Source organism: Bacillus sp. RCC_6_1 (genome assembly GCF_041360755.1).
Taxonomy (GTDB): domain Bacteria; phylum Bacillota; class Bacilli; order Bacillales; family Bacillaceae_G; genus Bacillus_A; species Bacillus_A cereus.
This window is the reverse complement of the sequence record NZ_JBFUPV010000016.1, coordinates 1-57,671: the sequence shown is the minus strand read 5'-3', so window position 1 is coordinate 57,671 and position 57,671 is coordinate 1. Positions and strand designations below refer to the sequence as shown.

Below are 57,671 nucleotides of genomic sequence, written 5' to 3'. Positions count from 1 at the left end.
CGGAATAGCTACTGGAACTATTTGTGAATAAAATAAAGAAGTGAAAGCCACAGATAGTTTTTATTAACATTGATAGTATGTGATATTCTTTCTTTAACTACGTTCAAACAACCAGGATAAACCTTTATATTCTGTTAATATTCTTTTCTGTTTTGTCTTACAGAACCTGCAGAGCAGCTAGCTGTTGTTAGCTGCTCTCTTTCTATAAAACCCAAATCACATACCAATTAATTTACTAACATTGAATTTTTTAGAATTTAATAATAATATTTACCTATAAAACCATTACCCTTATACAAAGAGCTATGAGCCTTTCCACTCATGACTCTTTTTTTTACGATTTTCACTTCACATCTACGCGATTTTGACTAGCTTCTCGACTAAATCCGTCTGGGTATCTTTCTAAAAATAAACATTTTATCTTTTCAGTAAACTTAGTATCTACACAATCAACCTTACCCTTTATCTAAACCGCAACTTGCTCACCAAATCCGCTCATTGGTGGATTGACTACTGTTACATTTTCGTCCTAAACTATTAAAAGTTTGTTGCTACTAACATCAATTTCTACTTTTTTCATATGTCCATCTACCTTTTACTACCACATGTACTCAACAACATCAGTTTTAAAAGCCACTTCCCAAATACACTCTTACTGGAATTACTACACGACCTAGCTCGTCCACTTTTCTTGAAACACCTGTTTTTTCATACCTTACTTTCCTTTAGTATTTTTATATTTATTTAGAATCTCATGTAAACGTTTCTTATTACCAATCAGTTCTGCTTATCAAGATTTAGATTTAATTAATTGTAATAAATCAGGTGGGGGGTTATGCAGAAATGCTTTCAGGGAAAAGTTTTATAAGGAAATAAAAAATGCAGCAGTGAAAAAATTAAAACTCGTAATTTAAGACATCCACACGCAACTATACTATTGAAACAAGGAGTTAATCCTAAAATTATCAGTGAGAGATTAGGTCATACAGACATTTCATTAACTCTTAGGATTTATTCTCATGTTTTACCGAACATGCAGGAAGAAGGAGTAAAAAATTTTGGTAAAAATATCTTTGGATAGCTAACGTTTGTAGAATGTTTGCATTTTATAACAAAAAGCCAAACTAATCTTGTATTAACAAGGTTTATTCACTTTAACATATGTTATTATGTATAATACATATGTTAAGTAAATTCAGAATAACGAGGCAAATATTATGGACTTTGTTTATATTAATCAAAACGTATTAAATAATCTTCTATACATTTTATGTAGTATATTTGTTTTTTATTTCATATATGATAGCCGGCACTATTTAAAGAAATATAAAATACTACTGATCACCCTTTGTTCTAGTATCCCACTTATTTTATGTATGCGATATCCTATCTATATGGATGAAAGTTGTATTCATGATTTAAGACAAATTCCGGTCATAATAGGTACGCTTTATGGTGGATTCCCTGTCGGTATCATATTGTTTGCAATTTTATTAATTACGAGATTTTTATTTTATGGCTTTAACATGCTGACAGTTGTTGTTTACGGAATAATGTTCATCGTTACAGCACTCGCATCTTCAAAATTTAATACATATAATAGAAAACTTAAAGTAGCTTTTTCCATGTTTTTAACCTTTTTCCTAGCAATATTTACAACTTTAATTGTATTAACCTTATCAGATTTTGAAGTGAATAATTTGTATATTATTTATTTCATGGTATTACCGACTACTTTAATGTTATTTATTGTTTATATAAATGAAGTTATTAAAGATGCTGTATTAATGCGCTCAAAATTAATTAAAATGGAAAAAATGGAGATTGTTAGCCAACTCGCTGCAAGTATATCGCACGAAGTAAGGAATCCCTTAACGGTGGTAAAAGGATTTACACAGCTTTTAAAAACACAAAATTTAACTCCTGAATCAAGAGACGAATATATTAAACATATACTTGAAGAGTTAAATCGTGCCCAAGAAATTATCGATGATTACTTAACGTTTGCCAAACCTGCTCCAGAAAAATTAGATCAAATTTCAGTAAAACAAGAGTTAAATCGAGTTATTAATATGATATTGCCATTGTGTAATATGAATACGATACATATTACACAGGATTTTTCTGAGGCAACCATTGTTGGTAATAAACAGCACTTTCAACAATGTTTTTTAAACTTAATCAAAAACAGTATTGAAGCAATGCCTAATGGTGGTACCTTAAATATTTCCTCATCTATCAATAATAGTAAAGTTGAAATACGAATTGAAGATAGCGGAGTTGGAATGTCACAGGAGCAAATACATCGATTCGGTGAACCGTATTTTAGTACAAAAACAAAAGGAACTGGTTTAGGTACAATGGTTGCTGTTAAGATTATTGAGACGATGCATGGAAGTTTAAAAATCAGAAGTATCGTTAGTAAAGGAACGACTTTAACGATTACGTTCCCGAAATATAGTAAGAATACGCATTAAAACAAATAAAAAAGGAGCATAGTCGCTCCTTTTTTATTTGTTTCGATACATAAGTATCTTCAATGTTTTTTTAGTTTACATTTGTGAAGACTAATTAAAAATTAGTACCCTCCGCCCCAGCAGCTGCATCCTACAATTATTAATAGAATGAATAACACAACTAATAAAGCGAAACCTCCACCAAAACCACAAGAACCACCGTAACTCATATTTTCTCCTCCTTTTGGTTTGAAAACTAATAGGTAGTTGATCATTTTAACTGGTTCGTATTATACATTATGTATATATCCCTTTTTTGAGCATGTCTACATAAAAATAAGTAAAAGCACTCATGTAAGAGTGCTTTAAAATGGATACCAAAAGTTTTGAAATACGTTTAATTTTAAATATACCGCAACAATAAATATGAAAATACCGGCAAATAAAGCGATGAAATCTTCACGTTTCGCCTTACTTGTATAAAACCATGTACGTTTATCCTTCTTTCCAAATCCTCTTAAATCCATTGCATTTGAAACCGTATCTATTCTTTCTAGAGAATGAATGATTAGTGGCCAGAAAATTAAAACACGGTTCTTCATACGAACCCATAAACTTGCTTCTCCTTTTTCAAAAGCCACTCCTCTCGCTTCTTGCGCGTGTTTAATAATTTTATACTCAGACTGGATGTCAGGAATATAACGTAGTGCAATATTTATTGCATAAGTAATCTTATAATGAATACCAAGTTTACTTAAGTTACTTACAAATTCGCTTGGATCTGTCGTGTAAATAAAAAGAAGTGTAAATGGTAATAACGTAAAATACTTTAATGAAAGTGTAGCTGCATAAAATAATGTTTCATATGTAATCGTTGCATATCCAACATGTAAAAACGCGGTATATGATTCAGTTAATTCAGATCCATGAGTTGGTGTAATCAATAAAATCATGACAGAGTTTAATAAACTAAATGTAAATATGACACTAAAAACAATTAAAATTTTACGAAATGGAATTTTAGCAATGCTGAGCCCGATACACCCAATAATAAATAATATTAGCAACACCCGAAAATCAAAAAACAAAAAAGTAAGCGTCATACAAAAAATAAATAAAAACAATTTCACTACCCCATCCATACGATGAAAATATGTACTATGCACCTTCCTCCCTCCTATTACTGTCTAAATAAAGCTCCATAAATTTTTCTGGACATGCAATCCCACTAAATTTAACAAGCTTGGTTAAAGAACTCTCTCTTAAGTTGGCTCTTTGTAACGTTTCTTGATCGCCTAATACATCAAACACTGTATTATCCGCAATAATTTTCCCTTCATGTAGAACTACTGCACGGTCTGTATATTCTAGCGCGAGATTCATATCGTGAGTGATAAAAACAAATGAAATTCCCTTTTTAGCTAGGTTTTTAATAAAAGCCATAAATTGTTTATAGTGATAATAATCTTGTCCCGCTGTCGGTTCATCTAATATGATAAGTTTAGGATTTGTTGTTAATACAGATGCGATTGTTAATCTCTTTTTTTGCCCATAGCTTAGTGCTTGAATTGGCCAATTACGAAATGGATATAAACCACAAATTTTTAAAGTTCCTTCTACTCTATTCTTAATTTCTTCCTTAGAAAAATTATGTAATGTTAATGTAAATGAAACTTCTTCAAAAACAGTAGGCTGTGTAATCATATGATTTGGATTTTGCATCACGTAAGATATGATTTCCCCACGTTTACGAATAGACCAAGAACTAATATCTTCACCTTTTAACAAGATTTTCCCATTTTTCATTTTGTTTATGCCTATAAGACTATGAGCTAATGTTGATTTCCCTGCTCCATTATGTCCTAACAGTGCCACAATTTCTCCTTCATATATTGAAAGGTTTACATTTTCTAATACTTTTTGTTTATTAGAGTATGAAAATGATAAATTCTCCACTTTAAGTAATTCCTTGTTTTTAGTATTCCCTTTTAATATGACTTGTTTCTCCATCCACTCTTTTATAACGTTGCTTACCTTTTCTTTTTGAAGGTTTTCCATTGGATATATTACGTCATTATTACTATCAAAATGTAATCTCTTTAATGCTTCGATGTAAATAGGCTCTCTTAAGCCGATACGTGGTAATATATTTGACGCTAAGATTTCTTTTGGTGTTCCTATCGCAATGACTTTACCTTCATCAATTAATATAACTTTGTCTAAATCCAGGTTTAAAATTTCTTCTATTCTATGTTCGATAATAACAATCGTTTTATTATATTGTTCATGTATATCTTTCATAAGTTTTATCGTATGTAAGGCGCTTAGTGGATCTAAATTAGCTAACGGTTCATCGAACAATAATATATCCGCATTTGTCGTTAATAAACCCGCTAGAGAAACTGTTTGCTTTTGACCTCCTGATAATTCATGTGGACTTTGTTTATGAAACGTATGCATCTTCACCTTTCTTAATGAGTCCGAAACAATCTTTTTCATGTCATCTTGCTTTACACATTCATTTTCTAAATAAAAAGCTACATCTTCTTCTACTGTCAGACCAATAAATTGAGCATCTTGATCTTGCAAAATTGTTCCTACCTGTTTACTTTGTTCAAAAATACTTCCTTCCCTCGGATCTTTACCGGCAATTAAAACGTTACCTGTACTATTCCCTTCGTAAGAAAATGGGATTAGCCCATTTATACAATGAGCTAATGTCGACTTTCCTGAGCCACTTCGTCCAGCAATTAGCACTTTTTCCCCAGGGTATATATGAAAGGTAATATCACTTAAAGTAGGCTGCACAGCATGCCCATATTGAAAGGTGAATTGTTCAAACGAAATAATTGGTTGCATGTTAACATCCCTACTTTTCAATTTTTAAATGTGTATGTTTCTTATTGGATTTCGCCAAACCAATTGTAAGTGGCAATCCAAGTACTAAGAAAACGATGACATCGGAAATTGTTGCTCCTAATACTTGTATAACAATTTTGTCAAATGGTTCTCCCATCACAATAATATCGAATGCCCCAGCAAATATAATAGCAATGACAATACCAACTAGCCCAGTAATTGCTAAATAAGAAATATCCCCCTTGTTAAATGACCCGTTTTTCACACTAAAACCAACTCTTTTTTGAATAAGCCCCATTGAAAAACCAATAATACCTGAACTAATAACCCAGCCCCACCAAATACCCCAGCCAGCAATCGTATCTGTTACGGTATGACCGATAAGTCCGATTAACAGTCCTGCCACTGGACCAAATAATGCTCCAAAAACAGTTAATATAGCTAATGCTGGTTTAATAAATGTATTCGGTGCAATAGAAAATCCCCAAAGTCCTAATATCCCGTATAATGCTGCTCCAATACCGATTGCTACTACTAACTTTGTTGATAATTTGTTCATGACAATTCCCCTCTCATATTAGTCAACTTTTATTACTCTATATTTAATTTAAAAATGAATTATGCATCGACACTCCCTTTCTATACAACAAAAAAATGACCTCTTACATAAGAGGTCATTTTCTTTCACGTTCAAGAATCCTCTTATCTTTCAAAAAACACATCGTGTCCTCTGCGGAATTAGCACCTTCCTATAAAATTGCATAGGGGTTGCTGAGGTTTCTTAGGGCCGTTCCCTCCACCTCTCTGGATAAGTATTAATTTGTAATTCGTATTATGGCACTAAAGAATGTAAATTTCAACACTTTTCTTACTATTTTTATTTTTTTGTTAAATAGATCATTTAAATCATTGTATTCTTATCGGAATTATGAAATAATAAATTCAAAATCGTTTCGGGAGGAATGCATTATGAAAGTTATTGGTTTGATTGGAGGATTAAGTTGGGAATCTACATCATTATACTATAAACATATTAATACACTTACACTCTCTCAATACGATCAAAATGCAAAGTTAGTTTTATATAGTATGGACTTTGGTGAAGTAACTACTTTATTACAAAATCATCAATATGAAGAAGTGAAAAATGAACTAGTTACAGTTGCAAAGAAAGTTGAAAAATCTGGGGCTGAATGTTTATTAATGTGTTCAAATACTGTACATCTATTTGCCGAGGAAGTAGAACAAGCAATATCTATCCCGCTTCTTCACATTGGTGATGTAAGTGCTAAAGAAATGGTAGAACAGAGTATAAAACGTATCGGACTATTAGGAACAAAACAAACGATGGAGCAAGATTTCTATAAATCACGATTAGCGAAATATAACATTGAGACAATTATCCCAAATGAAGAGGAAAGAACCTTTATCCACCATGTCATATTAGATGAATTAAGTAGAGGGATCATTTCAGAAACATCTAAAGAAAAGTTATTACAAATTACAAAATCATTAATTCAAAACGGCGCTGAAGGTATATTATTAGGCTGTACTGAAATACCTTTACTTATCTCCCAAAATGATCTTACTGTTCCCGTTTTTGATACTGCTTTTTTACACGCAAATACTGCTGTGCAATTTGCTGGATAAGAATATACAAGCATAAAGATGAGAACCTCTATGCTTGTATACAGTTACGACTATTTATCCCGCTATTTATGGGTAGTAAAATCCCTACCGATTAAAGTTTTACTTTATTTAAAAGAGATTCAATAACTGCAATTGCTTCTTTTGAACCACCACATTCTAAAAAGCTATCATTAAGTTTTCTTATACCATGTTTATACTTTTCATTTGAAAGAACATCTGTTACGGCCTCTTTTAAAGTGTGCACATTAACATGTTCTTTCAATAGTCTATGTGCCGCTTCAAGCTCAGTTAATCTTTGCGCTATCATTGGCTGGTCTTTATCATGCGGTATTATTACAAATGGGACATTATAATGAATGGCATCGTGTACGCTATTCATACCGCCATGTGTAATAAAAACATCTGCTTCATTTAATATTTCTGATTGAGGTACGTATGGAGCAATTATAAAATTATCTGGTGCTTTCTTAATTTTAGAAATATCATTTCTATCACCAATTGCCATTACAACTATCCCATCAAAATCTGAAAAAGTATCAATACAAGTATTAAAGAATGGTTCGAGTCCTTCAAGCAGTGTTCCCATTGAAATATAAATAACTTTCTTTTCTTTAAGTGATTCCAGTGGAAACTTTATATTTGTTTTACGCTTTGAAATACTCGGTCCAATAAAAATGTTATTTTCTCCGAACGATTCGTTATTAGGTTGGAAATAGCGACTTGTGTATACGAGACAAACATCACCCTTATTATTCATAAATTGAAGATTATTCTTTGGTTTTACTCCAAATTTATGTTTCATCTGATTTAGTAATTTTTCAGAGATTTCCTCTGGTTGGAATGGCATATCTGCATTTGGATGAAAAGGTAATGTCTTCAAAAATTCTGGCGGAATTAAAAATATAGGTGAGGACACTACACCTGGAACTTGTAAATACTCCTTTACTAACTCTCCTGCGCCAAATATATCATAAATTACGAAATCAAAATTTATACTTTCACATAATTGTTTCGTAATTTCTAATATATATAAAGAAGTTTGAACATGCACATGAAAGAAAGCATTTAACCCAGATGAGGTTTCAGCATCAATAGAAATCTCTTTTAATAGATCCGGATGAATATGTACAGTAGCTCCTAAATCTTCAATTCTATCCTTAAAGTTTGCCGTTGTAATATAATGTACGTTATCCCCTCGTTTAGTAAAAGCTTTTACTAAATTTAATGTAGGGTTTACATGTCCCTCTGCTGGAAAATTAACCACTAAAATATTTAGCACTTATTCCTCACTCCTTACATTTCATTGTTTTAATTAAGCATACTGTTATTTGTACAAGTAATCTTCCCCTAATAGTCCTAATATGCTTGCTACATTATATTGATAAATAATTTTCAGTCATCAACATAAAAAAAGCATCTACCTATGTAGATGCCTAACCGTGATAAGGAGTGTTCTGTGAGGTTAGAACAAGCTTTTCTGCTTGTCCTATGCTATTAATATATGATTGATTTTATAAAACGTGAATAGTTAATAGAATTATTTTATCCATTTTATATGATCAAATGGATAAAATACCATTTCTACTTTACCTATTATATTTGACTCATCAATAAGTCCAAGTGTATTCCTACTATCTTTACTATGATTACGATTATCACCTAACACAAATAATTTATGCGTAGGAACTTTTATTTCTCTAAAATTTGAAAAACGATTGGATACTTGTGACATATCTAAATGTATATACGACTCATCACGCTTTTTACCGTTAATAAATACCTCATCCTTTTTTAGTTGTATATTATCCCCCGATAATCCAATAATTCGTTTCACATAGTAAGTAGGCTCGTCTTCTTTTTTTATAATGACAACATCTCCATGATGAAAAGACGATAAACAGACATTTACCTTATTAACAAGTATATAATCTTTTTCATTCAAAGTAGGTTGCATCGAAATTCCTTCTACCATACAAAATAAAAAGGACTTATTAATAAAAATAACCCCTATTATAATTAATATGTAGCTACATATGTTCCTCCAATATTTTAGAATAAACAGCTTCATATATACCTCATTTCTAATCTATCCCCAGATAAAAACGCCTCTAGTTTACAGGAATGCTAGAGACGTTTCGTACATTTTAATTCTCTTTAGAGGCATCTGTTTTTGGCGCTTCACCAGTTAACCGCTTATTTTTCAAATCAAAATAAGCATCTAAAACTTCTTTTCCAATATCGGAGTTAATGCCCGATTTATCATTTTCAACCCACGGTACTACAACAGAAAATGCTACTTCTGGATCATCATATGGCGCATATCCAGCTAATGTTAAGTTATAACATTCTCTACGATCGCCTTTCGCATTTCGCCCAATTGCATTTTCTCCACCATATACAGTTTGTGCGGTCCCTGTTTTACCAGCTGGTTTATATGGTGCTTTTTGGAACGCTCTTACTCCTGTTCCATCTCCTTCTTGAAATACTTTTCTAAATCCTTCTTTTACTTGATTAATATATTCTTGTTTCATATCGATTCTATTTAAAACAACGGGTTCTATTGATTGTACTACTTTACCAACCTCATCTTTTTGAACGGTTTGTTCTCTAATCTCTTGAACAATTTGTGGTTTCATTCGATATCCTCCATTTGCGATAGTCGAAATATATTGTGCAAGCTGAAGTGGTGTATACGTATCATATTGCCCAATAGAATAATCTAATAAGAAACCAGGCTGATTATCTTTTTTTCCAATTTGCCCTGCAGTTTCATTTGGTAAATCAATACCAGTTTGTACACCTAGTCCAAATTGCCTGAAATAATACCTCATTTTATCAAAATATTCTTGTTTAATATCTAGTGAACTATTTTTTACATAATCCACGCCAGCAATTTTTAATGCTATATTAAACATATAAACGTTTGAAGAAACTTGTAACGCTCTTAGATCGTCTATATCACCAAAATTTTTCCAAGACTTCTTTTCCTTAGTTCCTTTAAACTTCATAGGTGCATCATAAAAATGTGTTCCAGGAGTTATTGCATTTGTTTCAAACCCTGTTAACACTGTCGCACCTTTAACCGTTGATCCAAGCTCATATGAACTTGTCAGCGTGCCTAAAGCATAATCTTCTACTTCCATTTTCCCGTCTTTTTCTACAAGCCTTTTCCCAGCCATTGATAATACTTGGCCATTTTTAGGATTCATCATCACTACGAAAGCACGGTCTAACATTGATTCTGATCCTTTATATTGTTTTAATATTTTTTCTATGCTCTCCTCTACTTTTTTTTGCAATTCCATATCTATTGTTAAAGTTAAATTTTTACCGCTTTTTCCTTCCGAAACCGTTTCCGTTCTAATAGTATTTCCTTGTTTATCAGCAATGCTTCTTACTTCTTTTTTTGTACCATGAAGTACATCTTCGTATTGCTGTTCGATATAACTTTTTCCGACCCTATCATTTCGGCTATAATCACGCACTAAATAATAATCTAATCGTTCACGTGGCAATCCTTCATCAGCATTTGAAACGTTACCAAGGACAGAACGGAATAATCCATCATTTACATAGATTCTCTCCCAATCAACTGATGCGTCTACTCCTGGAAGGTTCGCTAAATTTTCACTAATCACCGCATATTCCTGTTCACTAACGTCCTTTTTAATAATTTGAGGTGCCATTTGAAAACCTGAGGTCATTTTACTTTTAATAGCTAACACTTCTATATCTTTAGCCGTTAGTTCTTGAAGATTTTTATCTGTAACGCGTTTCCTTTTTAAATCTTCTATTTTTTTGTCTAGCTCTTTTCCGGTAATATCCTTATCTCGGAACTTATCTATTTCTTTTTTTGATACTAAGTCTTGAGCCAGTTCTGGATTCAATTGCATCCAAAAGTCTTTCTTATCAGTCTCAGTTAACTTATCTATATCTTCTTGTGGCATTTCAATAATATCTGCAAGTTGTCTTGCTGATTTTAATATTTCTTCTTGTTTTACACCTTTCACCTTTGTATATGTAATCGTACGTAAAGACTTATTATCAACTACTGGATTTCCTTCACGATCAAATATTTTCCCACGTGGTACAGAAAGGCCCACGGTTGCATTTTCTCTCTTCTCTAATTCATTTTTATATGTTTCTCCATCAAAAATTTGCACTTTCCCTAACTGAATAATAATGCCAGAGAATAATAAAAATACACAAAGGAATAAAATATTTAACCGGAGAGGTACTACTCTACCACTTTTCTTCTCTTGCTTTTTCACCTTGTCATAATCTCCTCCTTACAATATTTCAAATAATAATCACATTTCTATATTAAAAGTAATGTACAATTTCTATACATTGCTTTGTACAAATATTAATATAATGTTTAAAACTTAATAGAAATTAAAACAAAGGTAAAGAAAAGGTAAAGTTTACTAAATTAAATATAAAAAATACCCAATAACAAAAAGCTTAGTTTTCACTAATCGCTTTGTTATTGGGTATTAATTGATTTAAGAATTACTACTAGTGCGTATTGCTATACATTTGTCGTCACAATTAGAAAGAGATTGTTTACTTAGTACTTTCGGTAAGTAAATAGTTACTGTTGTCCCGACACCAACCTCGCTCATGATACTAATTGTCCCTTGATGACTTTCAATAATTTTATAACTTAACATTAATCCAATACCAGTCCCTTTTTCTTTCGTACTATAAAAAGGTTCACCTAATCTCTTAATTCTTTCTTCAGGTATTCCTATTCCTTCATCTATTACATGAATGATGACACCATCATCATTTATTTCTTTTATGTGAATTGAAATTTCCCCACCATTTGGCATAGCTTCGATTGAATTTTGCAAAATATTAATAAATACTTGTTTCAATTGATTTTCTGAGCATTCAATAATTATATCTTTGTCATCCGTAAATAGTTCAACTTGAATATTTGTCATAATTGCTTTTGTATTCATTAACGATACGACATTTTTAAAAATTTGATAAATATTTTTCTTTTCTGTATTTATCTCATCTGTTTTAGCAATTGCCAGAAATTCTTGCAGGATCGCTTCTATCCTTTCAATTTCAGAGAGCATAAGATCAAAATATTTTTCTTGATCTTCTTTATTAATTTGAAATAACTGTATAAAACCTTTAATTACAGTTAAAGGATTTCTTACTTCATGAGCCACGCCAGCTGCTAATTGACCAATTGCTGCAAGCGTATCTGATTTATTTAGCAATTCTTCTGTCTTTTTTCGCTCTGTAATGTCGCGTACAATAATCATAATTTTATCATGTAATAATGGTAAGCACCTAGCCTCAAAGAAATCAATACTTCCATTAAGTGTGAGTGGATATTCTACAATTACATTCGTTCCTTTTTCCTTCACTTGATTAATGGCTTCCTGAAACTGCTGTGCTACTGAAGATGGTAATACTTCGTAAAACTTTTTTCCCATAAAAGCTTCTGCGGGTACGTAAAACTTTGTAGGAGATCCTGCCTTGTAATCTATAATTGTGCCATCATCTTCTGTTAAGAAACATAAATCTGGTAAAGCTTTAAAAATTAATTCCAGTTCAGATGTTTGTTGTTTTAACTGCTCTTCTATCGCTTTTAAATGTGTAATATCTACACCAACAGCCCAATAACTATATCCTGTTACAGGAAACTGTTCTGATATATTCGACCACATTATTGTTTTGATTTCACCATTTTTACATGTTAAGTGCATTTCCCAATCTCTGAAATTTTTTCCACAAGTTAAAAATTTCTTTTGTATTTGATGGCGATAATTATAATCAGGATACAATAATTGCAGTGCATTTGGATTTCCAATTATTTCTTCAGCGGTATAACCTGTTACAATTTCACATTCTCGATTCCACAAAACAAAATCTCCATTATAATCAAGCGCATCGACCATAACAGGCATGTTTTGTAAAATCGTATGTAGTTCCTCCTCTTTCCGAGAAAGCAACGTTGTACTTTTACTTTGAAATACTTTTATTGCGCCATCTAAAATTAAACTTGAGAGCATTTCAAAGTATTTTTGACAACTGAAAATTTCACTTTTTTTGGACCATACAACAAAAGATCCTAAATGTTGATTGTATAAGAAAATGGGGATTTCAATCTTTGGAAGTTTACTCTTTTTTATCTCATTCATTCCGAATGAAAAAACACATTCTTTTTCAGCATCAAGAAGTTGATGTGATATATTAGTTAATTTATAAAATTGTTCTGCCATGGTTTCTATTGTACTCACATCAATAAGTTCCATTAGCCGCGAATTCATTCCTTTTTCACCTCAATATGTAAAATTAATACAAATCTAAAATTCATACTTCTCCATTATACGAAGAAAGCTAGTGTAGGTATATAGCTGTAGAATAATTATTCGAACAAATTTTATTTTTCAATTAAAATAAGAAAAGAATATATATACTGAATATACCTTTAATTAGTATATATTTCGTTGATTCCTCACTTATTGTCTAGTAACTTGAATTCCTCCTTACATTCACTGAATTTTCACTTGAGAGTCATACACGTTACTAATAGCGGTATAAACATGCAATAAGTATAAAGTTCATAAAATATTCACAATTTTTATGAAAAATATAAACATTTATTCCAATATATTCTATATAATAAAATGTAATAAGGCTTCTATGAATCTCATAGAATACCTTACCCCTAATAAAAAAGAAAAAAGAATCCATTTGGATTCTTTTTTCTTTTTTAATTACATTACATATTTATATAAAGCATGTGCCACACCATGTTCTTCATTTGATAACGTTTCGTATTTACACATTGCTTTTATTTCTTCTACTGCATTCCCCATTGCAATTGATATGTTCGCTTTTTCCATCATAGAAACATCGTTTAGCCCATCACCTATCGCTACAGTGTTTTCAACCGGAATATTAAGCTGTTCTGCTAAAGTATATAATCCATTCCCTTTTTGAGCATCTCGATGATTAATCTCTAAATTGTGCCAATATGAAGATGTAATTGCTAAATCTGTATTATGAAGAAATGTTTCTTTGAGTTTTTTTAATTTCTCAATTTCATAAGAAAATGGTAATAGTTTATGCACATGTATATCTGTTTCTACAATTGGTTTACAACTTTCCGCACTATGAAACGCTGTATGCTCAAGATATAATGCTGCGATTGTTTCTAACTCTTTCAAGTCGAAATTTTCTTTTGAATTCTTCACATGCTCAATTTCATTACGTACACTCTCTACTCCATAATCCGGTACATACACACCTTTATCAGTATAGAGCTGATAATATAAACCATTCTCTTCAAGATATTCTACAATTTCAAGTGCCTGCATATTTTGAATTGGATATCTCTTCATCATTTTTTTATCTTTATATATAAGAGCACCATTTTCCGCAATGATTGGACACTCTAAATCAACTTCTAACAATAATCGCTCAATGTCAACAATTGAACGTCCTGTACAAATTGCTACAACATGGCCAGCTTCTTGACATGTTCGAATTGCTTCTGCATTTTCTTTACTTATCATTTTATTCCCCGAAAGAAGAGTTCCATCTAAATCAATTGCGATTAATTTCATTATTTCTTCACCACTTTCTATAAATACACGAGTTCTAATTAATTATTAGGTATCGTTTTCATACAATCCTCGTGAGGTACTTCTTATTTATAATTTATGAAAAGCGTTTCAGGTCAAGAAATAATTAAAAATAAAATCCAAAGCTTTTCTTTTTAAAAAAGCTTTGGATTTTAAACTATGAATTATAACTAATGTATTTTGTCTCACACATGTACACATTTTTTTCTTCAGTTGGGATATATACTTTAAACTTTTCTAACCGTTTTCCATAGACATGAATCGTAATAACGCTTTCATTTTTGCTAATTTCAAGAATATGACAATCCGCTGGTGGAATTACTTTATCTGTTTCTCCTTCTCCCAAATAAAGATTTCCTGTATGTGTTAAATAAACAAGTGAATTTCCAAGTTGTTTCGTTTGTATAAAGTTCTGCACCATAATCCTTCCTGAAAAAACGCCTTCTACTCCCCATGTGCCGTCATGATCATGTAAAGGTGTAGATTGTCCATCTTTCCATACGAGAGCTAGTACTTCAAAACGTTTGAGCGGATCTTCATACAATAAATGTCGTGCATATTGAGTCAAATTGGCCTTCTGTTTATCTAACGGAAGCCATGTTTTCTTTTCTAAAAGTTCTTCTAGTAACTTTTCAATGCCACACACTATTTCTTCTTCAAATAAACCGTTTTCCATAAGATCTGTAACACCTTTAATAAACTTTTGAAATGATTTACTTCCATTACAAGTCAACATAAGAATCCTCCTCTACGTTTTATACAATTCCATATTAAGGTGATTACCGAAAACTCACAATTGAGAAACAAAAAACAAGATGCAAATGTATGCACCTTGTTAAGATTTTTATTTAGCTTTCAATCGAATAGGTAAGTATTTTAATGTTTGTTCATTTTCCAATATACATTTTTCTAAACAGAAAGATGGAGATAGCTCTATTTTTTCAAAAGCATTTATAAAGGTAGTTAATGCAATCTCAGCCTCTAAACGTGCAAGTGGTGCTCCTAAGCAAAAGTGAGGACCTTTCCCAAAGGTTAAATGCTTTTCATTTCCTGTTCGATGTACATTAAATTGAGAGGCTTGTGAAAATTTTTTCTCGTCTAAATTCGCTGCACTAACCCACGCAACAATCATCTGATCCTTTTTCATTAAAGAACCAAATATATTTGTATCCTCTGTAATCCTCCGGGCTAATGTAACAGGAAAGCGATAGCGTAATACTTCCTCAATCGCTTTTGAAATTAAGTTAGGTTCTTTTCTTAACTCTTCATAAATTCCAGGTGAATCTACTAAAAAGCAATAAAAGCTATTAATAATTAAATTTGTAGTGGTTTCATTCCCAGCTGCTAGTAAACCTAATGAAAAGGTTACAATTTCTTCATCGGTTAATCTTTCGCCTTCATATTCAGCTCGAATTAAATCAGAAATGATATCATCGGTTAAATGATATCTCTTTTCCTGAACAATCGGTAGAAGGTATGCTTTGAATTCATTTAATGCTATCCCTTTCTCAGCATCCAGATCATTAAACTGTTCTTTACTATACGGCATAAATAAAATATCAGACCATTCTTTAATTTTTTTACGATCTGTTGTTGGGACTCCTAATAAATCAGAAATAACGGTAACAGGTAAAGGTGCAGCAAACTGTTCAACGATATTAACTTCACTACATTTTTCGATATGTTGTACAAGTTCATCTGCGATAGCCTGTATTCGAGGTTTCCACTGTTCTAAACTTCTTGGAGTAAATGCCTTAGAAACAATGGAACGTACATTGCGATGTTCTGGTGGATCTGTAGAGTTTATATTTATTCTAGTTTCTAAAGGAGGGATTGAGAATTGTCTGCGCTCCCTTCTACTTGAAAATAAGCGATAATCTGATAAAACACGATTTACATCATCATATAAAAAAACATTCCATACATCCTGCTCTTCATCATAATGAACTGGGTGATTATCCCTCATCAAACGATACCATTCATATGGATTCCATAATTCTTCTTTTGTTTTCAGCTTTGAAATTTCATGAACTAAAATAACATTTTCAGGTGAAGCCATAGTTCTTTCCTCCCTTTTCTTTTACAATAAAAGTGATAGGTCGGCAGTTCAAAGTTGTATAAACTATCATATGTTATTTTAACATATACTAAAGGGGATTTTTCATTAGAGAACTTGAGAAATATATAAGGGGGATTTTTATGTACGTTGATATTTTACTACTAGCAGAATTAACGACCGGACCAAAACATGGATATGAAATCAAAAAAAATGTTCAAAATCGTTTAGGTGAGAATTTTGAATTAAATCACAACATGCTTTACCCTGCCCTTCGGCGCTTTGAAAATATGGGTGCTATAACGAAAAAAATACATAAACAAGTTGGAAAACCAAACCGAAATATGTACGATATAACAGAAACAGGAGAAGAAATTTTTTCTGAAATGTTACGAGAGTTTCCCGAAAAACTTGCGACAAATAATGCAGAATTTCTTGTTCGTATCGCGCTATTTGAAAAACTTGAATATGAAGCTAGAAAAGAGATTTTGACTGTACGTCAAAACGTACTCCATAGTCAACTTACCGCTATTCAGTCTCTAGAGGTTACCTCAGCCTTTATTACTGAAGTCATTGAATTTAGTAAATCACGAATTGAACATGAATTGAGTTGGATTACATCACTTATGAAGAAAATATGAAAAAATAACAAAAAAAGCTAAAATTAATGAATGAAAATGATATTTATTATCAATACTATCATTAATAAAAGGGCAACCAAGATTTGGCTACCCTTAAAGAATTTACACTTCTGGATCGAATGTTTTGCAATCTGTTTCTTCCGTTGTAGATGCATGTTTACCTTTATGACTTACTACGTAAATTGCCTCTGCACTACATTTATTACCGTTCGCCCAAAATTTACAGTTGTTTACTTCACATAAAACGTCTTGTGCCATAGTATCACACCTCCTTGTTCTATTATCATTAACAAAATTCGGAGGTATGATACTATTTGTCATCCATTTTCCATTCCCTTTTTAGCTTTCTTAATGGTTCAATATCTCCGCGTACAATAGCATCAATATTTCCAGTTATTTTTTCAATATCAAAATGCCACCATTGAATTTGCAATAATTCTTGAATTATTTCATTTGAAAATCTCTCTTTTATTTTATTTGCAGGGTTTCCACCAACAATTGTATATGGTGCGACGTCTCTAGTCACAACAGATTTAGCTGCAATGATTGCACCATCCCCTATTTTTATTCCGGGCATAATTGTTGTATCCATACCAATCCAAACGTCATTTCCTATAACTGTATCACCTTTATAAGGTAAATCAGACAAACTAGGTGTATACTTCTCCCACCCATTTCCAAATATATTAAATGGATATGCCGAAAATCCATCCATCCGATGATTGGCTCCGTTCATAATAAAGTTAACTCCAGATGCAATACAACAAAACTTTCCAATAGTAAGGCGATCTCCAAGAAATTCATAATGATGTAATACTCGATCTTCAAATGTTTCTCCATCTTTCGCATCATAATAAGAATAGTCACCAACAAGTATATTAGGTTTTGTTATTATATTTTTTATAAATTGAACGTTTTGATTGCCTTCAATAGGGTATTTAACATTTGGATTAGGATTCATTTTGTATAGCACTTCCTTTACCACTTATTTCACTTTCTACCGCTATTACTGGCTTTAAATTGTATATAGGTAAAATAAACAATAATCCAATTATAAAAAGTAAAGCCGTCCCTTCATACATCATACTTAATGAAAACATCTCTTTTAATGAGCCAGCTATACTCATCGTTACTACCATTGAACCGGTAAAAAGCGGACTTAAAATACCATTTACACGACCTATAAAATCGGTATCGCTATTTTGAATAATAAGCGTATTAATACCAATTTGGATACAAGGAAGAGCTAAACCACTAAAAAGCTGCGCTGTAAGTGTCACCCATAAATTTGTAGAATATCCTATAATGCCAATACCAATTGCTTGACCAAGCATACCGATAATTAACATCTTTTGCGGAGCAACGTTTTTCGCAAATACCATTGCTAATGCTCCGCCAACAATCATTCCCGCACCATTTACTGTTAGTAGCCACTGTAAACTCTCTTTTGATAATCCTAACTGCTCAGTCACAATAAATATACCTAATGGCTGAATTAATCCTATACCTAGTCCTGCAGCCATAAAACAAAGCCCTAGTAAAGTTAATGCTTTTTTCTTTTTGACATACTTAATACCATCCTTCATCTCCTGCAACAGAGTGATATCCTTCTTTTCTACGTCGTTTTCAAGATCTTTCGGAAGGAATAACAATACAACTGCCGCAAGTAAAAACGAAATACCTGTTATGATGATTGAAATATAAATTCCAAAACTATGAAAGATAAATGTCCCTAGTATTGGTCCTAATACCATAAATATTGCAAATATCGTTTGATATATAGACATTGCTAATTGAATTTGTTCCGTTGATAAATGTTGTTTAAACAACTTCATTCCAGATGGTTGTGAAAACTGTGAAAGGATTGCAGAGATGAGTGTCACAAAAAACACAATTTTCCACGTTCCAAACATAAGCGTAATTAATACAGCGAATACTGAAATGGAACTTAACGTTTCACACCATATCATTGTCTTCTTTGGCTTCCACCTATCAGCAAAAGTACCGCCAATAAATGAAAAAATAAAAATTGGAGCGAATTCAGCAACTGAAATCATCGAAATAGCAAAAGCATCACCTTTTGTCATTTCCATTACATATAGTAATACCGCAAAGTTTCGAACCCATATTCCTATTTGTAAAAATAATGCTGATGCTAAAATCCCTTGAACAAACCGATTTTTTAATACTTGTGATACCCCATTGTTTTGTTTCGTTACTACATTTGTCGACATAAAAAAGCCTCCTATTTCATGTTCTGAACAGGAGGCAGCACAAATCATATAAAAAGACTATATATTCGCAGAGCGAAATACATCCCTTTTCTATAAATGTACAGACTAACCCTATTCAGAAGAATATTTCGTTTTTTAACGAAGATCTCTTACAAATAGAATTAGTTGATCATTGGGATGTTTTCACCCTTCCGTTTCGAATTTAAATAACACATACATACTCTATGTAAATCATTTTCGATGTATGCATGTCTCCTTTTAACTATTCTAGAAAGTTAAAGGCAATTCCTCTAAAGAACGCATTAAATAGTTACCTTGCCATTTAATTTCTTCACGATTCCCTTTTATTTGTAGTTCAGGCATTCGATTAAACAAAGTAGTAATAGCAATCTTTGCTTCTAACCTCGCAAGTGGAGCGCCTAAACAGAAATGGCTACCATGACCAAAGGCAATATGACGATTATTTTCCCGAGTAATATCGAATACTTCTGGGTTTTCAAATACAGTTTCATCACGATTTGCAGAAGCTAAGGCAATGACAACCATATCTCCTTTTTCGATTGTTCGGTCGTGAATTTGAAAAGGTTCCGCTGCCCATCTTGCAGTTGTAACCTCAACTGGAGAATAATAACGCAATCCTTCCTCAATAGCCGAATCAATTAGTTTTGGATTATCTTTTAATAACTGTAATTGATTTGGATTTTCAAGAAGTGCTAATACCGTATTTGTAATTAAATTCACTGTCGTCTCGTGTCCTGCTACAATTAATAGCATTATCATTGAATATAGTTCCCGAGCGCTAAGTTTATGCCCTTCACTCTCTGCAAGTATTAAAGCACTCACTAAGTCTTCTTTTGGCTCTTTTCGTTTAATATCAACTAAATATTGAAGATATGTAATAAACTCAGATAGTTGTTTTTCGGTCTCTTTTATTTCTTCAGGTGTTTCTGGTGATGCAATAACAGCATGAGACCAAATTCTAAATTTCGCTTGATCTTCTTTTGGAATACCGAGCATCTCACTTATTACAATAATCGGTAATGGAAATGAATAATCATCCACAAGATTTAATGTACCTTTTCGCTCTATATCACTTATCAAATCATCTGCTATTTTCTCAATTCTTTTGTCTAATTGTGCAATCATCTTCGGTGTAAAAGCTTTTTGAACTAAAGATCGTAAACGACTGTGGTTAGGTGGATCTGAATTTAGCATATGCGTTGTTAAGTGGTCACTATTATCAACGGAAAGATACATGTTCTTTATATCTTGAGAAAACACATTTGTCCAATCTTTTTTTAAACGATTATCTTTTAAAAGTGGCAGAGCATCTTCATATCTAGTAATGAGCCATTCTTTACCGATTTCAACTTGGTTTACAAATAATATAGGTTGTTTTTTTCGCGATTCTTTATAAATTTCATACGCATCTTCTTTAAACTGAGCTGAAGCTAAATTAATGCCATCCTCTATGCTTAACCCAACTTTGTTTTTCATTGACATTGTATTCCCTCACTCTCATTTGTTTTTGAAAATCAACCCAACATATGCATTATACTCTAATAAAAACGTGAAAATTGTAAATTTTTAATCAAAATCTTACTTCGTATATTGAAAAATAAAAAAGTGAGAGAGTAAAATCGTTTCACTCTCCCACTTCTCTTTATGCGAAGCACATAAAATTACTAATTTGTTGATAGCGATAACTTACTTTACGACGACGACCACCTTGCCACGTGTAACCTGACACTCCATTTCTTCTCACTTCAGTCGGGAAGAACCATAAATCTCTTCCGAAAGGACCAGGACGATGTAAGCGTAAATAGCCCCATCTTCCTAGACAGTTACACATCCATGATTTCATATTACCTGGTTGTGCTGGAGAAGCAAATGTAGACGGTAACGACGGCGCTTGTGACGGAGGTGGTGACGTTGGAGCATCTTCTGCATCATCTGGTCTGTAATCTTCTTGTTCAATATCTCTCACTTCATTTGTAGGTTCATATCCGTAGTCATGTGGATTATAATACATCGCTTGATCATATGGATAATTTTGTTGGTTATACATATTAACAAATCACCTTCTTTTCATTCATTACCTTTACCATTCATATGTGATATGCCCTCTCTGGGAAGCTTATGTATAGCCCAAATTCAACTTAAAAAGCTCGTATTATTAAAAATACGAGCCTTTCAAAAATAGAATATGTTTATTATTTCCTTAACTTCACACTATAAAAACGCATTTCATCTAACGAACCTTCAAATTCAAATACTTCTTGTTTAATTAATTGTTTCAAGCGATATTCTAAGAAAGTATCTCCAACTAACTGTTCAACAAGACCAAGTGCTTCACCAATTACTCTAGGAGCTTTAAGGAACTCTCGATCAGCACCCACACTTTTCGCGCATTCAATTATAAATTGATCAAAATAATCTTCCTGTACAGAATGCACTTCATTTTCTTTCCAAACTCTTAAACATTCTATGCTTTCCGATAATCTATCCCACTCATTTTCAAACTTCATGCGCTTCTCTTCAGTTAAATAAGGTAGCTTTATAAAACTTTTTTGGAATAGAGCTAAACTTTCAGGTGGTAATTCTCCCGTTCCACGAATATCATACTCTTGTTTTAATATTTCTCTACTTGCTTCAGACGTATTAATAACTCGAATATTTTTCTTATCCTTTAATTGTGCCATTACAAAACTTAGGCCTACATGTTCATGTGCATTATCAGCCTTCCAAATTGTAATAGGCGTTTCAACAGGAATAGTATGTAGTTCTTCTATAGTTGCTATAAATCTTGATAAATATTCTTCTTCAAAATAACTATCATAAGCAGTTAAGTTATTTATTAACCACTTCTGTCTTGCTAGTTGCCCCTCATTCGTATGCAACCTATATATCGGTCCAATTGAAAAGAATTCCGAAAAAGCAACAACACTCTCTTCAAATAATTCTTCTTGACTTAACATATATTTTAAGCAACCAGCCGTTGAATCATCAAAAGCAATATGTACGTGCGTACTTTCTTTTACATTCCTTTTATAAGTAGGATTACTCGTTAATTGTTTCGGAATATCCATCAAATTTTTAATTGTATCTTCACTGTAGTTTTCTTCTAATAAGTTTAACTGTATGAGAATACTTTGAAGTAAATCTTTAGCCTCATCTTCGTACATATTCTCTACAGCATTTTTAATTTTATCTATCACACAAATCCCTCTATTCATTTCAAAAATAACGTAGATTATAGTGTATCATTTTAGTATAGTTCTTTAAAGTCAAATCCAGATTGCTACAGCAATCTGGATTTTCAACAAAAGCTCTCCTTATATTTTTGAATTGCTAAATATTTTACTTTGAAAATCTTTGTATCTAAATGTATAATTATATAAAAACAAAAATATAGGAGCTATATTTATGGAGAAAGTACTTACTAATTATAAACATTACTTAAAAAATTGGAGATTTATATTTATTTGCATACTACCTGCTATTGCCTTATTCGTTACTTTCTATGTCATCTTCGAACTACTGTTTCATCAAAATTTCTACTTATCTAACTTAATTTCTGCTATCATATTATTTTTAATATTTATTAACGTTAAAGATAAATTTAACATTAAAGGCTAAAGAACACTATTTCAAAATAGCCCTTTATTATTGCATCCTACTATAAAATAAGACTCGTAGTAGATTTTCATAAAAAATAAGAGCACCCTGCAATTGGATGCTCTTATGTGATTAGAGGTTTTTTCTGAGTATTAAGTAGGACACGAAGATCTTGTCCTACTATATAATATATGCTTGTACTTATTATTTCGTGCATGTATTAAGAACCATGTTCAGGTACTTAATATATGCATAGTCATTGCTATAAAATCTACTCAAATATTTACTGTACGATTATCATATTTATAAATTAAAAAACATCCCTAATGGATGTTTTTTATCTAACATTTTAAGCTTCCATAAACTTAGCCGGTACACCAATTTTTTCAACTACAGAAGATATATTAGTAGGATTAATCATTACATTTTCAATACATACTAATTTATTTTCTAATATCCCATTCTCTGTAGTAATAAGTTCTTTAAACCGATCTAAAGTCATTGAGAATTTATGTTCACTTCCACCATTCATACTAACTTTTACATACTTCATAGTGTCACCGCCTTTCATAATAATTTACATTTCGACAAGAAGGCGCTTACATCCTTTTTATTTACTCTTAGATTTCTCACGTTTACATATATGTTGAGAAAAGAAACTACTATTATTCACTCACAAAATTATTGCTAATAAGAAAGATAAAGATAAAAATGCACAAAGTGGAATATATAAACCGGTATCCATTCTTGCAAAGTGCGTATCTTTTTGTCGTTTAAAGATACCAAAATAGTTAAACTCACCAATCACTCTAATAGAAAAGACAATCATACAAATCCAGGAACCGACTTGAATAATAACATTAGGAACTGCAAAATGAACAATATTTGCTTGTTGCAACAAAATTATTGCTGCCACACTTAATAATAATGCAATGAACAATGTCATTCCGGCGCGAGGTGTAAACGCCTTTTCCCCTGATTTAGTTGGAATAACACTATTTGTCCCCCAATTACCTCCGAAAGCCCAATATACATGTAAAAAGCTAACTAAAAATAATATGCAAGCAGATATATATGTAATGATAAGCATTTTATCCTCCCCTTATTTTAGTTCCTATCTATAAAATATGCTATTCCCCTCCGCAATAGCAACCTTCATTTCATTACATAAAAAAACCGTAATGATTTATCAATATTAAGATAAGTCATTACGGGGTTATTAAACTTCATTATGCATTATACCTATTTCTTCGGCGTTCCATCCTTGTTTGACCTTGAACTGCATTTTCTTTATATGGATCTATTTTCTCTGTCATTTCATATGTTGCAACTGGTTCTTCGTACTTATATTCATGGATTTTTTCTGGCATTTTACTTTTAGATTCTTTCCCACCAAACTTAAATAGTTTCATCTTTAATTTCGGTAATCTTGGAAGACGAATCTTAAATGATAATCTTTTGCGTTTCTTTTTTGGTCCAAGTAGATTTATATTTTCTTTATTATTATCTTTCTCTTTGCGGTGAATGAACATCGCAAGTAATCCTCCTATTACAAGTCCTCCAATTAATAGTAATATATATACATAATGGCTTGTCATTAAACTCGTTATGCGTTCAAGTATGACTAACGACTGTACTTCTTTTATATCCCATAGTAAAGCGGCCCATAATGAGAATAAGCCCAAAGTAAGCCCATATGTACGAAAACGGAATAAACATGGAATTAACGCGACACATGCAGCAATTTTCGCATTTGCTATGATTGAGCTTGTTGAAATATCTTGATGCCAAATAACTAACAGTAATGTTATAAATGGCGCATACGCTATCCAACTGCATATACGTGAATACATCTTTTTAGCAAAATAACTACCGAAACTAGTAAAAAATAAAAGCCCTCCAATATATATAGATTGTTCTAGAGGGATTTGCTTTGTAAGTCCTGCAATTGGAAAGAGGCCGCTCAGTAGCATTAAGAGCACATCTAATTTCTTCACAATTCCCCATTCCTTTCAAATTTTTTCAATTAATAAAAATCATTTTTCCATATGAAATAGTTTTTGTATTTATAAAAAACATATTAATCCTGTCTGCACATAAAGTAAATATGTAAACGAAAAGATACTTGACAAAGGATATCCTTATTTACATGAAAAAATGACAAATCCTGATCGATATAACGAGCAGGATTTGTTTACTAGTATTTAAAGTAGAATAATTGAATCTTTCTTTTCTACTTTTACTACATCTACATCCAATTCATCATCAAATTCTTTAAACTCTCTTGCATCTATGTCAGTAATATAACTCTTTATTACCTTTTCCATATGCATGGAATATGTCATGTGTACATTCTTTTTCGAAAGCATACTAGAATTACAGCACATGTAATGTATCATTTTAGCGATATAATCCCTTTCTACAGGTTTTACACCTAATGGTAGAATTTCAAGTATATATCGCTGAAAAATCCCACTACAATTAAGTGAATATTCACCAGTGCTATAATACATCCCTTTTTGATCTGCATATAAGCCAATGCTATCTAGAGCATCATCACATTCTATTACACCGTAACTTGGTACATCAAAACCTGTATTTATTCTAATAATATTTAAATTTGGAACCTTTAACACCTCTGGAACAATATCAGGTAAAATATCTGTATTAATTTCTTTATTTTGTAACTTTTTTATCCAATACCTTCTCAAATTTGCATCTACAATGAAGTAAACTTGTTCATTTTGTTCTTTTGCATATTTTACAATTTCCATTAATGTTTCGGAAACATATTGTTTAAAAAGAGCTCCCATATCATTTCTCTTTGATGGTTGTGGTAAAAATGCATTATGTTTATTTATATTTAATAATACGTAATCAATCGTTTGCCATTCTGTATTCCCATATAATTTATATAAAATTTCTTTTCCTTTTATTTTTGAAAGAATAGGTAAGAAATCAAATTTCGATATTCGTTCAATTGATAAATTAACATATATACAAGGTAAATTTATCTTATTCCAACTACGCTTCAAAAATCCTTTTTGCTCTAATAAACTAAAAACACTATTTACAATTGTTTTACGCGATACACTTTGGCCTATAAATAAATTAATAAATGTTGAAATACGGTTTGCTCGTGCAAATCCCTCTCTAATGATTTGTTTTGGATCAATTTTTTCTCGTCCATCACAATTTTTCAATGCGATTAATGCTAATGTCGCATCACTGCGCTCGCCCGCGGTAGCATAGACAGCTTTCGTAACATCATCTACAAGATTTGTTTTATATTTTTGGCAATATTGCATTTTATATGGATTTTGTAACACCTTTTCAATATTGTATCTCACAACCTTTAATAACACTGGAAAATCTGTATTCAATACATAAGTATTTTCACCAACTTTAGTCAAAATAATTTCACTATCAAGTAATGCTTGTTCTATTTCCAGCACTATATTTTCAGACCAAACCTCTAATGTTAATGTCTCTAATCCTTTTGGTGCAAATAAAGGAAATAATTCATTTTTGTTATTTGTTGCTACCTTTTTACATTCTGGAAGTATTGTGAAATAAGAGAATTTACGCTGAAATTCTTTAAATAAATACTCTCTTTCCTTTACTTTTATACCCGGTTCTATTTTAGTACCTTGAACTTTATAAATTCTCTCATTGTATGGAAATAACACCCTTTTATTTTCCCCTACAATATAATCTTTCGGATATTGGAGAATATGGTCTAAATCCACCTCCCCCCCTATTTGAAAATCATCTTTTAAATTTCTAAATATTTTAATCCATTTCATACCGGTTGTAGCTTGTTGTATTTTTAGTTTTACAAACCGTATTTTTTTATTATTTGACGCAAACTCTGAGGTAGAAATCAATATCATGCCTCGTTTCCGTCTTAAAAGTAAAGGAATATCTGGATGATTATATTCTTGATATTAAGAATGATTTTATAAGCATCTCGTATAAGTGTTATATCATTAATTAATGCTATTTTCAAAGGTGACATATCAGTGATAAATTATGTCTATTTTGTATAGGTGTTAGCAAGTTCGTTTGCAAACTTGTTAGCACTTTTTTATATTTCTTCTATTACATACACGGATACAAACAAATAATCCTTACCAGCTAAATCACCCTGTTTCTTTTCCTTTTATTTTGCAACTTAAAAAATAAATAGCTCAAATTTTCATTTATGCCCTGAATAAAACTAAACCTTCCGTCAATACTATAAATGAGAAGATAATCTTTTCTCCTATTTCCTAAAGAATCAGCCAAGCAGCTAGCAAAAACTAGCTGCTATTTATATCGATTTTACAAGTAAATCAAGTTTTAGTTATCTCGAATAAAAACCAATATTCCGTTAATACTAAATTCAAGGTGTTTTTCCCCAAAGACATCCCTTGTTGCAGTGTTTGTTAGAGCAGTTAATATAGATAACTGCTCTTTTTAATTTTTTAGTATAAGCTTAATTTTTTTGTTCATACTATACTTAACCCATGAGATAGTTATACTCCTTAATTTCATGGATGTAAATTTCTCACTGCAGTTAGCTTTTGCTAACTGCTCTTTTATTTATAGAACAATTACATAAAATATGCAGTTGAAAAATAGAATTAGAAGAAGATTGTTATTGAGGGGAGAATCTTAATTATGAAAAACAATATTCATGTTTATGTAGGATTGATTTCATCTATAAGTATCTTTTTACTTTCGCTATTATTTCTATATTTTAATCCGCATAGCGATCAACTATCTAATAAAGAATTTTTCATCACGGTTCTTTTCATGTTACTACTCCCCTCTTTTTGGACGACCATTTCAATAGTTAAAAGAGAAAATATTTTTATTTTAATTTGCAGTATTTGGTTATTACCTGGTGCAATCTATTTCGGAATATCTACAATTCCAAGTGTTTGGAATTTATATATTTTATTTCTACTTTTTTATTTTTTGTCTGTTTTTCAAATGAAAACTAAACAAAGTTAATTCAAAATGAATGACTCTCCTGTTTAAAACATGTACAAACATCCGTTATAGCTTGACTAAATATTCTAGTTCACGAGATTCCTCATAATAACTTTTTTACCAAGCATCATCACATATTATACAAACATCTATTTCTATTTAGAAAGTAATTCTCTAAAAAGTTCTTAAACATGGGTTCTCCTATTCTAAAATAGCCTTTGTATAATTTCTTAAATATTTTAGAATAAATTTATATTTGTATAATTTAATTAATTTATTAACAATGGAAATTACCATTTAGTCTTAACTATTTGACCTATATATAACTATAGTTTTCTTCTAAAGATAATTTCCATATCTTTATTTTAATATTGCATTTGTATCGCCTTTTGCACATTCTGCACATCATTTTTTAATAGCTGCTTTAAATCATAAGCTGGATAGTAACCACGTTCATACATAAAATTAAAAACCTGTGCGTGTAATTGTATAGCACCATTTATTTGACGGGTTAAAACTTCTCTAAGTCGCGGTGTTGCCGTTTCAGTAATCGCTATTGCATAATTTCGAACTGATGTCTTTGCTAACCCAAGCAAATCTCCAGCATAAAATCCAGTTTCATCACGATGCTGTGATTGAAATCCAGGAGCATAAGGATAAAATTGTACTAACTCTTGTAGATTATTTTGGATGGCATTTATAGCTTTAATATATAACGATTGAAGTGCTTGATCCGGTACATTCCTAACTGATTTTTTTAATTTGATTAAACCGTTTGCTTGAAAAGCAACTAATTCATGTAAATCCAATGTTTCATGCCAAGCTAACTGATTAGGATAAGACATAAATGTTCCCCCTTAAAATTCATTCATGCTACATTATGCAAAAAAATACAAAAAGGGCCTATACTACATGAATTTATTTCAACCTGATTTATCATTAATTTCCATTTTATATGTTAATCAAAGTAAAATAATCTTAATTCCTCTCCCTACTTTTTTATATCTTTAACTTTAATTTTCAAAATGACTTCTTCGCCTTTACAATCTATAAATTTAATTTTTTCTTCTTTAAAAATCCACATCATAATACATCCTTTCTTATTTCGTTATAAACCATACTAGTTAGAAAATATAAATGTGAACATTGTACCTACATATTCCTTATATATTTTTTAAATGTTATAGCTACTTAAATTTATACATTATTAAAAATTAACTATTAAAGTAACTACATTGAAGGGGATTCTTCATTAAATCCTTTTATTTTTATAGATTGAAAAATAATTATTTTAGTCGTGTTAGTCACCTATTCCTAAATAATTAATAGGCTACATATTATGACTTAGGAGGGATAAAAAGATGACTATACTTTATGATAAAGACTCTTTACAAAAAAATATTATTAACCTTCCACATTGGCAGCAAGAAGCTTTTCGTTCTTTCAAATTGAAAATGACAGATAAACATAAACCTTTCCCTTGTATACCAGCCCAACACGGCTTTACAGCCAATCACCTCAGGTACGGATTCATTGGTGATCCTAGAAATATGAATACTAGCGCGGATTTTGCTGTATTACTTAAAGAGTATACTGAATGTTCTAGAGAAACAGGTCAATACGCCTCACTTATTGTTTTTATTCATACACCAATAGATTTAGAGCGAGAAACTACAGTTGAAGATTTTGAACATATCTATTGGTCTCTACTTAATACAACTAGCCGTTTGGACGAGATGGAATGGCCTACACACATTCCAAATAACCCTATGGAGAATACTTGGGAATTTTGCTTTCATAATGAATCTTATTTCGTTTACTGCGCTACACCTGCTCATGTCAATAGACGAAGTAGACACTTTTCATGCATGATGCTAGCTTTAACCCCTAGATGGGTTTTACAGGGAATTATGAGCTCTGAGAAACGTAGTAAAAAACTAAAACACTTAATACGTCAACGTCTAGGCGCTTATGACAAAGCTCCTATTCACCCTTCTCTTAAAGATTATGGTGAAAAAGATAATTATGAATGGCAGCAATATTTTTTACGTGATGATGAAACCATTCCATCAAAGTGTCCGTTTTCTCGAATAATAAAATACTTGCATAAACATAAGTAATTCCCTCTGCTTTTTATTATTTAGTTGTACAAACTTTAACCACTGAATAGATTTAATATAGATCAAATTTAGTGGGAGGAGCATATCATACGTGGGCATATTTTTAAGCTATGTTTTTTTAGGTTTATCATTATCTGCTCCGATGGGGCCTATAAATGCTGCACAACTAGAAAAAGGTATTAGGAGTGGTTTTTTTCACGCTTGGATCCTCGGTATAGGAGCCTTAATTGCAGATGTTATCTACATGGCACTTATTTATTTAGGTGTAATTCATTTCCTTGAAAAAGATATTATAAAACTTTTCTTATGGTCTTTCGGAGCTTTTGTTTTAATCTATACAGGCATCGAAAGTTTAAAAAATGCAAATCAAATTAGCATTAGTAATACTAAAAATGATGATTCAATTATTAAAAGCTTCTTTTCTGGTTTCTTTATGTCTTTATCTAATCCATTAACAATTCTATTTTGGCTTGGAATTTTTGGCTCTATATTAGCAAAAGCCGCTTCTTCCTATAATAAAGAGCAGCTTTTGTTATATAGCTTGGGGATTATTTTAGGTATTTTTATATGGGATATTACGATGGCAAGTACATCTAGTATATTTCGTAAAATTTTGAATGCTCGTATATTGTCTCTTATAACGGTAGTATCTGGTATATCACTTATTATTTATGGTTTATATTTTGGTTTTCAAACTTACCAAATTATTTTTCAATAACTTCTATTATTTAATTCTGACATACTATTCCTATTGTGAACAGAAAGATACTTCATATAGCTGTATTTCTTTTTCTTGAGACAAAATGAACAATTATAGTAACAATAATAACTATCCCTAAAAACAACAAGCTCACTAGAAAACCAAAACGAGTTGTTTTTTGCAAGAGTGTTCCACTAACAGCTAGTGCAATCATAATAAGACCAATGATACTTTTTACCTGCATCCACCCTTTTGGATTCATTAGTCTCCAAAAGGAAAGAAGAATTAAACTCCATGTATATAACAACATTAATCCAGCTGCAGTTGTTACATACTCATATATATTTTTTGGTAGTAATAAAGCGCTAAGAATAGAAGCACCAAGCCCCATTACGATAAGAATTAAAGCTGGAAAAGAGATGTTTTTTTTATTTTTTTTAGCGAACATCGCAGGCGCATCCCCCTCTTCAGCTAAGTTCATTAATACACTTGTCACTGCAAATAATGAACCAACTAACGTTGAGAAGCCCGCTAAAATTAATACTACATTTAGAATAAATGGAACATACGGCAAATTATAGTCTTGTAACGCTATTACAAAAGGGCTTTCTTTCGTATTAAACTGGTTTAATGGAACCATCATAATTGCCAACCCTAAAGAGACTACGTAAATAATCGTTAAAATCAGTAACATTACTCTCCCGGATTTTTGTGCATCTTTAGGGTCTTTAAGTCTTATTGTCATTAACCCCATAATTTCAATTCCTCCAAATGCATAAAATGCATAAATTAGAGAGGACCAAGTGCCTTTTAATCCATTAGGAAACCAATCTTTAAAATTCCGCGGAATTTGTGCTTTATATAAACCACCCTCTATAAATCCTAAAATAACTAGAATAGCAATTACAATAAAACCTATAATAGCAACGATTTTTATAATAGCCATCCATTTCTCTAAACGTTCGAATATCTTTACCCCTATAAAAATAATTAATATAGCCGCTACTCCATATATAGCAGCAAATATCCATAATGGTATTTTAGGAAACCAGTAGCGTGAAAAGATTCCTAACGCACTCAACTGGCTACCCATAATAAGCAGTTCAGAACACCAATATGTCCATCCATGACTAAAACCCGCCCAATTTCCAAAAGCTTTTCTTGAATAAATGCGAAAAGATCCTTTTTGCGGATCTTCTACAGCCATTTTTGCCAATGCCTCAAATACAATATAAGTAGTGAATCCAGTTAAAATAAGAATAAGAATAATTGAAGAACCACCTATTTTAATTCCTATACTGGATCCTAAAAAAAAGCCCGTCCCTATCGTACAACCAATCCCAATAAGTGAGAGTTGCCACCATTTTAAATCTTTTTTTTCTTTCGTTTCGTTATTAACATCATGACAGGTCATATCACCATTCTCCTTTATTCATTTTGAGAATGTCCCTCATGATCACTTAAATACTTCTCAGCAAGCTTTTCAACAACATCAATAACATCATGGGCCTTTATTTTATGGTTTGCTACTCTTTCACTTCCTACAGAAATCTCAACTGTAAATAACGCTTCATATTTCATTTTTTCTGCTCCTTTCGTATCAAATACAACCTCGCATCTTTTATCCTTTTATTTCGCAAAAATTAATTATGTATTTAAAACCTCGTGAGTCTAAAAGTTAAACAGATAAATTCGAGTTATAGTTGTAAATCTAAAAAAATTCTAACGCTACTAAGCTTGTTTACTAAAAAAAATGTATGAGAAAGGAGAGACAGCATGCCTCTCCTCTATATCCATTTCGTATATAAAATTAACGAGTAACGCCACCGCCAAGTTGTTGCTCAGCTAATGATACAAGACGTTTTGTAATTTCACCACCAACAGATCCGTTTGCACGAGCTGTTGCATCTGCACCAAGTTGCACTCCAAATTCTTGAGCAATTTCATATTTCATTTGATCAAGAGCTTGTTCAGCGCCACGTACTAATAATTGGTTGCTGCTTCCACTGTTATTGTTTGACATGTTAATTCACCTCCTTCTTTCTTTAATATGTTAAATTACATGATAAAATATATAGTTAATTAATTGGTAATTACGACCACGAATTCAAAGGTATAATTGATGCTCTTTAAGCTCAAAATAATAGTGTATAGGAGAACGAAATATAACATACGTGCCATGGGATATCATAAATAGGCCTCCATTACAATGTAAAACGGGTTACGCTCTATAAAAGCATAACCCGTTTTTAATGAAATATTTCATTCTATATACTTTTCAAATAATGGAGGAAAATAATGAAACATATTGTTGCCTTATTAATTAAATACACAGCTATTACTGCAGTATTACTAATCATACTTGGTATTTTTCAAGACATTTCAATCCCTAGGGTATTATTGATTTCTCTTCTCCTTACAGGAGCTGCTTATTTAATCGGAGATCTCTTTATTTTACCTAAGTACGGAAACATGATTGCTACAATTGCAGATTTTGGCTTAAGCTTTTTTGGAATCTGGTTTCTAACATACCTATTAACTAATTCAGATTTCACTCGTAATATTGGTTTTTCTTCATTTGTAGCTGCTTTGATTATAGGTGGGATAGAAGTTTTCTTCCATATTTATATGAAGAAGGTAGTACTACATGAAGAGGATACATCAAGAGAACATAATCAAATTCACCATGATAACTATGCTATGGAAATGTCAGATGAATATATAGATTCTTCTACAATAAAAAAATCCCAATTTGAGAAATTATCCAATAAAGAAAAATAAAGAAGCGGCCTATGCCACTTCTTTATTTTATATTATGCTTGATCAGAGTTTTTCACATGTAATGGAGGTAAAACTACCCATCCTTTTTTCTTACTTAAACGTAGCAAAGCCACACCTGCCTGTGCTTTTTTCATATGGAATTGTCCAAATAGCATCCCTACATCTTCTCGAAGACATTTTCCCATCACCTGACTACATGTCACAAGCCCTGCTGCTAAACTTGCTGAAACAGCAGCCGCAATTTCCGCATCATTAATGCGTGCCCCAGGAGGAATATCTTCAATTGATGCATTCGGTCTTTCTGGAGGGGCGGGTGGTAAAGCGACCCCATTTACCTTTAAAAGAGTTTTTAATTCTTCTACTTCTAAATTCATATCATTCTCAATTAAATTATCTAAGAATTTCTTCAGCTCTTCATCACCAGTATGATTTATGTATACTTGATATCCGGCAATGGCACCTTGCGCTGTAAGAAGAGCACTCCAAATATCAAAAACTTCTCCGTAATGTAAAGGCTCATTTTGAGGATTTCCACTTAATATACCCATTCTCAAATACCTTCCTTTCAAAAATAACATCATAAAGATGCTTTTCAATATAAGTAACAAACTATGGATTATACTTTTTCGTATAACATTTTGCTTACCATACATGATAAAAGTATTTTCATACCTAATCTTTGAAAGTAAAACAAAATACTCAAAGATTATTACTGAAATTTATCCACAATCTTTGAGTACAAATGTAATTATTATAAGGGTTTACTTTAGTGTTCTAATGTTCAATTGATATGAATAACTGTAATCACTTAGTTTGAAATGAAATTAACGAATAATTCCACCGCCAAGTTGTTGTTCTGCTAAAGCTACAAGACGTTTCGTAATTTCACCACCAACAGAACCATTTGCACGAGAAGTTGTATCTGCACCAAGTTGTACACCAAACTCTTGTGCAATCTCATACTTCATTTGATCAATTGCATTTTCAGCACCTTGAACTAATAATTCATTACGGCTTTTACTATTATTTTTTGCCATATCGTTTCACCTCCTATGGTTTTAATATGCTATGAATCACAGAAAAATATATATTCCATTTTATGGCAATTAATTTTCGAAGGATAAGTTCTAGTTTTAACCTCATAATATGGCAGAGGGAAATAGGAGAAAGAATGATTGATTCCTTTCATAACGGAACTTGTTTACTTTGATTACTTCACTCCTATCTCCCTTTGTAACAAAAAAGAAGAGGCGTGAAAACCTTGGAGGAAAAAGTAAAAGGCGTTCATGAAATAAATGAATTACACGAAATGTTAACTTTTAAAAACGTTTGTATGAAGAAATCTGCTGTAATGGCCAGTGTCGCCCAAGATCCAGCTTTAAAGAATCTTTTACAACAAGATATTAAGACGATTTTTATGAGCATTTCGTATAAGTGTGATTTAACTGATTAAAGCTATTTTCAAAGAAGACATATCAGCGATAATTTATGTCTATTCTGTATAAGTGTTAGCAAGTTCGTTTGCAAATTTGTTAGCAGTTTTTTTGTATTTCTTCTAAAGACATATTTCCTCATAAATACAATCATTTTTACTAGCATAGTTCCAGATTCTTTCTTTCCTCTTTACATTTAAGTTTAAATAATTTATAAAATTAATCGTATTATAATTGATTAAAATCCCAGCTCCTTTATGAGCTGGATTTTTTATGTAATCATTAATTCGACTGTAAGTCCAAATTATTAGGAATATATTCTTTATATTTGTACATTATAGATTGAGAAAGTATTACTTGTAGTTAGGGTGTTCCAAATGAACTTTAGAAACCCGTTTTCTTTATTACGGAACATTTTTAAAACCATTTTTTCTATGGTAAAAAGTCTTTCAAAAAATTTTTTCAATTTAAGGAGGCATCTTAAAATGGGAGTATTAAGTGGCAATCCCCAAAATGAACCAATGCATTATGGAGAAGTTTTTGCACTTTGGAGTTACCTTGCAGGAGCACAAGGTGCAATTGCTGGTTACCAAGTTCTCGTTAATCATACCGGAGACGAAGACTTAAAAAAATTTTTAGAAAACCTTATAGAAAATGATATCCAATCGGAAGTTGAAGAATTAAAAAACTTGTTGAAATTAAATGGGGTGGCATTACCACCAGCGCCTCCCGAACGCCCAGTTGCATCTATTGAAACAATTCCTCCTGGTGCTCGTATTAATGATGCAGAAATTGCAGCTAAAGTTTCTATGGATCTTGCTGCTGGATTAGTAGCATGTAGTCAGGCTATGGGACAATCTCTTAGAGAAGATGTAGGAATGATGTTTGGACAATTCCATATGAAAAAAGCACAAGCTGGTGTTACTTTACTGAGATTAAATAAGAAAAAAGGTTGGATTATTCCCCCTCCTTTACATGTTCTTCAATCCGATCAAGCATAACATAGAGTAAGCGTTTAGTTTTTGTTAACCGCTTATTTTTATTTACCTATACCGTTAATATTCGGAATTAAATATATTACTGGTGCATTTATCCATATCGTTATGGTTTATATGCTCTAAAACGAATAATGTACAAATTCACTTTTAATTTAATATAATTTTTTTAATCTATACTGCTTAAATTTTAAAAGCTGAATCCAAGACAGGATCCAGCTTTTCTCTTCTTAACAAATAACTAGACTTTATTTTCCATTACATTGTTTATTTACATTAATATTTTTGCAAACGTCAATATTTGTCCAGTCATGATAAATATTTATAGCCTGTACTATAATTAAAACAGTGAATATTCACCTGTAAGAATCACTAGATAAAAAACAAGTTAAACATTTTATAAAATATTTAATTTTACTAGTAAAGCTAATAAAATTTGGAGAAGAATTTGAACATTTACTGCTATGTCTGTATCCGTAGTCGTAACTGTAACATTTCTAGAATTTCTAATAACAGTTTCTTGTTTATTAACTTGTTTAACAGATGACTTTTGAAACAATTCTTGTGCTACACGATCTGCTTTTTCACTATCTGCTATAGAAATACTTATTATAACCACGATAGCTGCTTGTAATGCTGCTTGAATAGATAACGCAGCTTTTGTATCTGTAGTCGTAACTTCTACATCTGCTGAATCAACGATTGTAATAGATTCTTCAGAAATTTGGTACGTTTTACTTTCTTGTGCAGCAGCTTCAGAAACGTTAGCATTTTTAAAAGACGGATGAGGATTTGAAGAATCTAATGCACTCCACTTTTTATTTCCATCTGAATGACATGTTTTGTCCATAAGTTCACCCCCTTTCAATCTAAATAATTATTAACCTGTGATTGTATTTCAGAAACAATACTTTTAATTTGCTGCTTTTTTTCTGGTGATAAATTTTTTAACTTTTCTTCATTTATCCCATGCCTGTTAAAAATATCTGAGAGTAAAAGGTCTATAATTATATTTTTTTGATCCTTATCAAACTTAAAGGAAGAAAATTTATTTAAATCATCCATTTACAATGTTCACTCCTATCAGTTTTCTATAAAAATTTCAATTAACTACCAGCATTTTATGTATTTTTTAAAAATTTGTTTGGACAAGTAACTTAATCTTATATTTTTACTTCTACTTCTTTTTTTAATAAAAAAGAGCTGCCCAACAGGACAGCTTTTTGTTAATCAAACTATTCTTTTGTTTTATTTTTTAATGTACTCGTACCACCAGTCTCTTTCATCCATCCAAGCTGTAATCTTATCAAGCTCGCCATTAGGTAGTACTTCAGTTTGTAAGTACGCTAAACCAGTTAATGGATCAGAGACAACTTTCCCTTTTGTTCCACGCTCATTCATAGCATTTACGACTTCCTGAACCAATGAAATGCCAAACCCACCAGATTTAACGTATTGATAGCCACCATTAGCAACAGATTGTTTTGTTTGTTCCTCTCCTGTAAACCAAGATAACGGTTTACTTCCAATCAATTGGTTCAAATCACACTTACCGATACCTGGTACATTACCTGTCTCTGTGTATTGCCAAATATCGCATGGATAAACTGGCTTGTTACCGCCATAACGAGGGATCCAAACAAAGTCAGATTTTACATTTGCCATACCAAACGGAGCATACATATGATGACCAACGTATAAACCAACTTTCTGAGCACCTAATCGGCGTAGTTCATCAATAAATGCTTGTGTGCCCGCTCTCATATCATTCATTGTTTTTACTTCAACATCTGCAACCCAGACTGTCGCGCTCTTGTCTCCACGGTTCCAGAAGTCACGAGCTTCTATTCGTGCATCATTTTCAGAAACAAATCGACAAAATGCATAGTTACCAAAAGGAATACCGTGTTGCTTCATGGCTTGTACATACCCTTTATACAATGGATCTAAATAATTTGAACCATCTTGTGCACGAGCGATGATGAAATCAATGTATTGCTTTGCTATAGGCCAGTTAATGTCACCATTCCATTTTGAAATATCAATAATTTGTCCCATTACTTAACATCTCCTTTTCTATCTTCTTGTTTTTGTTTACCGCCTAAAATCTCAACTGCATTTGTTAAAGCTTGTGGAAGCGGAATACCTATTCGTCCGGCATTTTCTGAAAGTGAAAGTAATTCATTACCCATGAAGAAGAAAATTGTCGCTTCACGAATAGCACTATTACTTCCTAATGCTGCATCTAATTGGGCTGCCGCTCCAACTAAAAGAAAAAGCATCACCTTTTTGGCGATGCCTTTGAAACCAACTTTACTTTTTAATTCTCCGTTATATCCTGCTGCAATCATGCCAGTTAAATAATCAATAACTACCATCGTTACTAAGATTTTCAATGTTGCATCCCATCCTCCCAAAAAATACCCACAAAAGCCTCCAAATGTGGCTATAAATGCTTTCATTAATATATCAATACGATCCATCTTTCCATCTCCTTATTTATAATAAAAAAGAGAGACGCTTGTCCCTCTCTCAATAAGTACCTTTATTTTAAGATATTAAATCATCCCTTTTAATATTAAACCCAAGACTGACATAGTAATTGCACTAATAATAATTCGTAAAATCCAAGTTGTATTCATGCTAATCTTTTCTAATTGCTTATTAATTGTGGCAATGTCTTTCTGATTAATTGTTGTGCGAGTTTCTAAATTACGAATATCTCGCATAATTTCTTTTTGTTCTGCTTTTAAACTGTCGATTTTTACATATACATCTTCCACTGTATTCACATCCTTTTAAAATCTTAATAAAGCAATCTTTATATAATATGAGACAACCTTACTTATGGTGAATGTATCGCAGAAATTCCAAAACAAAAGCCGTATTTTGTGCAAAATAAAAAACAGCTTATGGCTGCTCCTGCTCTGTTTGTGTGTTATTTTCATTAGTTGATGTTGGCGGTTCTTGTGGAGGATATTCACCTGTAAGTTTAAAATAATCATTTGCACAAATGCGCCTTTTAGCAACTCCTAAGTTCAATTCATATAATTTGGCTCCACAACCACATAACTCACATTTCGTTAAAACTCTAAAGCCAATAGTCCCGTCAGCCATGTCCCTCCATACCTCAACTTTACTTGTATCGTTGGCAATCCCTGCATTATCTAACATGTCAGCAGGTACTTGTATAAAAACTCCTGTTTCTGTTCGTTTTACATCTACTATTCTTCCCATATAAGGAAGCATTTCGCCTTCCTGAAAAGGCATCATATAGTTAATATCCATGTCCAATCCTTCCTCTCTATCCAAGTGCGTTAAATTTCCAACCACTTGGAGTACTCACATAAAAACCCGCTCCAGCATTACCGTCTGTAAAACGAATATGCCCCCATTGTTGGAATCCACCGCCACCTAAGTTAATTCCCTGCATTGCTCGTATATTCCTAAAGATTTTCACTTCTTTTTCAGTACTTATATCAAACGTTTGTCCGTCTGGTGCTAGAGATATATTATTATTCACACCACCTACAGCAAGTGCGTTAAACGGCTGAATGCCATCTGCTCTTTCTGCTGCAGCACGATCCCAATTATACATAGATGCATATTTGCCACTGTATAACGTTACACCACTTACACAAATCGCTGTCCCTTGTCTCATGTCAGCATTTCCAGAACAAACTTTAATAATCAATGCGTGTTCTTGTGGAATATAGTTTGTCGGGACTTTGAAAGTAAAAGAATACCTTCTGATTTCTCCGTAAAATGTAGACGGCTCAGGGAAGTCCATCTTTTGTTCACTCAATATGTCGTAACTAACGTTGTCTCGGAATTTAACGCAACACACGTGTATTCTCGGTTTTCCTGTCTTTCGCACGCCATTTATCATGGCAGTTCTAAAGTGTGCGGATGCTGTATATTCGTTACCAGGATATATACCGTTATTCACGATTGCTTCTGGATAGTTATACATATCTACCCTTGCAGCATTCACCATTTGCTCGTAATCGAATATATGTGTATTCTTTTCTATTACGACATTTCCCCAGGACTTCCAAGTAAGACCGTATCCACCTTCAAACCCATAATAATCTGAATTGCCAATGTTTTTCTTTGTAACACTAGAAAAGTCTGGATCAGCTATTAGGTTTCGTCTTGATACCGCAGTTGTTTTTGTACCCCATTCGTCTTGGAATAGGAAATCTAGCATTTTAACAGTTACACCATCTTTATCAATGGTTATCTTATCACCATCAATTCTAATAAGATTTGTGTCAATGCCTTTTGCTGTTAACCATTTGACCATTGTATCGGCATTAATATTCAGTTTCTCAGCGTCGATTGTAATCTTACCAGGTGACATATTGATAGAAGTAATGATACCGTCTTTTAAAATTTGTGCTAAGATCCCTTCATCTAACACTTCTAACCTAGATTCCGTTTTCTTTACATAGGCATTATAAGTCTCATTTATAAACGTTTCTTGTTTTCCAGAGATGATTGAAACGCCTTTTTCAGTAGCACTAATACTTCTTTCTAATTCAGTTACTTTTTTAGTGTAATCTTCAGTTGCTATCTTATCGGCCACTTCTTCCATGATTTTATCTTTATCTACAATATCAACGGGGTTCTCCATAAATGAAGAAGGTTTATCGCCGATCTGCAACATAGGTTGCGCTGTCCACAGTCTTCCATTTCTACGCAGCCAGTATTGTACTTGTACTTTTTTCGTTCCTTCTACAAGTAGACCAAACACATGATATCTTACCCACATTCCTTGTGTTAACGTAATCTCTTGTCCGTATTGCTTTAATACATTTCCATTTGCATCTAAACATTTCAGCTCCATTTTCGCACCATTATCAATGCTAGACTTATTATCTGTATAAAAGTATGCAGAAAAAACGTAATTCCAACCAGGTCCGGCATTTATAACTTCATGTGAAGCACCTCTGTATACGTCTGCTGTATTTCCCGTGGAGATTGTACGAAGTGTATTACAACCCTTATATAAAACGGTTGTATCTCTTGTTGTGCCTGATTGAAGAATCCAATATTTTGCATCATTCTTCCAAAGAACATTCCGTAATACAGTTTGATTACCGATTCCACCAACATACTCTTCAACATCTTTTATTTCAACTTTTCCTTCCAAAGCTTTTGCAGTAGTTTCCCAACCTGCTTTAGCCTCCTGTAACTGCGTACCTTGTTTAGTTTGTATCTCTTGTAAACTAGTAACTTTTTCTTTAATACCGTCCGCTGTTTTCTCTACAGTAGTCACACGCTCGCTAAAATCGACTTGTGTTTTTTCTACCGTTTTAATATTTTCTTTAATACCATTCACACTTTTTTCAATCTCGGTTGTTTTTTTAGTGAATTCATCATTCGTTACTTGATTTTCTGGAGCTGGTGTCCAATCCTGTGGCTTATTACCTTTATATAAAGCAACCCATTCTACAGTTGCCTTTGTAGCATTATTTGGATAATTATATAAATTTAATCTTCGTTCATTCCCGCTTGTAGTTGCAACAGCTTGGAAAGTTACATAAGTTATTCCGTTAGCATAGACACTTGTTGCATATCCAACATTATTTGAACCACCATTCTGCCAAATTCCAAATTGTTGGCCTTGTGGAACACTTCCTTTAATTACAAAAGTATATTCCTCACCTGCAACAAAATTTTCAGTTAGAGAATATGGATTGATTAGATAATCTGTTTTTTCGTATTTAGTATTTGAATCTAATAACAGATTACGTCCTCCAGCTTTATCGTTATTAACTTTCTTTTCTACGCTCTCCAACTTCTCACTAATCTGGCCAGCTTTTTCTGTAATTTCAGTTGTGGTTTTCTTTAGATTATTAGTTATTTGCTGCACCTCAGAGATTGTCTTTTTCGTACCTTCAGCAGTCTCTACCACTGTATTTAATTTTTCAGTGATTTCACCGTCTTTTTTGGTTAAAGTTTCAATAGATTTGGTAAAACCTTCGTTGGTCTGTTTCATTTCAGAGACAGTTTTGTCAATTTCACCTTGAGAGTTTTCTACATTTTTAATAGTTAGAGAAACTTCCTGAAGATTTTCTGTTACTTCCTTGAATTGTCCATTTGTCTCTTTTTGGGCTTCTTCTACTTTTTTATCTAATTCTTCTTTTGTGGACTGAATATCCTTATTAACCTGTTCAAGTGTTTCTTTTTTGAGAGACTCTACATCGGGTACAACAGATTCCCAAGCTGTACCTGTCCATATTTTTAAGATACCAGGCTTACCATTGCTAATATCACGCCAAAGTGTTTTATAAGGCTTCAGTCCTGTTGTCGGTGGATTCTTAGCTTCAATTATTTCTACCGTGTTATTATTAAGATTCTCTTGAACTTTTTCAGCCAATGTTTTCGCTGCTTCGGATTCTTTCTTAGCATTACTAGCTGTTTCGTTTGCATCTTTCACTAATTTATCTAACTGATTTATCAGCTCTTGTTTATTACCTAATGACCCCAAGATTCGATTGTAAATTTTTCGTAGTTCTTCGTTTGGATCAGTAATTTCGCGATAATCACCAAACACATATTTATCTTGTGTAGGTTCCGTAAAAGATTCATTACCAGCAATTACACGTGCTTCAAGGTATAACTTAGGTGTGAATCCTGTATCTTTGATTCGAATCGTATCGCCCTCATTAATTAGTTCATGTGCTAGTCCGAAAATACGTCCAATCGATTGTGCTTCTACTTCATAAGAAACTGAAGAATTGACACGCTTCTTTAATTCCGTCTTCATCAAAGTCATTAATCGTTGCGGTGTCATATTTTGGTCTTCTGTTTCCGGAGTGTAGAAACCAAATTTATGCTTACCATGTGCATTCCAGCGTTGAAAGGCATCACTATCTGTAATATAAAGAAGCCCGTTATTAATACTCTCAATCGTGATAAGTTTGTCACCTTCGCCCCGTACAAATCCGACTAAGGCGGTACAAATATCCCTGGAATGTTCAATGCGTCTAATGCCTACTAAGTCTTTTCCCAGGGTTACTTCCTTCCCTGTTTCTCTCCCTCGTTTCTTTATCATATCGACGTACCACCCAGTAATTTGAGAACCGGATACTTCAACGCGATATTGGATTTCTAACTCAAACAAAGCCGCGATTTTCTTTAAAAAAGTGAGGGGATCGATGAATTCATCAATAGTCATCGTGTGGAATGAAGAATAATCCGTTATTCCACGTTGCCATTTTGAATCGGTAAGAGCGATATCAATAAACGTATTAACTGTTTCGCCCTCTATACGTTGAGGTTTAATAATCCCATCTTTGGCTATTTGAACCCAGGCACCAGAAGCATGTACAGTGAGCGATCTATCATCAGAGTCTTTTTCTACTTCATTATTGATAACATATGGAACAATGCGACCAACACGCACTTCCTTTAAAACTAAGTTCTGCTGCTGTAAAGTAACTGCATGTAGAGTGCCGTCAAAAGTTTTGAATTCTAACATATCAATGTTATTTTTTATTTCCCAATGACGGTTATCAGCCCAGTAGTCCTTTGGTTGAATAGCTGATATAATCTGATCTGTTTTGAAATCAACAACATGAAGTATTCCGCTTGGTGTTCTCATCTGAATCGCTCCCTGTACTTGACCCTTGCTGTTCCGATATCAGAAGGCATAATCTCAAGTTTATTAGTGCCTCTATTGATAACAGGGAAATTACTGAAAATGTCCTTAATGTTAATCGCATTCTTTCCTTCAATTGTTACATGACTATTTTCTGTGTCGATCACGACTTTATCACCAACATCTACTATATAAGGCGGTGTATTTTTCGTATTTAAATTCACTTTCCAAAACTTCAAATCACTAACTGACATCGCTTCTACTGGTGGAACGTCTTGAAACTGCATGATGCTAATCTGAATTTGTGCTGCTTTTTCCATATGATAGTTTTTTTCATCCGTCCAACGTGCAAATCGTTCTGAATCATCTTTTTCTGTACCTGGAAGGAATTTTGAAATATACGCTTCCCATACATTTCCTGTCCTAGCTATCCACAATCGACCAAAATACTGATTCCATGTATTCGGATAATCGCCACTCTCATAAATTAAACCTGTTTTCCCTGGCTTATTGTCATATCCAATTACCATTGTCCCGAAATTTTGTTCAGCTTGCCAAAAGAGATCGTTCATAGCAATTTTTGAAAGTACCTTGCTATTTTCATCCAGTATCGCTATCTCAACTCGTCCCATTTCATTGATTTTTTTACTCTTACATGTAACGTAGGCTTGCATAATAAAGTCTTGTACTGGACCGCCAGGGATACTCTTTTTAACGGCTGCGCCGTGCCAACCTTTACCCGCAGTACCAAAATCAGAACAATAGAATTGGTATTTATCTGATTTCATTTCACCTACTGGTTCACCATCTTCCGTCGAGCTGACCTTACTCCACCCTACAGTGGTAGCCATTTCATCCCATATAAGCCTTTGATTTCTTTCTACAGGTGTTTCCACAGTTTTTAACGGCATTCCGATACGAAAATAATCCCGATCATTTAAAGATGTCTCGCCAAACCATACGTCTAGAAAAGTATTTGGTTTTGTAATATCAATCTCAATGATAGGATTAGAATGAACCGTTCCTTTATTTTGAACACTCGCAACTAACCCACTAACATCTTTTTTAAAGTCAACCATTTGCTCTTTTCCTAACTTATATGGCATTGGACAAATGAAAGTTAAAGTACCTTCACCTAGATCAACTAACTGGTCTAAATCTAAAGTTTCATCTACGACAGCTAAAAACGTACGATCTTTTTCATCATCAAAAATAAGCTCGCACGGTTGATCCGTAACGAGCCAATCTGCTATTTCTTCTTTTAGTTTTTCAGCTTCTTCAGCTGAATCATATAATAGTGCAATAGGAACTAAAATCTTTCTCATTTTAGTTTGTGTGCGTAGTAACCTACCTCCTGGATAATGCGAGACTTCAAGAAACATACGATCCAAAGGAGCCCATGCAGGGCGCTTTTTACCCTGCAGTGGAATTACATTTGGATTCCTTTTCCCGTTAAAACTAATTCCAGTCATATCATCACCTACCTAAAAAACTTTCAATCTTTCTTTCTCGTTTTCTTGAAACTTGCTAACATCTGAGTAGATTTCCTTCGCTACTTCTCTGCCGTTTAAATTAACTTGCAAAATAGTTGGGCCTTGTGATGCATATTGTTGTGCTCCAGCTTGTTGAGTAAATGGTAGCGACCCTATTATTCCGTTAGCAATTGCATCGAAGGTTCGTTTGCGAAGAGGTAAAACTGTTTCATCGTATCCTCTCGCGTCACCACATTTGTTATGTTAAGGCTCTTTATCCTTAACTCTCCAGTTTTCACTGGAGTATCGGACTATATCATCACCCATTCTTCGGGTGTCGTGCGCTCTTGGGTATTTCACCATATTCTCACTTAGGTTACTCTACCTAGTCTCTACACCTTCCTGTCGTTTCCGCACAGGCTCGGCTCGGGATTGCCATATTTTACTAACAAAAAAAGACACTTATAATAGAGTGCCTACCATACATTGATAAAACTTAGGTTTCCCCGAATTCACACGATATTTTATGCTGCTGATTTCTCAACAGCCGGGCTAGTTTTAACCCCAATTAATGTAGGATTCCCAGGTTTAATTAACGCGCCATTTGCAGCCCATTTAACATCGAAAGATGGTAGGCCTTCGCTCGCCCAATTAACAGGGTTTAACGAACCGTTCACACTGATTTTCGGAACAGGTATATGCACACCGCTAAACATATTCGAAACGCCTTTTCTGATTTTATCAATCCACTCCATAACACCTTCCCAAGCATTTTTAAATGGGGTTGCGATTGCATCTTTCACTTTTCCAAATACTTCTTTTATCACTGTAAGGGTGTCTCCTGAGCTTTTAAAAATACCCTCGAACATATCAGAAAATATTTTCTTTACACCTTCCCAAGCTTCTCCAAACAGTCCCTTCATTTTGCTGCCTATTTTGCCAATGATGCCAAGTACCTTTCCAACTCCCCATATTTGAATGAAATTCCAAATGAATTCCCATGCTCCTGATAAAATCTGTTTAATGGCATCCCAAACGCCGGTCCAATCACCAGTCAGCAAGGAAGAAAATAGTTTAATTGTCCCTAAGATGATATCTAAGGCCCCATTTATGACACCTTTTATGTTTCCCCAGACATCTTCAATAATGAATAGAACAACAGGCATTACAAATTCTATAATTCCTTTTATAATATCGAATGCATTTTTTACAGCTTGAACAATTTGATCTCCGTTTTCTTTCCAAAATGCCGCGATTTTTTCTATAATTCCGTTCACAAACGACATCACATCTGTTAGCAAAGGTATTAAGTAAGGAGCTATTGTATTGAATACACCTTTAATAAAATCCCAAGTAGCCCCGATTATTCCCATAATTACAGGAGCAGCAGCTGAGATTAGAGATTGTACATTTTCTATAAAACTACTTAATTGGGCATGTACATCCTGAACGAACATGATAATATCCGCTTTTTGTTCTGGAGAAAACCCTAACTTATCCAATAAATTACTAGCAGCTCCCCAATCACCAGATACGAGAGCTTTCATAGTTTCTACACCATATTGCACTGCCGCTGTAGTTTCTTGTATAAACTGAATTGCATTAGCTGAAAACCCTAGTTTAGTAAGGATGTCATAACCTTCAACTAGTGCATTCCTATCTCCAGTTGCAGCAATCCAGAATTGCTCGATAGCAGCGCCGACTTGTTGGATAATACCGATAGCATTACGAAGTGGTTCAAATACCTTATTCATCGCTTCTTGACGTTGACGAGTTTGCTCAATACCCTGTTGGAGTTTCTGGTATTCAACTTCAGATTGGTCGAGGATTTTATTGGCTTCTTCTTGAGTCATGGTCCCTTCCTCGACCTTCATTTTTAACTCTTCTTTTTTCTGAGCTAACATACCATCGGCATTCATCATATCTTCAGCGTGCTTCTTAGATAAAGCAAGTTTTTCATTATACTCTTCTTGCGTTATCTTCCCTTTTTTGAGATTCATATCAAGAATGGCTTTAGATTGAGCTAACTGCTGATCAGTTTGTTGCATTAGCTTAGCTGCTTCAACAGCTCTACCAGATGGATCAAGCCAGTCAGTAAGAGATTTAACAGCACTATTTGTTCCGTTTGTCATTGCAACAAGTGCTGGTTCAACATGCGAGAAAACAACAAGCCCTAAATTTTCTAATTGTGATTTAACGCCATCAACTGCACCTGATAAGTTATTTGCCATTGTTTCAGCCATAACCTTTGCAGAGCCTTCAGCAGTTTCGAGGGTATTTACCATATCATCAAAGGCAGGTTTACCACCTTTAATAACTTGGATCCATCCTGCATACGCTTCTTCACCGAAGATTGCTTTTGCAGCAGCGATTTGTTGAGCGTCGGTTAACTTCCCAAACCCATCGTGTAATTGACCAATAATCTCATTCATTGGTTTTAAATTACCTTGTGAATCCTTTACAGTTACATTTAATGCTGATAACGATTTAGCAGCTTCTTTCGGCGGGGCAGCTAAACGAGATAATCCGGCACGTAATGCAGTACCAGCCATAGAAGCTTTGATACCGTTATTTGCAAATATCTGAGCAATTGCAGCTGTTTGTTCGATGTTTAAACCGAATGTAGCAGCTACAGGAGCTGCGTATTTCATGGTCTCGCCGAGTTGTTCAACATTTAAGTTGGCAGTCGCTTGGGCTAACGCGAATACATCGGCCGCTCTTCCTGCTTCAGAAGCCTTCATTCCGAATGGTGTCATTGTATCTGTTACGATATCAGAAGCCTTTGCAAGGTCTAATGCACCAGCAGTTGCTAAATCAAGTAGTGGTTTACTAGCTGCAATCATTTGGTTAGCATCCCAACCTGCGAGAGCCATATATTCATAGGCCTCGGCTACGTTGGTAGCAGACCATCTGGTATCAGCACCAAGTTTACGAGCGTTAGCTCCAAGCTCAGCCATTTGTAGTCCGTTCGAACGCGAAAGAGCTTCTACCTTTGACATTTGTTTCGTGTACTCAGAACCAACATGAACTACACCAGCAACTGCGGCACCAACACCGACAGCGATGCCGACTAATCCTCCCATAGCTATAGCAGCTCCACCAACAGAAGAACCTAAACCAGCTGCCGCAGCACCAACTTGACCAAATCCACGCCCTAAGATACCTGTAGTTCTTTGCCCGCTTCTTTCCGCATTAGCCAATCCTCTTTGTAACTGATCATCTTTTAAGAAGATTGACCCAAACATCTTAAATAGTTCCATCTATTCACCCGCCTTTCCGCGGATTTTAGCAACACGAGCAAACACTTCTTCTTTTGTAAGTTTTTGCTTCGGTGTTTGTTCGATTGAATCGTTGTATTGTTTTACCTGTTCTTGCGTTGGATTTTCGCGCTTATGTTTAAATTGAGGAAATGTTTCATCGCAGTACGGTTGTAGGGCACACCATTCCTCCCATAACATGCGGTCCATCTGTTTCTTCTTTGCGGTGAGATACAAGTTAATAACTATCTCTGCATCCAAACTCCTTATATACTCCATATTTGGATAGCGAGAAGCTAACGTATCGATGAAGTCTATTTCATCAAGTTCACCGCATTGGAAAAAAGCTTAACCAGCCCAACTTCTGAATCTTTAATTGCAATAAATAATCGAACCAACTCTTCTAGATTTAAAGTTCGAATCGTTTCCCAACCTGGTGATGTTTTTTTGCCACCTTCCTCTTCATGAACTAAAAGCCCGGCTACAAACTCGAAAAATTCTTGTTCTGCTTCTTCTAATCCGAAGATAAACTTCATGATGATGTCGTAACCAAAAGTCTCTTGTGCAGCTAATACATCATCTTGTGTTGCTCCTTCTTTATTTCGTAAGCCCATCATTAAATCTTTAAGTAAATTAATATCAACCTTGAATTTCGATTTCTTCAAAATACGAACTACAGAAAATAAATCTCCGCCATGAATTTGTCTCACTTTGTATTCTTTTTCTTGAATTGCAATAGTCACATTTATTCCTCCTTAAAATAAAAAGAGCAGGGGTTGCCCCTACTCTTTAACCTGCTGGTATTAATTTAGCTGCTTCTGTCGCTGTTAAAATACGCATCTTCCATGGTACTTTTCGAATGTTTTCTGGGTCACGGTGTCCAGTGAATGTAACCTCTGGAACTACTTCACTTTCATTTTCAAATCCCATTTCTAAAGAACCATCAGATAACGCGTTATATACGATAATCTCAGCGATATCGCCACCTAACGTTTCACCAACCCACGCTACATTTTTAAGGTAGCTTTCTTTCGTAAGACGTTCTGTCGCTTCGATTACATCATATTTAATCGTTTTGCCATCTTTAGTAACACTCTCTTCAGAAACTTTTAATCCAGCAATAAAGTTTTTAATTTTATCTTTATCAAGGAATTCAAGCGTTTTAAAACTGATTTGAGTTTTTGATTTTGTAATACGTTTCATCCCCATAGTGTCACCTGGAGAACCATCATACTCAATTTCTTTAAACTCTGGTTCATACTTAAAAGAACCGCCACCTTGCGTAGCGCCTACAGGAAGTTCGTCTTTTTCTCCATAATTAAAGAAGAATGCACCCCAATCTCCGAAGAGGACATTTTCTGGTTTTGGTTGTGGAGCTGCCATATACTCAATCCTTTCTATTGTTTAAAATAAGTTCGTAAAATGAAGCGTACTTCTTTACGTCTAATATTCGGGTCTGGATCCGGTACTTTCTGACTCGAAAGATAAGAAATAGCAGCACCAAATTCAGCGCTGCTTAATCTCTTTCTATGAAGGCTGTTTTCTAAATCAGTAATTAACCGGTCAATCTTTGCTAAATAAGCAGAAGTACCGTAAATATCAATTGTAAGCATAATATTCTTTCGTCCCCATGGTTCTTTATCATCACCAACCGTATATACCAAATACGGCATAACGGCTTTAGTAGTTGCATTTTCATAGTACGTTTCTTTATGAACCTTTTTCAATTCACCGTGTAGTATATTTATAAAGTCATTCATGGTATCTACCTCATTAATGACGAATAGGTTCGTGTGCCGACTTGTGTAATCATCGGTTTATTATTCTCTGCTGCAGGTCTAAGGAATGGTTGAGCATGTTGTCCCTGAGTTCTAACCATCTTCCCTGTTTTGGGATCGCGATACATCCAAGGACTTTTACGGCCATCCCCATCAACTGCATAGATTCCTGTACCTTTCTCAACGTAAATGCCGTAATCAGAAGATGTACCAATAACAACCTTTTCTTGCTCTGCTTTGGAACTAATGCTTCTTCTTAGATTTCCAGTATCTACAGCAGCTAGTAATTTAGCTTTAGAACTAACAAATTGACCGACAGCGGTATGCGCTGCTTTCTTTGCGGCTAAGTGCCTTGCCATTACTGCAGCTCTATTTGACTGGAATTTCATGCTCATATGGCAACATCTCCAATTCTATTTGAAAGAATCTACCCGCATTCATTGGATCGCCTGGATAAGTAACACTGTATACCTTCTTATCAATAACTAATCTATCTTGAATAGTTACATCGAATGGTAAGCAATAAAAGAAATGCGTGCTTTTCTCCTCTACTTTCTTATTACGGGCGTCCTTTGTTCCTTGAATGGCATCTAGTACACCTTTAACAGTGTTAATTTCTTTCCATTCTTCATTTGGATAAGGTCCATCATCGTCAGAAACGTCATTACGAAGTACTGAAGCATCTTTACCAAACTTACGAATCAATGATTGAATCATAAGACACGTAACCTCACTTTCAGCCCTTTCGTAATACTAGTAGGGTAATCTCCAATATCATCATAAGTAACAGAGTAGTTACCTAATGATTCACTTTTTTTCCCTTCTCTCTCCTGTTCCTTATACTGATAAATCACCATTTTGGAAATAATACCAGGATAAGCAGGAGGGAACTCAGGAATTTTTCTATTTGTGTACTCAGCAACCATCAATATTGTATCTTCAATGTCTACTAATAAATTCTCAGGGCTTATATTAGGTAGTTTAGTTTGTACACGTTTTAGAATTTCTGCTTTCATGTCCATCTAATCACCTGCTTGTGTAAATGAAAAAGGTAAAGAAGGCTTATTAAGCCCCTTCACCTGGTTTTTCCGGAGTAGTTGGTGTGATTGTAGCTGTAAGCACCGCTAAGGACTCTTGACGAAGAATATCTCCACCATAAACCATAAGGCCACGGATACCATCAGCAAATGCACCTTGTAGACGCATAGCTTCTGTTTCATCTAATTGTTTGCCATACCCAATAGCGGATTTATGAAGTCCAAGAATTTTATATTTACCACCAGATCCATGAACTTCTTCAGACACAACGATTTGTGAACCGTTGATAATTTGACCTTCAACAATACCATTTTCTAACACGACAGGTTGCTTAGTAAAACGGTCATCCTTAGATAACAATCCAAGAACTTGAGAGTTAATAATTGTGAAACGTTCAGTTTTAGGTACTTTTTTAATATTTAAAATTGTATTTAAATCAACGATATAGTCGTAAGCGTTCTTCGGTGTTAATTCAATTGGAGATTTATCGCTACCGATTAAGTGTTCCTTAAGAGCTTCTGCATACTTACCTAAAATAAAGGTATCAACTGTTTCCTGAAGTACCGCGCCAGCTTCTTGTGTATGCGGATCGATTAAATTACCTGCTGCTTGTACTGCATCTACATCATCTACTTTGAACGCAAAGTACTTCTTCTGATCCATATTGATTTCTACTTTAGAAGGATTTGTATCATCCCATTCAACAGAACCTGAATAGTCTTTTACATTCACTGCACCGACACGATTAAAATTAATTTTGTTACCTTCAATTTTAGCTGGTTTTGTTGTGATTAAATCCGCGATTGAACGCTTGTGGAAATTCGCCATTAAACGAGCTTCCCAAATTGTTGGAATAAAAGTTGCTACTGACATATATTAATTCCTCCTTAATGTTCTTCCATAACAAAAGAGACCGCTAAAATAGCAATCTCTTTTATTCGTTTTATATTTTTTTAACCATACTACTTAATTTTTCTATTACTACTTACTCCAACTGCGCATATCCTTCTGAATTTGTGCCCAGTTCGCATTAATTTCATCCTGACTCATTGAATTTACTTGTTCTCTTGTAAATCCAGTCCCAGTTCCGCCACTAACATGAATTTCTCGACCCGCTGCTTTAAATCTTTCGACTACTTTTGCTTCTAACGCAGAAGAGAACAAATCATTAAACTTTGATACTCTAGATTTTGTATCCTCTACATCTGAACCGATAACAAAATCTACAAACTTAAGATCTAATCCAATCGTTGATAATCCATCTGCTGCCGCACTTTGCATTTCTTTCTGATGAAGTATTCTTTCCCGCTCTTCTAGCTGTTCCTGAAGTTGCTTCATCTCATACTCAGCTTTTTCTTGAGCGGTCATAGAAGCGGTTTTGTAGTTTTCTAGTTCCTTCTTGGTTGCATTAAGTTCTTTCGAATATTTCGAACGAACTCTATCTTCTGCTGATTGCACCATTTTCTCAATAAATGTTTTTGTTGCATCATCTAATTTCGGCTCTTTCTGTCCATCAATTGGCACCTCCTCTTTATCATCTGCAAGTGGCGTTTGTTCGGTCGGTGGTGTATCTTCTGCTGATGGTGGTGTATTAGGATCAGAGAAGAACTGCATACCTTTCAAGCGTAATGGCGCTTTTATTGTTTCTTTAACAAACTTTACTGGCAAATCTTTAACTAAATATTGTTTCATCATTTTTCCTCCTTTGAGTTCCTATGAATACGCCCTGTTTAGTTCGTAATCTATAAGCCCTCAAGTGTTTTATTTTTATTTGAGAGAGTCTTTCCACTCTTCATAACTAACTGCTGTAATGACTTCATTCCTGCCTGTTGTCGGGTTTCTAGCCCTCCTCTCAATAAATGGGCTAACTTCCGCTACTTCAGTAATAAAAGTACAGCGGCAGCGTACAACCTCTTTAGCAGGTAAATTGCTGTCGTGTGGATATTCACAACTATAACCACCGACTTTAAATAATCCTTTAAACGGTACTTTTTGATGATCCGCTGCTTGATGCGTTGGCCTTGTACGTTTATCTAATGTAGAAATCCAAATTTTCTCCATTGATACACCTTCGTCAAAAGCATGAGATGCACTGTCATAAGTACCTAAGTTTTGCACCCTAGCACTTTCTGTCCAAGCAACCATTTGTGCTTTCTTCGCATCACCATCAAGAATAGGCTTAATACGATTAGCCATTACCACATACCCTTCACCTTTTCTAAGGCCAATGGATAGTTCTTTACGTATTCGGCTAATTATCTGTGCCCGATGTATACTTAACCTTTGATTGAGCGTCATTTTATCAATTGGCATTTGTACCGCACGTTTAATGACGTTTGGGTCAATCAGCCCATATGAAAGAAATACACCAACCTCTTTCTCAATAAGATAACTCGTGTAATAAAAAGACTCTCCATACTGAGTGGAGAGTTTTTCATTGAGAGTTTTCTTTTTTTCATATGTTATTTCATTAATAACTTTCTGCAGTTCGCTTTGCATGTTTTTATATCGATTGAATCGACGCATTCCCTGCATACTTAACTGCTCATTCACCGCATATTTTGCATAATAAAAAGCCAGTATTCCTCTGACTTCTTCTAAAGCATCTTTATACAGGTAGAGAATCGCCTTTTCCAGTTCGTCCTCTATTTTGTGGAGGTGTTTCTGCTTCTTGTCCCATTCCATCGTTTTCACCGCCTTTATGTACAGTGTCTAAATCGATAGAATCAACTTCTTCTTCCTTCATCTTTTGTAATTCTGCCATTGGATCAGGAACAACAGATAACATAGATAATCGTGTTTCTTCGCTTATTAAACCTTGTAGTTTAGACTGAACGTCAGCTTCATCAGATAAGTTAGCTGGAAGATTACGAGTGAATTGGAATGTCATGCAAAGATAATCAAGCTCAGCTTTGTTTGAACGTAAATTCCAAGCGTCGAATAGTAACTTGAATTGTTGTCGCAATGACTTGGTAAACTTCATTTCTAACGTTCCTGATTTCGTTTCTAATGCTAGTAGCTTATAACGAATAGCAACCCCAGTGAGGTTACCACCGAATGATTCATCAGAAAGATTAACATGCTTTGTAAAACGGCATATATTCTTTTCTAATCTATCTAGATGGTGTTCCAAGATGTTGTCATTAAGATCCTTAGTTAAAAATGTAGCCTCGCCATTCTCACCTACATCAAGAGCTCCAGTTTGCTTTAACTTCTCAATAGTATCATCATCTATATCAACACCTTTAAAAATCATATAAGCCAAGCGGAACTGCTCAATTTCACTGTTCACATCAGAAAGTGCTCTGTCGTACCCTTCAATAAGCGCAATAGCTTTATCAACATCCCCCTGCAATTCTTCATTGTTAGGAAATCCGATAAGTGGTACACCTTTGTATAAATTAGTGATTCGATTTGTTTCTTTCAGCTTATCTAAATCTTCACCAGTGTACTCAATGATTTGCGTACCATTGTAAAATTCCACTTTATATCCATCTTTAAAGTCATCACCGTCAATTACTTTGACTGGATAACAGCGGATGGCGTATTTAGGCTCTGCAATGCTTGTATTCGTAAGGAAGATAGCTTCATAAGGTTTTATATTCATAACCTTTTCTTCACCATCTTTATCATGGTAAAGCAGTCTTGCCCCATACCCACAAATAGAAGCAAACTTTCCTGTTTCCGCATCAGCATCTTCAGTATGATTTGCCTTTAAGAAATCTTGGATACGTTTTAATACTTCCTCATCTTCATGATCTAAGCTATATGAAACAGGTAATCCAAACATATACCCTATCTTTGTATCAATAATTTCAGAGAAGAAGTCATTGTTCAGCTTGTTGTTAACCTTATCCTTATTTCCATCACCTTTAAACTCACGAGTAAAGATAGGTAAGCCTGTCTCACTTGCTTTGTATCGTTCGTACCTATTAATCATTCGTTTTTTTAACGGCTCAAATTCATCAATAATCTTTTTGAGCAGCTTGGGTGTAGGCTCCCCATTGTTTTCATCTAGTAATGGGATATAGTGTTCAAACATCGTCTCACCTCCTTAATAAATTGACTTAACAGCTTTTGCTTTGTTATTAGACATAATTACGGTATTCACAAAGTAACGATCACTATCCATTTGATGGTCATTCTGCTTAATCGGTTTGTCTTCACCGCGCTCCATTGCCTTCTCATCCCATACATAAGAAGAGAACTCACGCAGCGTTTCTTTACAACAATCGCAGAATTTAATTAATTCCGTTGTTAATGCAGTTGCTACATTTCGTATTCCATCTAATACATCGTTCTTTGCTTTTTTTACTTTCCAACCTTTTTGTTTCAGTAAAATAATAAATGAGCTTGCCGAAGGGTCCACGATAATACGCTTGGTTAGACCGTTTGCAAACTCAACTAAATCATCATAATATTGTTCATCTGACTTTTGTAAATTCTTCTTACGAGCGTCATGATGGTATTCTTTCACCTTATACCAAATGCCACCACATAAGCCCCATAAACCAAAAGCCATAGGGTTTTGTGTACCGTAATCGCAGGAGATATAGTACTGTTCGTATTTTCTTGGATGCGACGGTACAACATGTTCCTCTTCATTAAACATACTATATATTAAACCTTCCGCCATTACCCATAAACCTAATATATAGCGTTGATAGAACACACCACTAAACATACGTTTAAAGCGGTCTTTTACTTTCTCAGAAAGAGATAAATTATCATCCATTGTAAATTTCAAATGACAAACTAACTTCTCTTTTTTCTTATCGATAAGCTCTGTTTTTACAAAGTGATATGGCGAACCAGGATTACAGTTCATAAATATCTTTGCGCCATCAACAGAACAACGCCCAATCATTTGATCTATAAATGATTTAGGAAATAGAGCAGCTTCATCCGCTAATGAACCAGCAGCAGTTAAACCTTGTAATGTATCTTGTGAATTCTCCTTATTAGCTCCAAACAAGTAGTACGTATTCCACCCAATTTGCAGATAGTTTTCAGAACGGTTGTAATCATATCGCCAACCCCATGCGGTAAGTATTTGTATCATAGGGTTGATTACGTTACGTTTTAATGAGCCAATTGATTTACCAGCAATGATAAATGACTCACCTTTAAACTTTTCTTGTGACCATTGCAAGAAACTACAGATCATCGAAATTGTTTTACCAGAACGAATTGCTCCATCTGCAATAACGATGTCATGATTCTCATATGGCGAACCATCTCGCCACCACCACAATAATTGTAATTGTTTATTTGAAAACGGCTGGAACTTAAACGATTTGGTTTTCCGCTTTTTAATCCTCGCCATCTGCATCACCAAATACTTCTTTCATCTTTTCTGGATCAGGAGCAGTTGCTTGTAAGAAATCTTGAATTGCTTCTGCATTATCATCATCTTCATCACCAGTTAAATTTGCAATTTCAGCATTAGCTTTCTTTATGTTCGCTTTCTGTACTTCCATATGCATCTTGTGACGTTCTTCTTCAATTTTTCGCTTGAAGTTATCAGGCACTAAATCGAAGTACATCGCCAATTTATCAAGTGCTCTCATCTTGTCAGCAAGCTTGATAAACACGCCTTCTTTTCCTTTTTTCACTTCCGCAATGATAGAGCCATCAACCATATCCGATTCATTAAAATCAACATAGCTAATGGTTCTCATGACTGGTTTTCCGTCTTCATCTTTTACAGGTCCAAACGGGCCCATCACTTCTACATCTTTCTGGCCAAAATTTACGTAATTCGTAATATCTGCAAAAGCAATTTTGATGTACTCATTCAATACATCCATCGCTTCCACAAAGATATTCTCAACCATTTCACCTTTAATCTCTCGAATGTACGATGCTACACGTTCTCTTCTCAGTAACCGGCTACTCGTAACATGCGCGCTACTCTTTGCATAGCCAGCTTTCAGTGCAGCTTGTGTACCATTAAAATACTTTACGTAATACAAACAAAAGAGCCGTTCTTGTTCTGTCAGCTCTTCATCATCTAGCATCTTTTTTAACTTGGCTTTTGTCTTGGGGTTTTTAACATTGGTAATTACCTTTTTACCAACGGTAATATTACCAGTAATGTTTTCATCCCATTTATCAAGCGTTTTCCATTTTCTAATTAAAGAAACACTCTTTCCTAAATCACCAGCTATGTCTTCAATAGGAATTTCGCCTTTCGAATTCTTGTACATCTCAAACGCTTTATCTCGTTCTGGGCTTCGTCTACTCATGTCACATCACCTTTTCATCTCCAATCTTGTATACAAATTAAAAAAGACCACCTTATAAGTGAAGTGCACCCCAATTGTTAGACACATAATTAACAATTGGAGGTGCATTTTTTATGGCTAAATTTTCTTCAAAAGA

59 protein-coding genes, 2 pseudogenes and 1 riboswitch (1 of these 62 running past the window's edge) are annotated in these 57,671 nt (G+C 33.7%); of the genes and pseudogenes, 11 read left to right on the top strand and 50 right to left on the bottom strand.

Annotation, left to right across the window (positions count from 1 at the left end; all coding sequences use genetic code 11):
* On the top strand, positions 1-31 hold the 3' portion of the coding sequence (locus AB6801_RS27230) for a YVTN family beta-propeller repeat protein (protein ID WP_370941251.1). The gene continues 1,883 nt to the left of window position 1, outside the view; 31 of the gene's 1,914 nt are visible here — the last part of the coding sequence; its start codon lies off the left edge, out of view; its stop codon occupies positions 29-31.
* 435 nt (positions 32-466) lie between these two features.
* Here AB6801_RS27230 and AB6801_RS27225 read toward each other — a convergent pair.
* Positions 467-580: pseudogene (locus AB6801_RS27225) on the bottom strand (DUF3954 domain-containing protein).
* Positions 581-904: 324 nt separating this feature from the next.
* Between AB6801_RS27225 and AB6801_RS27220 the strand changes: the two are divergent.
* Both AB6801_RS27220 and AB6801_RS27215 read left to right on the top strand, forming a co-directional pair.
* Positions 905-1,081, top strand: a pseudogene (locus AB6801_RS27220) (tyrosine-type recombinase/integrase); the annotation flags it as partial.
* A gap of 136 nt (positions 1,082-1,217) precedes the next feature.
* The gene (locus AB6801_RS27215) at positions 1,218-2,477 is read left to right on the top strand and encodes a LytS/YhcK type 5TM receptor domain-containing protein (RefSeq protein ID WP_033667149.1); all 1,260 of its coding nucleotides are present in this window, start codon (positions 1,218-1,220) and stop codon (positions 2,475-2,477) included.
* A 101-nt stretch (positions 2,478-2,578) separates the two neighbouring features.
* On the opposite strand, the gene AB6801_RS27210 is transcribed toward AB6801_RS27215, so the two are convergent.
* The 4 genes from AB6801_RS27210 to AB6801_RS27195 all read right to left on the bottom strand — a co-directional run bounded on the left by AB6801_RS27210 (position 2,579) and on the right by AB6801_RS27195 (position 5,874).
* Positions 2,579-2,686, bottom strand: a complete 108-nt coding sequence (locus AB6801_RS27210; RefSeq protein WP_000120182.1) for a YjcZ family sporulation protein — start codon at positions 2,684-2,686, stop codon at positions 2,579-2,581.
* A gap of 135 nt (positions 2,687-2,821) precedes the next feature.
* Positions 2,822-3,622, bottom strand: a complete 801-nt coding sequence (locus tag AB6801_RS27205) for an energy-coupling factor transporter transmembrane component T family protein (RefSeq protein WP_000556377.1) — start codon at positions 3,620-3,622, stop codon at positions 2,822-2,824.
* Entirely contained in the window at positions 3,615-5,315 is a 1,701-nt protein-coding gene (locus AB6801_RS27200; RefSeq protein ID WP_065704002.1) for an ABC transporter ATP-binding protein, read from the bottom strand. The genes AB6801_RS27205 and AB6801_RS27200 overlap by 8 nt, the downstream gene beginning before the upstream one ends.
* A gap of 10 nt (positions 5,316-5,325) precedes the next feature.
* A complete protein-coding gene (locus AB6801_RS27195; protein ID WP_001038210.1) occupies positions 5,326-5,874 on the bottom strand; it encodes an ECF-type riboflavin transporter substrate-binding protein in 549 nt (182 codons plus the stop codon).
* A 140-nt stretch (positions 5,875-6,014) separates the two neighbouring features.
* Positions 6,015-6,130: riboswitch (SAM riboswitch) on the bottom strand.
* Between the two features lie 154 nt (positions 6,131-6,284).
* On the opposite strand from AB6801_RS27195, the gene AB6801_RS27190 reads away from it, so the two are divergent.
* Complete coding sequence (locus tag AB6801_RS27190; protein ID WP_000864399.1) at positions 6,285-6,965, top strand: aspartate/glutamate racemase family protein; 681 nt, start codon at positions 6,285-6,287, stop codon at positions 6,963-6,965.
* 91 nt (positions 6,966-7,056) lie between these two features.
* On the opposite strand, the gene AB6801_RS27185 is transcribed toward AB6801_RS27190, so the two are convergent.
* From AB6801_RS27185 to AB6801_RS27155, 7 genes are all read right to left on the bottom strand, one after another.
* On the bottom strand, positions 7,057-8,244 hold the full coding sequence (locus tag AB6801_RS27185) for a macrolide family glycosyltransferase (protein ID WP_065704006.1): 1,188 nt from the start codon (positions 8,242-8,244) through the stop codon (positions 7,057-7,059).
* Between the two features lie 258 nt (positions 8,245-8,502).
* Entirely contained in the window at positions 8,503-9,033 is a 531-nt protein-coding gene (gene lepB / locus AB6801_RS27180) for a signal peptidase I (protein WP_000765192.1), read from the bottom strand.
* 76 nt (positions 9,034-9,109) lie between these two features.
* Entirely contained in the window at positions 9,110-11,236 is a 2,127-nt protein-coding gene (locus tag AB6801_RS27175; protein ID WP_000743767.1) for a peptidoglycan D,D-transpeptidase FtsI family protein, read from the bottom strand.
* Positions 11,237-11,470: 234 nt separating this feature from the next.
* Positions 11,471-13,258, bottom strand: a complete 1,788-nt coding sequence (locus AB6801_RS27170; RefSeq protein ID WP_016110062.1) for a PAS domain-containing sensor histidine kinase — start codon at positions 13,256-13,258, stop codon at positions 11,471-11,473.
* A 450-nt stretch (positions 13,259-13,708) separates the two neighbouring features.
* The gene (locus tag AB6801_RS27165; RefSeq protein WP_097998850.1) at positions 13,709-14,560 is read right to left on the bottom strand and encodes a Cof-type HAD-IIB family hydrolase; all 852 of its coding nucleotides are present in this window, start codon (positions 14,558-14,560) and stop codon (positions 13,709-13,711) included.
* Between the two features lie 175 nt (positions 14,561-14,735).
* Positions 14,736-15,314 carry a cysteine dioxygenase family protein gene (locus tag AB6801_RS27160; protein WP_000954437.1) on the bottom strand — a complete coding sequence of 193 codons (579 nt, stop codon included), beginning with the start codon at positions 15,312-15,314 and terminating at the stop codon, positions 14,736-14,738.
* 108 nt (positions 15,315-15,422) lie between these two features.
* Positions 15,423-16,637: a cytochrome P450 gene (locus AB6801_RS27155; protein WP_000168018.1), complete on the bottom strand. Its 1,215-nt coding sequence runs from the start codon at positions 16,635-16,637 to the stop codon at positions 15,423-15,425.
* A 140-nt stretch (positions 16,638-16,777) separates the two neighbouring features.
* On the opposite strand from AB6801_RS27155, the gene AB6801_RS27150 reads away from it, so the two are divergent.
* Complete coding sequence (locus tag AB6801_RS27150; RefSeq protein WP_000289122.1) at positions 16,778-17,275, top strand: PadR family transcriptional regulator; 498 nt, start codon at positions 16,778-16,780, stop codon at positions 17,273-17,275.
* A gap of 102 nt (positions 17,276-17,377) precedes the next feature.
* Here AB6801_RS27150 and AB6801_RS27145 read toward each other — a convergent pair whose 3' ends face one another.
* The 6 genes from AB6801_RS27145 to AB6801_RS27120 all read right to left on the bottom strand — a co-directional run bounded on the left by AB6801_RS27145 (position 17,378) and on the right by AB6801_RS27120 (position 22,727).
* Positions 17,378-17,533 carry a DUF1540 domain-containing protein gene (locus tag AB6801_RS27145; RefSeq protein WP_000046095.1) on the bottom strand — a complete coding sequence of 52 codons (156 nt, stop codon included), beginning with the start codon at positions 17,531-17,533 and terminating at the stop codon, positions 17,378-17,380.
* Between the two features lie 52 nt (positions 17,534-17,585).
* Complete coding sequence (locus tag AB6801_RS27140) at positions 17,586-18,236, bottom strand: Vat family streptogramin A O-acetyltransferase (protein WP_048567664.1); 651 nt, start codon at positions 18,234-18,236, stop codon at positions 17,586-17,588.
* Positions 18,226-19,509, bottom strand: coding sequence for an MFS transporter (locus tag AB6801_RS27135; RefSeq protein WP_000106395.1), 1,284 nt, complete (start codon positions 19,507-19,509; stop codon positions 18,226-18,228). The genes AB6801_RS27140 and AB6801_RS27135 overlap by 11 nt, the downstream gene beginning before the upstream one ends.
* A 267-nt stretch (positions 19,510-19,776) precedes the next feature.
* Entirely contained in the window at positions 19,777-21,012 is a 1,236-nt protein-coding gene (locus AB6801_RS27130) for a cytochrome P450 family protein (protein ID WP_000062125.1), read from the bottom strand.
* 160 nt (positions 21,013-21,172) lie between these two features.
* Positions 21,173-21,577 carry a hypothetical protein gene (locus AB6801_RS27125; RefSeq protein ID WP_000282680.1) on the bottom strand — a complete coding sequence of 135 codons (405 nt, stop codon included), beginning with the start codon at positions 21,575-21,577 and terminating at the stop codon, positions 21,173-21,175.
* A 145-nt stretch (positions 21,578-21,722) separates the two neighbouring features.
* On the bottom strand, positions 21,723-22,727 hold the full coding sequence (locus AB6801_RS27120) for a DUF1835 domain-containing protein (RefSeq protein WP_087964760.1): 1,005 nt from the start codon (positions 22,725-22,727) through the stop codon (positions 21,723-21,725).
* 208 nt (positions 22,728-22,935) lie between these two features.
* Here AB6801_RS27120 and AB6801_RS27115 point away from each other — a divergent pair, with 208 nt between their 5' ends.
* Positions 22,936-23,148: a hypothetical protein gene (locus tag AB6801_RS27115; RefSeq protein WP_000416828.1), complete on the top strand. Its 213-nt coding sequence runs from the start codon at positions 22,936-22,938 to the stop codon at positions 23,146-23,148.
* A 328-nt stretch (positions 23,149-23,476) separates the two neighbouring features.
* Here AB6801_RS27115 and AB6801_RS27110 read toward each other — a convergent pair whose 3' ends face one another.
* The 5 genes from AB6801_RS27110 to cotF form a co-directional block, all read right to left on the bottom strand.
* A complete protein-coding gene (locus tag AB6801_RS27110) occupies positions 23,477-23,680 on the bottom strand; it encodes a hypothetical protein (protein ID WP_000878372.1) in 204 nt (67 codons plus the stop codon).
* Positions 23,681-23,800: 120 nt separating this feature from the next.
* Positions 23,801-24,217 (bottom strand): DUF3995 domain-containing protein, encoded by a 417-nt coding sequence (locus AB6801_RS27105; protein ID WP_000905573.1) that lies wholly within the window; start codon positions 24,215-24,217, stop codon positions 23,801-23,803.
* A gap of 139 nt (positions 24,218-24,356) precedes the next feature.
* Positions 24,357-25,124, bottom strand: coding sequence for a DUF3959 family protein (locus AB6801_RS27100; protein ID WP_000732183.1), 768 nt, complete (start codon positions 25,122-25,124; stop codon positions 24,357-24,359).
* Positions 25,125-25,331: 207 nt separating this feature from the next.
* The gene (locus AB6801_RS27095) at positions 25,332-27,014 is read right to left on the bottom strand and encodes an RNaseH domain-containing protein (RefSeq protein ID WP_000626123.1); all 1,683 of its coding nucleotides are present in this window, start codon (positions 27,012-27,014) and stop codon (positions 25,332-25,334) included.
* 1,455 nt (positions 27,015-28,469) lie between these two features.
* Positions 28,470-28,949 carry a spore coat protein CotF gene (gene cotF, locus AB6801_RS27090; RefSeq protein ID WP_087994861.1) on the bottom strand — a complete coding sequence of 160 codons (480 nt, stop codon included), beginning with the start codon at positions 28,947-28,949 and terminating at the stop codon, positions 28,470-28,472.
* Positions 28,950-29,465: 516 nt separating this feature from the next.
* Here cotF and AB6801_RS27085 point away from each other — a divergent pair.
* Entirely contained in the window at positions 29,466-30,224 is a 759-nt protein-coding gene (locus AB6801_RS27085; RefSeq protein WP_370941250.1) for a YqcI/YcgG family protein, read from the top strand.
* Positions 30,225-30,315: 91 nt separating this feature from the next.
* The gene (locus AB6801_RS27080) at positions 30,316-30,942 is read left to right on the top strand and encodes a LysE family transporter (protein ID WP_137026819.1); all 627 of its coding nucleotides are present in this window, start codon (positions 30,316-30,318) and stop codon (positions 30,940-30,942) included.
* Positions 30,943-30,994: 52 nt separating this feature from the next.
* Here AB6801_RS27080 and AB6801_RS27075 read toward each other — a convergent pair whose 3' ends face one another.
* The 3 genes from AB6801_RS27075 to AB6801_RS27065 all read right to left on the bottom strand — a co-directional run bounded on the left by AB6801_RS27075 (position 30,995) and on the right by AB6801_RS27065 (position 32,947).
* Complete coding sequence (locus tag AB6801_RS27075) at positions 30,995-32,338, bottom strand: amino acid permease (RefSeq protein ID WP_137026818.1); 1,344 nt, start codon at positions 32,336-32,338, stop codon at positions 30,995-30,997.
* Between the two features lie 14 nt (positions 32,339-32,352).
* A complete protein-coding gene (locus AB6801_RS27070) occupies positions 32,353-32,505 on the bottom strand; it encodes a hypothetical protein (protein WP_167498208.1) in 153 nt (50 codons plus the stop codon).
* Between the two features lie 229 nt (positions 32,506-32,734).
* Positions 32,735-32,947, bottom strand: a complete 213-nt coding sequence (locus tag AB6801_RS27065) for an alpha/beta-type small acid-soluble spore protein (protein WP_000069660.1) — start codon at positions 32,945-32,947, stop codon at positions 32,735-32,737.
* Positions 32,948-33,222: 275 nt separating this feature from the next.
* Between AB6801_RS27065 and AB6801_RS27060 the strand changes: the two genes are divergently transcribed.
* Entirely contained in the window at positions 33,223-33,705 is a 483-nt protein-coding gene (locus AB6801_RS27060) for a YndM family protein (protein WP_193409010.1), read from the top strand.
* A 32-nt stretch (positions 33,706-33,737) separates the two neighbouring features.
* On the opposite strand, the gene AB6801_RS27055 is transcribed toward AB6801_RS27060, so the two are convergent.
* Entirely contained in the window at positions 33,738-34,253 is a 516-nt protein-coding gene (locus AB6801_RS27055) for a DUF3231 family protein (RefSeq protein WP_370941249.1), read from the bottom strand.
* A gap of 276 nt (positions 34,254-34,529) precedes the next feature.
* Entirely contained in the window at positions 34,530-34,742 is a 213-nt protein-coding gene (locus AB6801_RS27050; RefSeq protein ID WP_370941248.1) for an alpha/beta-type small acid-soluble spore protein, read from the bottom strand.
* Between the two features lie 224 nt (positions 34,743-34,966).
* Between AB6801_RS27050 and AB6801_RS27045 the strand changes: the two genes are divergently transcribed.
* Positions 34,967-35,158, top strand: a complete 192-nt coding sequence (locus tag AB6801_RS27045; protein WP_370941247.1) for a spore coat protein — start codon at positions 34,967-34,969, stop codon at positions 35,156-35,158.
* 465 nt (positions 35,159-35,623) lie between these two features.
* On the top strand, positions 35,624-36,139 hold the full coding sequence (locus AB6801_RS27040) for a DUF3231 family protein (protein WP_048560573.1): 516 nt from the start codon (positions 35,624-35,626) through the stop codon (positions 36,137-36,139).
* Positions 36,140-36,530: 391 nt separating this feature from the next.
* Here AB6801_RS27040 and AB6801_RS27035 read toward each other — a convergent pair whose 3' ends face one another.
* The 22 genes from AB6801_RS27035 to AB6801_RS26930 form a co-directional block, all read right to left on the bottom strand.
* Positions 36,531-36,983 carry a spore coat protein gene (locus tag AB6801_RS27035; RefSeq protein ID WP_098281121.1) on the bottom strand — a complete coding sequence of 151 codons (453 nt, stop codon included), beginning with the start codon at positions 36,981-36,983 and terminating at the stop codon, positions 36,531-36,533.
* A 14-nt stretch (positions 36,984-36,997) separates the two neighbouring features.
* The gene (locus tag AB6801_RS27030) at positions 36,998-37,198 is read right to left on the bottom strand and encodes a spore coat protein W (protein WP_000342253.1); all 201 of its coding nucleotides are present in this window, start codon (positions 37,196-37,198) and stop codon (positions 36,998-37,000) included.
* Positions 37,199-37,381: 183 nt separating this feature from the next.
* Positions 37,382-38,191: a GH25 family lysozyme gene (locus AB6801_RS27025; RefSeq protein ID WP_370941246.1), complete on the bottom strand. Its 810-nt coding sequence runs from the start codon at positions 38,189-38,191 to the stop codon at positions 37,382-37,384.
* Positions 38,191-38,616: a phage holin family protein gene (locus tag AB6801_RS27020; protein WP_098992154.1), complete on the bottom strand. Its 426-nt coding sequence runs from the start codon at positions 38,614-38,616 to the stop codon at positions 38,191-38,193. The genes AB6801_RS27025 and AB6801_RS27020 overlap by 1 nt, the downstream gene beginning before the upstream one ends.
* A 75-nt stretch (positions 38,617-38,691) precedes the next feature.
* The gene (locus tag AB6801_RS27015) at positions 38,692-38,916 is read right to left on the bottom strand and encodes a hypothetical protein (RefSeq protein WP_087947554.1); all 225 of its coding nucleotides are present in this window, start codon (positions 38,914-38,916) and stop codon (positions 38,692-38,694) included.
* Positions 38,917-39,043: 127 nt separating this feature from the next.
* Entirely contained in the window at positions 39,044-39,421 is a 378-nt protein-coding gene (locus AB6801_RS27010; RefSeq protein ID WP_000354139.1) for a hypothetical protein, read from the bottom strand.
* 16 nt (positions 39,422-39,437) lie between these two features.
* On the bottom strand, positions 39,438-43,745 hold the full coding sequence (locus tag AB6801_RS27005) for a phage tail spike protein (protein WP_370941245.1): 4,308 nt from the start codon (positions 43,743-43,745) through the stop codon (positions 39,438-39,440).
* Positions 43,742-45,214, bottom strand: a complete 1,473-nt coding sequence (locus tag AB6801_RS27000; RefSeq protein ID WP_370941244.1) for a distal tail protein Dit — start codon at positions 45,212-45,214, stop codon at positions 43,742-43,744. The genes AB6801_RS27005 and AB6801_RS27000 overlap by 4 nt, the downstream gene beginning before the upstream one ends.
* 524 nt (positions 45,215-45,738) lie before the next feature.
* A complete protein-coding gene (locus AB6801_RS26995) occupies positions 45,739-48,474 on the bottom strand; it encodes a phage tail tape measure protein (protein WP_000418554.1) in 2,736 nt (911 codons plus the stop codon).
* A complete protein-coding gene (locus AB6801_RS26990) occupies positions 48,475-48,732 on the bottom strand; it encodes a hypothetical protein (protein WP_033667315.1) in 258 nt (85 codons plus the stop codon).
* A 53-nt stretch (positions 48,733-48,785) separates the two neighbouring features.
* Positions 48,786-49,214, bottom strand: coding sequence for a hypothetical protein (locus tag AB6801_RS26985; protein ID WP_000150392.1), 429 nt, complete (start codon positions 49,212-49,214; stop codon positions 48,786-48,788).
* Between the two features lie 46 nt (positions 49,215-49,260).
* Complete coding sequence (locus tag AB6801_RS26980) at positions 49,261-49,854, bottom strand: hypothetical protein (protein WP_000729985.1); 594 nt, start codon at positions 49,852-49,854, stop codon at positions 49,261-49,263.
* Positions 49,855-49,868: 14 nt separating this feature from the next.
* Entirely contained in the window at positions 49,869-50,231 is a 363-nt protein-coding gene (locus AB6801_RS26975; RefSeq protein WP_000997640.1) for a gp17 family tail completion protein, read from the bottom strand.
* 5 nt (positions 50,232-50,236) lie between these two features.
* A complete protein-coding gene (locus tag AB6801_RS26970; protein WP_097879993.1) occupies positions 50,237-50,644 on the bottom strand; it encodes an HK97-gp10 family putative phage morphogenesis protein in 408 nt (135 codons plus the stop codon).
* On the bottom strand, positions 50,619-50,966 hold the full coding sequence (locus tag AB6801_RS26965) for a head-tail adaptor protein (RefSeq protein WP_370941243.1): 348 nt from the start codon (positions 50,964-50,966) through the stop codon (positions 50,619-50,621). Before AB6801_RS26965 ends, AB6801_RS26970 begins: the two co-directional genes overlap by 26 nt.
* The gene (locus AB6801_RS26960; protein WP_071730466.1) at positions 50,963-51,271 is read right to left on the bottom strand and encodes a head-tail connector protein; all 309 of its coding nucleotides are present in this window, start codon (positions 51,269-51,271) and stop codon (positions 50,963-50,965) included. Before AB6801_RS26960 ends, AB6801_RS26965 begins: the two co-directional genes overlap by 4 nt.
* Positions 51,272-51,314: 43 nt before the next feature.
* Entirely contained in the window at positions 51,315-52,160 is an 846-nt protein-coding gene (locus tag AB6801_RS26955; protein WP_370941242.1) for a hypothetical protein, read from the bottom strand.
* A 108-nt stretch (positions 52,161-52,268) separates the two neighbouring features.
* Positions 52,269-52,979 carry a DUF4355 domain-containing protein gene (locus AB6801_RS26950; protein WP_370941241.1) on the bottom strand — a complete coding sequence of 237 codons (711 nt, stop codon included), beginning with the start codon at positions 52,977-52,979 and terminating at the stop codon, positions 52,269-52,271.
* Between the two features lie 75 nt (positions 52,980-53,054).
* Positions 53,055-53,822, bottom strand: a complete 768-nt coding sequence (locus tag AB6801_RS26945; protein ID WP_370941240.1) for a phage minor head protein — start codon at positions 53,820-53,822, stop codon at positions 53,055-53,057.
* A 73-nt stretch (positions 53,823-53,895) separates the two neighbouring features.
* Complete coding sequence (locus AB6801_RS26940; protein WP_370941239.1) at positions 53,896-55,329, bottom strand: phage portal protein; 1,434 nt, start codon at positions 55,327-55,329, stop codon at positions 53,896-53,898.
* A 12-nt stretch (positions 55,330-55,341) separates the two neighbouring features.
* Entirely contained in the window at positions 55,342-56,613 is a 1,272-nt protein-coding gene (locus AB6801_RS26935; RefSeq protein ID WP_370941238.1) for a PBSX family phage terminase large subunit, read from the bottom strand.
* On the bottom strand, positions 56,600-57,535 hold the full coding sequence (locus AB6801_RS26930) for a terminase small subunit (RefSeq protein ID WP_098607636.1): 936 nt from the start codon (positions 57,533-57,535) through the stop codon (positions 56,600-56,602). The genes AB6801_RS26935 and AB6801_RS26930 overlap by 14 nt, the downstream gene beginning before the upstream one ends.
* Positions 57,536-57,671 lie beyond the last annotated feature (136 nt).

Excerpts from the sequence above, each read along its gene's own strand:
- AB6801_RS27215 (WP_033667149.1), top strand. The coding sequence starts at position 1,218 with ATGGACTTTGTTTATATTAATCAAAACGTATTAAATAATCTTCTATAC.
- AB6801_RS27210 (WP_000120182.1), bottom strand. The coding sequence starts at position 2,686 with ATGAGTTACGGTGGTTCTTGTGGTTTTGGTGGAGGTTTCGCTTTATTA.
- AB6801_RS27200 (WP_065704002.1), bottom strand. The coding sequence starts at position 5,315 with ATGCAACCAATTATTTCGTTTGAACAATTCACCTTTCAATATGGGCAT.
- AB6801_RS27195 (WP_001038210.1), bottom strand. The coding sequence starts at position 5,874 with ATGAACAAATTATCAACAAAGTTAGTAGTAGCAATCGGTATTGGAGCA.
- AB6801_RS27190 (WP_000864399.1), top strand. The coding sequence starts at position 6,285 with ATGAAAGTTATTGGTTTGATTGGAGGATTAAGTTGGGAATCTACATCA.
- lepB (WP_000765192.1), bottom strand. The coding sequence starts at position 9,033 with ATGAAGCTGTTTATTCTAAAATATTGGAGGAACATATGTAGCTACATA.
- AB6801_RS27170 (WP_016110062.1), bottom strand. The coding sequence starts at position 13,258 with ATGAATTCGCGGCTAATGGAACTTATTGATGTGAGTACAATAGAAACC.
- AB6801_RS27165 (WP_097998850.1), bottom strand. The coding sequence starts at position 14,560 with ATGAAATTAATCGCAATTGATTTAGATGGAACTCTTCTTTCGGGGAAT.
- AB6801_RS27160 (WP_000954437.1), bottom strand. The coding sequence starts at position 15,314 with ATGTTGACTTGTAATGGAAGTAAATCATTTCAAAAGTTTATTAAAGGT.
- AB6801_RS27155 (WP_000168018.1), bottom strand. The coding sequence starts at position 16,637 with ATGGCTTCACCTGAAAATGTTATTTTAGTTCATGAAATTTCAAAGCTG.
- AB6801_RS27150 (WP_000289122.1), top strand. The coding sequence starts at position 16,778 with ATGTACGTTGATATTTTACTACTAGCAGAATTAACGACCGGACCAAAA.
- AB6801_RS27145 (WP_000046095.1), bottom strand. The coding sequence starts at position 17,533 with ATGGCACAAGACGTTTTATGTGAAGTAAACAACTGTAAATTTTGGGCG.
- AB6801_RS27140 (WP_048567664.1), bottom strand. The coding sequence starts at position 18,236 with ATGAATCCTAATCCAAATGTTAAATACCCTATTGAAGGCAATCAAAAC.
- AB6801_RS27135 (WP_000106395.1), bottom strand. The coding sequence starts at position 19,509 with ATGTCGACAAATGTAGTAACGAAACAAAACAATGGGGTATCACAAGTA.
- AB6801_RS27130 (WP_000062125.1), bottom strand. The coding sequence starts at position 21,012 with ATGTCAATGAAAAACAAAGTTGGGTTAAGCATAGAGGATGGCATTAAT.
- AB6801_RS27125 (WP_000282680.1), bottom strand. The coding sequence starts at position 21,577 with ATGTATAACCAACAAAATTATCCATATGATCAAGCGATGTATTATAAT.
- AB6801_RS27115 (WP_000416828.1), top strand. The coding sequence starts at position 22,936 with ATGGAGAAAGTACTTACTAATTATAAACATTACTTAAAAAATTGGAGA.
- AB6801_RS27110 (WP_000878372.1), bottom strand. The coding sequence starts at position 23,680 with ATGAAGTATGTAAAAGTTAGTATGAATGGTGGAAGTGAACATAAATTC.
- AB6801_RS27105 (WP_000905573.1), bottom strand. The coding sequence starts at position 24,217 with ATGCTTATCATTACATATATATCTGCTTGCATATTATTTTTAGTTAGC.
- cotF (WP_087994861.1), bottom strand. The coding sequence starts at position 28,949 with ATGTCTTATCCTAATCAGTTAGCTTGGCATGAAACATTGGATTTACAT.
- AB6801_RS27085 (WP_370941250.1), top strand. The coding sequence starts at position 29,466 with ATGACTATACTTTATGATAAAGACTCTTTACAAAAAAATATTATTAAC.
- AB6801_RS27075 (WP_137026818.1), bottom strand. The coding sequence starts at position 32,338 with ATGACCTGTCATGATGTTAATAACGAAACGAAAGAAAAAAAAGATTTA.
- AB6801_RS27070 (WP_167498208.1), bottom strand. The coding sequence starts at position 32,505 with ATGAAATATGAAGCGTTATTTACAGTTGAGATTTCTGTAGGAAGTGAA.
- AB6801_RS27065 (WP_000069660.1), bottom strand. The coding sequence starts at position 32,947 with ATGTCAAACAATAACAGTGGAAGCAGCAACCAATTATTAGTACGTGGC.
- AB6801_RS27060 (WP_193409010.1), top strand. The coding sequence starts at position 33,223 with ATGAAACATATTGTTGCCTTATTAATTAAATACACAGCTATTACTGCA.
- AB6801_RS27055 (WP_370941249.1), bottom strand. The coding sequence starts at position 34,253 with ATGGGTATATTAAGTGGAAATCCTCAAAATGAGCCTTTACATTACGGA.
- AB6801_RS27050 (WP_370941248.1), bottom strand. The coding sequence starts at position 34,742 with ATGGCAAAAAATAATAGTAAAAGCCGTAATGAATTATTAGTTCAAGGT.
- AB6801_RS27040 (WP_048560573.1), top strand. The coding sequence starts at position 35,624 with ATGGGAGTATTAAGTGGCAATCCCCAAAATGAACCAATGCATTATGGA.
- AB6801_RS27035 (WP_098281121.1), bottom strand. The coding sequence starts at position 36,983 with ATGGACAAAACATGTCATTCAGATGGAAATAAAAAGTGGAGTGCATTA.
- AB6801_RS27030 (WP_000342253.1), bottom strand. The coding sequence starts at position 37,198 with ATGGATGATTTAAATAAATTTTCTTCCTTTAAGTTTGATAAGGATCAA.
- AB6801_RS27025 (WP_370941246.1), bottom strand. The coding sequence starts at position 38,191 with ATGGGACAAATTATTGATATTTCAAAATGGAATGGTGACATTAACTGG.
- AB6801_RS27020 (WP_098992154.1), bottom strand. The coding sequence starts at position 38,616 with ATGGATCGTATTGATATATTAATGAAAGCATTTATAGCCACATTTGGA.
- AB6801_RS27010 (WP_000354139.1), bottom strand. The coding sequence starts at position 39,421 with ATGGATATTAACTATATGATGCCTTTTCAGGAAGGCGAAATGCTTCCT.
- AB6801_RS27005 (WP_370941245.1), bottom strand. The coding sequence starts at position 43,745 with ATGAGAACACCAAGCGGAATACTTCATGTTGTTGATTTCAAAACAGAT.
- AB6801_RS27000 (WP_370941244.1), bottom strand. The coding sequence starts at position 45,214 with ATGACTGGAATTAGTTTTAACGGGAAAAGGAATCCAAATGTAATTCCA.
- AB6801_RS26995 (WP_000418554.1), bottom strand. The coding sequence starts at position 48,474 with ATGGAACTATTTAAGATGTTTGGGTCAATCTTCTTAAAAGATGATCAG.
- AB6801_RS26980 (WP_000729985.1), bottom strand. The coding sequence starts at position 49,854 with ATGGCAGCTCCACAACCAAAACCAGAAAATGTCCTCTTCGGAGATTGG.
- AB6801_RS26975 (WP_000997640.1), bottom strand. The coding sequence starts at position 50,231 with ATGAATGACTTTATAAATATACTACACGGTGAATTGAAAAAGGTTCAT.
- AB6801_RS26970 (WP_097879993.1), bottom strand. The coding sequence starts at position 50,644 with ATGAGCATGAAATTCCAGTCAAATAGAGCTGCAGTAATGGCAAGGCAC.
- AB6801_RS26965 (WP_370941243.1), bottom strand. The coding sequence starts at position 50,966 with ATGATTCAATCATTGATTCGTAAGTTTGGTAAAGATGCTTCAGTACTT.
- AB6801_RS26960 (WP_071730466.1), bottom strand. The coding sequence starts at position 51,271 with ATGGACATGAAAGCAGAAATTCTAAAACGTGTACAAACTAAACTACCT.
- AB6801_RS26955 (WP_370941242.1), bottom strand. The coding sequence starts at position 52,160 with ATGTCAGTAGCAACTTTTATTCCAACAATTTGGGAAGCTCGTTTAATG.
- AB6801_RS26950 (WP_370941241.1), bottom strand. The coding sequence starts at position 52,979 with ATGAAACAATATTTAGTTAAAGATTTGCCAGTAAAGTTTGTTAAAGAA.
- AB6801_RS26945 (WP_370941240.1), bottom strand. The coding sequence starts at position 53,822 with ATGCAGGGAATGCGTCGATTCAATCGATATAAAAACATGCAAAGCGAA.
- AB6801_RS26940 (WP_370941239.1), bottom strand. The coding sequence starts at position 55,329 with ATGTTTGAACACTATATCCCATTACTAGATGAAAACAATGGGGAGCCT.
- AB6801_RS26935 (WP_370941238.1), bottom strand. The coding sequence starts at position 56,613 with ATGGCGAGGATTAAAAAGCGGAAAACCAAATCGTTTAAGTTCCAGCCG.
- AB6801_RS26930 (WP_098607636.1), bottom strand. The coding sequence starts at position 57,535 with ATGAGTAGACGAAGCCCAGAACGAGATAAAGCGTTTGAGATGTACAAG.